This window comes from Undibacterium sp. RTI2.2 (assembly GCF_035018705.1).
GTDB lineage: Bacteria > Pseudomonadota > Gammaproteobacteria > Burkholderiales > Burkholderiaceae_D > Undibacterium.
The window spans coordinates 1-57,671 of the sequence record NZ_JASJXN010000010.1; the positions used below are offsets into that span (position 1 = coordinate 1).

Sequence of the window (57,671 nt, forward strand, 5' to 3'; positions counted from 1 at the left end):
CTCTTTAAATTTATCCTGTTGCTATTGTCTCATTTGAGGTAAACACTCTGCTTGGCTTTTTATCGTGCAAAGATCTCAGTTGTAGTAATTTTTCTTAGCCAGCATTTGTCACTGCCAATACTGGCTCTGCAATCCACTCCCAAATCTTGCGTTTGTCCTGCAATATGTCTGCCTCTAGGGTCATACCTGACTTTAGATTTTGCACTTGTCCGTAGGCATCTATTGTTTGTTTTTCTAGTCTGACTTTAATTCTGTACAAGGCTTCATTACTGTTGAAGCCTTGAATATTCTGCTGGGCGTTACTCAAAATCGTACTGGCTAAATTAGGGGGTAATTCATTTGGTGCGAATGGAGTGTCGCTAATGTCGGTAACGGTGCCTTTTTGCAGTCCAAATTTTTGGTAAGGGTAGGCTTGATAGCGGATCAGGACTTGCTGTCCATTGGCGACGAAACCTGCGGTGCGGCTGGGTGCGTATAGATGGACCTCTAGCTGCGCTGCATCAGTCGTCTTTGTTGTGTCTAGTGTGTCTGTTGTCTTCGCTAACTTGGAGGATGAGGGTATTAATGTTGCCAATACCTGTCCTGCGTTAATGGTTTGGCCTATTTGACTGGTCAGTGTGGTGATGGTGCCTGCTTGGCTGGCGGTGATCAGATTCGTTTTACGATTGTTATTTTCTGCGATTTCTTGTTGCAGGCTAGCGACCGCTCTTTGTAGTTGTGCCTGGTCAGTTGCTAAGCTATTAGCCTGAGCATTCAGCTCTGCTTGCATAGCAAGTTGATTAGCCTCTAGCTGCAACTTATTGCGACGTAGGGTTGACAAATGAGTATCGACATCAATCATGTCTTCTTGTTTTTGCTGGGTCTGAGCCGCCGATACATAGCCATTATTTTGCAGCGTTTGGAATTTAGTGACACTGTCTTGGGCCAGGCTATGGCGACGTTGGGTGAGGACAATTTCTTGTTCTAGTTGACTGGCTTCGGTCGTAAGGTTATTCAACCTTTGAACTAAAGCCTGTTTCTTTTCTATCGCTTGGGCTGTGCGCAGTCTTTGTTCCGCTTCCAATGTCTGCCGACGGGTGGCGAGTTGTTGGGCGACTAGAGCGGTAATTTCGCCTTTGTCACCTTGACGTTCAGTAGAAAGCTCGAACAGGATTTGGCCTACGCTAACAGTTTGGCCTTCTATAACGTGGCTGTTGACTAGCAATCCTCCATTGGGCGCGCTGATGCTGATACTACCGCCAATCGGCAGGGTGATGCCTGTGACGCGGGCTTTTTTGGTGACGTTACCCAATGTGATAAAGGCGATGAGAATCATCGTGACGATCAAAGCAACACCAGCAATCAGCCAAGCCGAAATCGGTTGTGCCAAGCGGATAGCGCCTAGCCATTGTTGATTGTGACTTGCTGTCACTTCCGGACGGAACAAAGGCAGTTGACTAGTTTTATTTTGATTAATCATTAATCTAAATTCAAATTATTTTGTAAATTATTTTTCATTAATTTGCATGCATTGACATTTTTATAGCAAATTAATGTTGTTTTATGAAAAATAGATTAGGTGAAAAATTCTAAGATATTCAGATGACAGCTGAATCAGTTAGTATGCCTGATAATTATTACTTTTAAAGCAATAGTTGTCTTTTTATGCATGTTATTAAAACATGTAAATATTTCAATATTGTTACATGTTACAAAGAATTACAATATTGGAAATGTTTTAGCTTTGTTGATATTTTTCTTTTTTTAGTGAGGTACAGACGCATAAAAAATATATCTAGACAGAAATGGATACTCATTTGTTAGTCACTTAAACAAGCTTGAAAATCATCCAAATAAGCTATCTCGCAATGATAAGAATATTAATTAGATTACGTTACTTTTACCCGCAGATTTAATCACACTTGCTAGTTCTGAAACCACTGCTCAAGCGTCTCCTCAGACCAAGCCAAAGACCGCCCAGGATTATCTGGCGGCGACACTTTGAGCGCCGTGTAAATACTGCCAAACAGTACTTGTACCGATTTATCATCGACATCCTTCCTGTTTTCAGCAGCCTTTAATGCAGACCAAATCATGCATTTAAGTTGATATCGCTGTTGGTTAATCCCATAAAATCCTGGCCGTTTCTGCTGGTACGCTAACCATATGAGGATGGAATTTGCCACCTGTGGAGTGAGCTTTTTGTGGCTACTCAGAAAGCGCCCAATCAATTCATTCGCCAATGCTTTGGCTTCATTAAAGGATTCTTTACTGATGACCCATGTCAAATGTCGACCGCCGCTACTCATTATCTCTTGACCATCCTCATCGACTAACATCTCGCCTTTGCTGTTCTTCGCTACATGCTTGCGGTGTTCAAGCTGCGTCAGTTTATAAATACGGGAGATCTCCCAGCCGTCATGTTCGGTTCGTTTTGCCGTTTCAAAATAGAGGCGTTGATATGGTTTTCTTGCATCTTTATATTTTGGAAAAACATCCAGTTCACCTTCGCCTTGTGACCAAAGCACATAAAAATTAACCTTGCCAAACTCTTGAATCTGCCGCTGATCCAGCGGTTTAACGATGACGAGATGGCCGCAAGAGTGACCTTGTTTGCGCGCATAGTCGCGTTGATGTCGCGTCATACCGATGCCAATTTTGGCATGCATCTCGATTGCAAAAGCAGGTAATTTGTCGATACGTATCCAGCCACTTTGATAGAAATAATGCTTACTTTTAAGGTAATCGAGTAGTAAACGCATGGCTTGTGTCTGACTGCGCGGTAGCCGGATTTGCGCTAATACTGAGGTATCGTTCTCACTAGATTTAGGCATAGGATGTTCATTCAAACAGTAATTAGGCGTATAGACATCGGTCTTATCTTTTTCAAGAACTGCTTTTTAGGCGTTGATTTAGAACAGTAGTACGCCGCCATAACGATAGATTTATGTGCAGTCCAAATCATCGGAAAGGCGCATTTGGCCTAGGTGTCCGGAATGTATTCCGGACACCTCTAATGAATGTCCCAAAAAATTCAAAGAATTTTTATTTTTTTGATTTTGATTTTGATTTTGATTTTTTGGGTTTTACACTTTTTAGTGAAGTCCGATACCTACACAGGTAAGGACTCCAAGAAAATAGTTCCAGACGATGCAGGTCGTCGGGTGCGCCAACACTCTCACTTCTTACTGCTGTGGGATGGTCGCGCCAACGACCCCACATCAGTCTCACTTGTCAGGCGCTGACCTCTATTCCAGAGTTCAGTTGCCGGTACCGCTCGGTGCACGTAAAGGTGCTCGCCGAGCGATGATGGGCGGGAGAGCTGCAATTCTCTCGACCCACTCTCTATTGTGAAGTTTGTTATGAAATTCGTGCGACCACCAGAAACACCGCCGCTATAAGCCGTGAGGCGAAATGCGGTAGGTTGGCAAACGAAAAATCGAGTAACCAGCCTCGACCTCCTGAACGATCCAGCGCAAGCTGGACGGGAGTGCTTGACACGAGTGATGTCGGCGGACGAAAGTCGCCGCTGTCTGAAAAAATGCCGTAAGGCGCCTGGAGAGTCGTCCAGGGAAGACAGTCCACCACCGGAAGGCGGGGTAGCAGAGAGCTTATGCGTGTAATAGTCGGAAACTACGCTGAGGGAACTCACGTAGGGCACCGGCTTTCAAGAGGTGCATAAAGTGTGTGATGTAAAAGTCCAGGTAGACGTACAAATAAACAAGGATGAGGTCTTCGGGACATTCTCCCATCCGCGGGCGCCCAAAAGCGTCGGTAGCTGAAAACTACGTTTGTTTGATTTCGTGCCGCACACGTTATGCGCTGTTCATCGTCGTTTTGTCTAAGTGGGTGACCTGTCGTGGATACTTATTTTGTTCAGGGTGGAAACCTGCATATAAAAAATAAGGATGCACTATGGTTAAGCGGTGATACCAGTCAATATAGTTGAGCTTTCCTCTGCATGGGCATGTGGAGGCGAGTTAGCGAATCTGCTACTGGGAAACACCACCGGATAATATAGCCTTACAAGTGAAATGATGTGCCTGGAAGGTTTGGCGACCGACCAGGAGGTGATGTGACATGGGGTGCTTTGGCGAGTACTCCGTGTACTACAAGTAGATGAAGGCTAGATGTTTAGCATGAATGTTGATTCACGGGGCCGACTTCGGTCGGCCCTGCCTTAGGATATTGAATTAGCGACACACGAGCGGAAAGTGACAAGTAAGTTAGAAATTCATAGTTTGCGGCGAGCTATAATTTGTTCGGCCTTGGTTGGTCGGCCTCGACGACGTGGACTTGATGCTTGCGATGGTGAAGCTGCTGTTAAAGGTGCCGTTGCTTGCTGCTTCTGGTTCAACCAGTGTTGTACATCGGCTGGTCGGAAGCGGAGTAAGCGACCTAGTTTGACGACGGGAGGTAAGTCTCCACCTGTGGCGTGACGGTTATAAATCGTTTGTTCGGCAATGCCTAGTGCTGCTGCTAAGGTTTTAGGGGAAAGAAGTGCTTCCATGGGAATGGTTCCATTGTTAGCAATCATATGACTGCTAAACGTATAGGCACCAGTTACCAGGATTTACTTTGATCTGGCGGGCGGCGAAATTTCTGCTGCAAATTTGCTGCACTTGAGTGGGTAAATTCCGGTATAATGCGGTAAGTCAGGGTATGGCATGCCGTTGATTTTATTGAATATTCTTGTTTTAAGCCCCTCTAGTTTTGGGCTCATAACCCGAAGGTCGTAGGTTCAAATCCTGCCCCCGCAACCAGAATTAAACAAAAAAGCCACGTATTCGCGTGGCTTTTTTATTGGCTCAGTAATTATTTTTTGATTTGTGCGGAATTTCTGGACTACAATCCGATATCAGCGCAATTGATGAAATTCTAATCAACTGCGCTACGCTCAAACAAGCGGCAATTGTTCGGCGATTGTCGATTTAGTTGATGAGTTAATTAACACAATTAATGCATAACCAAATGTGTTGACTTTGGTTGATGTCAGACAGTAAGTATCCGCCTAGATGGCATGCGCTGCCCTAAAGTGCAGCAAAATTACAGAATCGGTTTTGGCTGAAGAAGTTCTTTCAGTGCCGTTCCATACTTAATTAGATCAACCAATCAATGTGCTAAAGAGTTTGCATGAATACTGCTGAGGCCAAGCGAGTCCTCGAAACCGCATTGCTATGTGCGCATGAGCCGCTTACCGTCAATACGATGAGGAAGCTGTTTCAGGATAGTGATGAATCAAGCGAAATTGTTGGTGCCGACACCATTAAATCCATGCTGGAAGATTTGCGTGTTGATTGGTCCGATAAGGGTATTGAGTTAGTCGGATTGTCGACCGGATGGCGCTTCCAAAGCCGTCCAGAAATGCGTGCTTATATCGACAGGTTGAATCCTGAAAAGCCGCCAAAATATTCACGGGCCACCTTGGAAACGCTTGCCATTATTGCGTACAGACAGCCAGTTACTCGCGGAGATATTGAGGAAATACGCGGTGTCACGGTTGCTTCTCAGATGATTAAAACTTTAGAGGATCGTGGTTGGATTGAAGCTATTGGCCACCGCGATGTTCCTGGACGACCGGGTTTGTTTGCGACTACCAAGCAATTTTTGGATGATTTGGGTTTATCTTCCTTGGATCAACTGCCTCCTTTGCAGCAAGTAAAAAAAGATGATGTATCTGATGTGAGTGCGCCGGAATTGGATGCCCTCGGAACCGGTATGTTTGCAGAGCAAGAGTTATCTGCTTTGGCTGGTATTGAAATAACTGAGGTTGTTTCTGTGGGGGCAAAGGCTCACGAGATTGAAAATGAAGTTAGCAGCGCTGGCGATGCTAGTGATCTAGAGGAAGTAAAAAGTCTGGCTGAAGTCGCCGTAGCTGATACTGCGCTGACATCCAAGCCAGAAAATGAAATAAGTAATATTGACAGCGACTTTGCTCAAGGCTCAGATGTGGCGGTTGAAACATCGAATCATGAGCTGGCATCAGAAACTAAACCAGATGCTGCGTCATCGATCCCGCCCCCAAGCCTAAATTAAATAGACTAATGAATACAAATAATCCAGACGATATTAAACCGAATGCATCTGCTGAAGGTGGTGATGATAATGCGCAAAAGCCAGTAAAGCGCGGTGTGCGTGGGCCGCGCAATATGCGCCGATCCCGGCCGAAAGCTGATGCGGCAGATAGTGGTGCGGTTGAGGGCGTTGTGACTGCCGTAGTTGATATGCCAGGTGCTGAAATCGGTGTTGAAAAGCGAAAACCAAGAGCAGTTCGCCCACAGGGTGATCGAGTACAGCGTACTGATGCTGGTTCGCGTGAGCCGCGTCCAGCAAGACTGTCGCGCGAGGGGCATAGCGAAAATCGCGCACCACGCACGCCACGGGATGAGCAAAGCGGCAATCGTGCAGCGCGCCCATCGCGTGAAGAGCAATTTGGCAATCGCTCTGCTGGCCCTAATGGTGGTGCAGGAAATAGCTCCGGTAACGGATTAAATAAAGGTCGTCACCCAAGTCAGGCGCGTGGTGTTCGTCCTGCAAGTCGTCCCGCCGCCAACAGCGCAGATGATGTTTTTTCATTTGTTACATCGGAAGCATTCGACGTTGCTGCAGATGCTGGGCAAGACAAAGGTAGGGGGCGTACAAGTAAAGTAGTGAGACGTGATCTTACTGCGGATGATGATGCTCCAAAATTGCATAAAGTTCTGGCTGAAGCTGGCCTTGGTTCACGTCGTGATATGGAGGATTTGATTGTTGCTGGACGCGTATCTGTGAATGGTGAGCCTGCACATATCGGTCAACGTATTCTTCCAACTGATCAGGTTCGGATTAACGGTAAACCAATTCAACGCAAAATTAGTAAAAAACCACCTCGTGTCTTGGTTTACCACAAGCCGGCGGGTGAAATTGTAAGTATGAGTGATCCGGAGGGGCGTCAATCCGTATTCGCCAGTTTGCCGCAAATGAAGGTCGGTAAGTGGCTGGCGGTAGGGCGTCTTGATTACAACACGGAAGGTTTGTTGTTATTCACGACCTCTGGTGATTTGGCGAATCGGCTTATGCATCCACGCTACGGTATTGAGCGCGAATATGCTGTGCGCACTTTAGGTGACTTGGAAGAAGGAATGCGCCAAAAGCTGCTCGCTGGTGTCGAGCTTGAAGATGGTTTAGCACAATTCTCCAAAATTATGGATGGCGGTGGCGAAGGTGTAAATAAGTGGTATCGCGTTGTCATCGGTGAGGGGCGTAATCGCGAGGTGCGTCGTATGTTTGAGGCTGTAGGTTTGACGGTGTCGCGTCTGATTCGTACTCGTTACGGTGTAATGACTTTGCCCGCAGGTTTAAAGCGTGGTCGTTGGGATGAGCTGGAAGAAGATGCAGTCCGTAGCTTACTGAAAATCAGTGGCTTGGAAAAAGCCGGTGGTGATAAGCCCGCTGGTAAAGAATTCGCGGCACGTCCAAATGGTAACAAGGCACCGGGTCGTCCTGTCAATCCTTTCGATAAGCCACAAGGTCGATTTAACGCGCCGCGCCCTGAGTTTGGTGGCACTCGTAATAGTGGAGGTCCCGGGCGGAATGACGCAGAAGGTAAAAAGCGTAGTCGTCAGCCAGATCCAATGCAGACAGCGCTAGGATTTCCAGATGCTGGCCAGCAGCGACGTGGTGGTACAGCGCGAGGAAGTGGTCAGGCTATAGGTCAGGGGATTGCTGCTCGCAGACGCTCTAAAGGTGTTTGATGTTGCTTGTTGCTATGTAATACACCTAATTTTGCTCTGTTCGTCCATTGCGATAGAGTAAATAATCGTTTATAATCTTGCAGTTAGCAGATTTTGCCTCCATAGGTTGGGATAATGGGGCGTTCTAAAAACGATGGGCAGTAGCCCATTTTTTTTTGGCGAAGCAGTTTGTTGCTAGACAAATTAAGCATTTTTCGGAGAATACTCTTGCAGTTGTTGGAATTGATAGAAAAGACCGTCAATGGCACCGGATACGATCTGGTTGATTTTGAACGGGCAGATCGTGGCTTATTTCGAGTTTATATTGACTTTTTGCCGACAGACGCAGAGAAGGGCAATATCACGGTTGAAGACTGTGAGAAGGTCAGCCACCAACTGTCACATGTATTAACGGTTGAGAATATGAATTACGAGAGGTTGGAAGTTTCTTCTCCTGGTCTTGATAGGCCGTTGATGAAATTGACTGATTTCGTCAGGTTTGTTGGCGAAAAAGCGACTATTAAGTTGCGTTTGCCAATGCCTGGTGCGCAGAATCGCAAAACATTTGAAGGTGTTTTGCATGAGCCTCAAGGTGACAAGCTGAAGTTGGAATTTGAAGGTAAAGACGGTGCGGCAATGCTGGAGTTCACGCTTGCCGATTTGGATAAGGCACGTTTGGTGCCGCAAGTAGATTTTAGGAGCCGCAAAGCATGAGTCGCGAAGTTTTATTATTGGTTGATGTGCTGGCGCGTGAGAAAAACGTTGATGAAGATATCGTTTTTGCTGCGTTGGAGCATGCTTTGGCTCAGGCCACAAAGAAGCGCTATGAAGGTGAAGTCGATATTCGCGTAGAAATTGATCGTGATACAGGCGAATATAAATCCTATCGCCGCTGGCGCGTAGTGCCTGATGATGCAGGTTTGCAATTGCCTGATCAGGAAATTTTGCATTTCGAGGCTGTTGAGCAATATCAAGATATCGAAGTCGATGAATACATCGAAGAGCCGATTGAGTCAGTAGAGTTGGGTCGTCGTTTCGCGCAAGATACTAAGCAAGTTGTTTTGCAACGCATCCGTGACGCAGAGCGTGAACAAATTTTGGCTGATTTTCTTGAGCGCGGCGATTCCCTGGTGACTGGCACGATCAAGCGCATGGAGCGTGGTGAGGCCGTTGTTGAGTCTGGCAAGATTGAAGCACGCTTGCCACGAGATCAGATGATTCCTAAAGAGAATTTGCGTGTTGGTGATCGTGTTCGTGCATATATTTTGCGTATCGATCGTAACGCGCGTGGCCCACAAGTTATTTTGTCTCGGACCGCACCAGAATTCATCATGAAGTTGTTCGAGTTGGAAGTGCCAGAAATTGAGCAAGGTTCGTTGGTTATCAAATCTGCCGCACGTGATCCCGGTATACGCGCCAAAATCGCAGTTTATACCAGCGATAAACGTATTGATCCTATCGGCACCTGTGTTGGTATGCGTGGTTCGCGCGTTCAGGCGGTAACTGGTGAGTTGGGCGGCGAACGCGTTGATATCGTACTTTGGTCAGAAGATCCGGCTCAATTTGTTATCGGTGCTCTTGCTCCTGCCAATGTTTCTTCTATCATGGTAGATGAAGAAAAGCATGGTATGGACGTTGTTGTTGATGATGAAAATCTGGCGATTGCCATTGGTCGTAGTGGTCAAAACGTTCGTTTGGCAGCTGAATTAACTGGCTGGCAAATTAATATTATGACGGCGGAAGAATCCGCTAGTAAAGCAGAGCAAGAAACTGCTGGTGTTCGTGCTTTGTTTATGGAGAAGCTAGACGTTGATCAAGAGGTTGCAGATATCTTGGTTGATGAAGGTTTCGCTAGTTTGGAAGAAATAGCTTACGTACCTATCAGTGAAATGCTGGAAATTGAAGCCTTCGATGAAGATACGGTAAATGAGTTGCGCAACCGCGCTAGAGATGCATTGCTCACGGAGGCGATCGCTTCCGAAGAAGGTGTTGATGGTGTCGAGGATGCTTTGATCAACCTGGAAGGTATGAGCCGTGTAACTGCTGGCAAGCTGGGTTTAGCAGGCATTAAGACACTACAGGCTTTTGGTGGTCTGGCGTATGACGAATTTGGAGCGATTTTGGCGCTGTCAGCCGAACGTGCGCGCCAATTAATTAAAGATGCATTTGAAGACGTGACTGATGATGAGATGAAGCTCATCGACGCTAAATATGATGATCATGCCAAGGCTTTGTTAGCTTCAGCATGGAAACTCGTAGAAGCACAATAATTCCGAGTTAATAATCATTTAAGCGTTTTATCAGGCGCACATAGAAAAAGAGGACTGAATGGCGAGTAACAATGTAGCCCAATTTGCCACAGAGCTGAAGATGTCAGCGGATTTGCTGCTAACGCAATTGCGTGACGCAGGCGTCAGTAAAAGCTCGACGTCCGACGCGCTGTCAAAAGAAGATAAAGATCGATTGCTGGAGCATCTGCGTCGCTCTCATGGTGTGGCTGCGGATGCAGATAAGAAAAAAATCACGCTGACCCGCAAAGAAACGACTGAAATCAAGCAAGCAGATGCAACTGGTAAGTCGCGTACGATTCAAGTTGAAGTTCGTAAAAAGCGTACTTTCGTGAAGCGTGATGAAGCTGCCGCAGAAGATCAGACTAGCCCTGCAGCGATGGTGGTTGATCCGGTAGATGTTGCGCGTCATGAGGAAGAAGCGCGCAAAGAAGCTGAATTGATCATGCGTCAAGAGGCAGAGTTGATTCAAAAGCAAGAACATCTTGCCAAGCTGGAAGCTGAAAAAGAAATACAGGCTCAAGCTTTGCGCAAAGCTGAACTAGCTGCCGCTAATGAGGCTAAGGTGGAAGCAGATAAGTTGAGAGCAGAACAAGCGGCAGTCGCTGCTGCGGCACTCAACAATAGTGCGAAAGCAGAAGTAGTGCATGCGCCATCTGCCGCTAGTGTTTCTGTGCAAGCCGCTCCTGTAGCTGCAGCAGCTCCAGTTGTATCGTCTTCAGATGATGATAAAAAACGTCATTCAGCTGATGAAGCGAAGAAGAAAATCGTTACAGAGGCAAAAGAAGCGGCAGAACGTGCTGCCGTTACAGAAGTCGCTCGTAAAAAAGTAGCGGATGAGGTTGCGCAAATTAAAGAAATGATGAGTGCTGCTCGTCGTCCTGCCAAAGCCCCTGAGCCTGTGGTTGCTCCTAAAGTGGCCGAAGGTACACTGCACAAACCTTCCGATAAGAAGATCGCAGAGAAGAAACCAGCTACTGAGAAAAAAGATGAGAAGAAACCAGTGGTCGCGGTGGATAAAAAATCCATTAAGTCGGCTAATGTTTCTTCCACATGGCAAGACGACGCTAAAAAGCGTGGTGCTGGTATCAAAACTCGTGGTGATACGTCTGGTGGACGTGATGGTTGGAAGGGCGGTCCTAAAGGACGTCGTTCACATCAGCAAGATGGTCGCGATACTAATTTCCAGGCGCCAGTAGAGGCAATTGTTAAAGACGTGTACGTTCCAGAAACCATCACTGTCGCAGAGTTAGCACACAAGATGGCCGTAAAAGCTTCTGAAGTTATTAAGCATTTGATGAAATTGGGTCAGATGTGCACTATCAATCAGGTGCTGGATCAAGAAACAGCCATGATTCTGGTTGAAGAAATGGGTCACAAAGCTTTTGCTGCAAAACTGGATGATCCAGAAGCAATGTTGACGGATACGGCTGATCACGAAGAATATGAGTTAACCTCGCGTGCCCCTGTAGTGACGGTAATGGGCCACGTCGATCACGGTAAAACTTCTTTACTGGATTATATTCGTCGTGCCAAAGTGGCGTCGGGCGAGGCTGGCGGTATTACCCAGCATATTGGCGCTTACCACGTTGAAACACCGCGTGGCATGATTACTTTCCTTGATACTCCGGGTCATGAAGCTTTTACAGCAATGCGCGCGCGCGGTGCTAAAGCGACAGATATCGTTATTCTTGTTGTTGCAGCTGATGATGGTGTTATGCCACAAACTAAAGAAGCGATTGCCCATGCAAAAGCTGCTGGCGTGCCTTTGGTCGTCGCTATCAACAAGATTGATAAGCCAGGAGCAAATCCTGACCGCGTCTCACAAGAATTGATCGCTGAAAGTGTTGTGCCAGAAGAGTATGGTGGTGATTCTCCATTTGTTCAGGTTTCGGCAAAAACTGGCTTGGGTATCGATGCTTTGCTCGAACAAGTTTTGTTGCAAGCTGAAGTTCTGGAATTAAAAGCGCCAAAAGATGCACCGGCTAAAGGTTTGGTTGTTGAGGCTCGTCTGGATAAAGGTCGCGGTACTGTTGCAACGATCTTGGTTCAGTCCGGTACTTTGAAGCGTGGTGACGTTGTGCTGGCGGGTTCTTCTTATGGTCGCGTACGTGCCATGTTGGATGAAAATGGTAAAAACATTTCTGAGGCTGGCCCTTCGATTCCAGTAGAAATTCAAGGTTTGACCGAAGTGCCTGTCGCTGGTGAAGAAGTCATGGTCATGACTGATGAGCGCAAAGCACGTGAAATTGCTCTGTTCCGTCAAGGCAAGTTCCGTGACGTTAAGCTGGCCAAACAGCAAGCGGCCAAGCTCGAAAATATGTTCGAAAACATGGGCGAGGGAGAAGTCAAAAATCTGCCTATTATCGTCAAGACCGATGTACAAGGTTCGCAAGAGGCTTTGGTTCAATCATTGCAGAAACTGTCTACCAACGAAGTTCGTGTGCAAGTTGTACATGCAGCAGTCGGTGGAATTTCAGAGTCTGACGTCAATTTGGCGGTAGCTTCCAAGGCCGTTATTATTGGCTTTAATACGCGTGCTGATGCTTCTGCCCGCAAGTTGGCCGAATCTAACGGTGTTGATATTCGCTACTACAACATCATTTATGATGCTGTTGATGAAGTTAAAGCAGCGTTGTCCGGCATGTTGGCTCCGGAGAAGCGTGAGACCATTATTGGTATGGTCGAGGTCAAACAAGTCTTCCTGGTAAGCAAAGTCGGCGCGATTGCTGGTTGTCTGGTCATCGATGGTGTGATCAAACGCACTTCTTCTGTACGTTTGCTGCGCAACAATGTTGTTACTTGGACTGGCGAACTTGATTCTCTGAAGCGCTACAAAGATGATGCAAAAGAAGTTCGTGCAGGTATGGAGTGTGGACTGTCTCTGAAGAATTACAACGAGATCGAAGTTGGCGATCAGTTGGAAATTTTTGAAATTCAGGAAATTGCCCGTACTTTGTAATTACAAATGTGTTGTAAGCGTTTTTAATAGTTTTAAAAATAAGAGGGTGGGCACTGATGTTTGCGAACAGCCGATATGGCAAAACGTGAATAGCTTGCCCACCCTTACTAATTAGGTTTTATGGCAAAACATAGCAAAAATATTCCCGGACGTGGTCTGCGTGTCGCAGATCAGATACAGCGCGATCTGGCAGAAATCATCTGGTCAGAATTAAAAGACCCGCGTGTCGGCATGATCACTTTGACAGAGGTGCATCTGACACCTGATTACGCACATGCAAAAGTGTTTTTTACTACTTTAGCGGATGATCCGGTAGCGGTAAAAAGTACCATTGAGGCCTTGTCGAAAGCGGCTGGATTTTTGCGTAATCAATTAGGTCTCCGCCTGCATATTCATACTCTGCCACAATTACATTTTCTGCATGACACTTCTACGATACGCGGTATCGCAATGTCCAAGTTAATTGATGAGGCCAATGCTACTCGCTCTAAAGACGACGGCGAAGCATAATTGCAATGGGCATTAGGCTTAGGCATTTATAGATAAAAGTTCTGCTTTATACGTACTTAATGTATCGAGTTCGGATTGAGCTTTTTCCTATATCTGGTCGCCTAACTGTCGATGTTAATATTTACTGCTTTTGCCTGTTTTGTCACTCATGCACTGATAGGTCAATGGTGCAATAAAAACCTCCCTCACGTCTTATGAATAGTCCGGTAAAAAAGAGAGTACGTGTGCCAGTGCACGGCGTTTTATTGCTGGATAAACCTGTCGGACTATCTAGCAACGACGCGCTGATTAAAGCAAAGCGCCTATTTAATGCGCAAAAGGCGGGGCATACCGGTACATTGGATCCGTTTGCGACGGGTTTGTTGCCGCTATGTTTTGGTGAGGCGACCAAATTTTCTCAAGATTTATTGGAAGCAGATAAGACATATCAAACTACCGTACATCTGGGAGTTAGCACTACTACCGGAGATACGGAAGGCGAGATCGTAGAAAGCTTGTCAGTCAATGTGACTGAAGAGCAAATCCATGCCGCCTTAGCGCAATTTCGTGGTGATATTCTGCAAACTCCTCCTATGTATTCTGCCCTCAAGCGTGATGGAAAACCTCTGTATGAGTACGCGCGTGCCGGCATAACCCTGGAGCGAGAGGCAAGGCCAGTAACAATCCATAGTCTTGATTTTGTAAGTTATGACGCCCCGTATTTGACGCTCAATGTATGTTGCAGCAAGGGAACTTATATCCGGGTATTGGGTGAAGACATCGGCAAAGTATTATCTTGCGGAGCACATCTAAAAGCTTTGCGACGGACCCAGGTCGGGCATTTAATCTTGGAAAAATCGATCACTCTTGAGGCTTTGGGTGAGATCGAAGAAACTGACCGATTAGCTTTATTGGCACCCGTAGATGCCTTGCTATCTAGCTTTCCTCGACTTGATTTGACGGAAGAACTGGCAAAGCGATTTTTACAGGGGCAACGTTTAGCTTTAGGCAAAGAATCTACCATCTTACCTACGCAAATTGGCCGTGTTCGCGTATATCGTGCCTCAGATCAACAATTGCTAGGTTCTGCCCAATTGCAGGAATACAGCATTCTGGCGCCAGAACGATTAATTGCAACGACGATGATGTAATTTGTAGTGATCTATCGCTGGTTTTAATTTATCTAAGAAGATTCTAGTAGTAATCAGTTCTTGTCACTAACACGTAGTAACTCCTTGAAATAATAGGAGTTTTGCTTATTATCCAAATGTTGTGCAGTACAACATGTTATAATATTGGGTTATCTGAATTTCCCTAAATCTTCTCGCTACCATGTCAAATACAAAACGCGCTATCCGCAACATCGCCATTATCGCTCACGTCGATCACGGCAAAACCACACTGGTTGACCAATTATTGCGTCAGTCCGGTACTTTCCGCGACAACCAACAGGTTGATGCCCGCGTGATGGATTCTAACGATATTGAAAAAGAGCGTGGCATCACGATTCTGTCCAAGAACTGCGCTGTTGAGTACAAAGGTACGCATATTAATATCGTTGATACGCCAGGCCATGCCGATTTCGGTGGTGAAGTTGAGCGTGTATTGTCTATGGTAGACAGCGTTTTGTTGCTGGTCGATGCGCAAGAAGGCCCGATGCCGCAAACACGTTTTGTGACTCGTAAGGCGTTAGCGTTGGGTTTAAAACCGATCGTCGTTGTGAATAAGATTGATCGTGAAAATGCAGATCCGCAGAAAGCAGTCAATGCGACATTTGAATTGTTTGACAAGCTCGGCGCAACTGATGAGCAGTTAGATTTCCCTATCATTTATGCATCTGGCTTCAAAGGCTATGCAGGTTTGGAAGATAATATCCGCGAAGGCAACATGGATCCCTTGTTCGAGGCGATCCTAAAACACGTTCCTGCGCGTCAAGATGATCCAGATGGTCCTTTGCAATTGCAGATCACGTCTTTGGAATACTCCTCTTACGTTGGTAAGATCGGTGTTGGTCGTATCTTGAGCGGTCGTGTTAAGCCTCTACAAGACGTTATTTGGATGAATGGTCCAGACGACAAGCCAACCAAAGCACGTATCAATCAGGTTCTGACGTTTAAAGGTCTGGATCGTATTTTGGTTGACGAAGCACTGGCTGGCGACATCGTGTTGATTAACGGTATCGAAGAAATCAGTATCGGTTCTACTATCTGCGCACCAGATACACCGCTGGGTTTGCCAATGTTGAAGGTTGATGAGCCAACCTTGACAATGAACTTCATGGTTAACAATTCACCATTGGCTGGTCGCGAAGGTAAATTCGTTACAACGCGTCAAATCCGCGATCGTTTGGATCGCGAATTGAAAGCCAATATGGCTTTGCGTGTAGTACAAGCTGAAAACGATGACTCTACTTATGAAGTATCCGGTCGCGGCGAATTACATCTGACGATTTTGATCGAAAATATGCGTCGCGAAGGTTTTGAACTTTCCGTTTCCCGTCCACGTGTCGTATTCAAAATGGTGGATGGCGTGCGCCATGAGCCGTATGAAAACTTGACCGTGGATGTCGAAGAAAACAACCAGGGCGGCGTGATGGAAGAGCTCGGTCGTCGTCGCGGTGATTTGCAAAACATGGAACCGGATGGCAAAGGTCGTGTGCGCCTCGAATATCGTATTCCTGCACGCGGTCTGATCGGCTTCCAGGGCGAATTCATGACATTGACGCGCGGTACAGGTTTGATGAGCCATGTGTTTGATGAATACGCGCCAGTTGATAATTCTAAAGGTGAGTTAGCAGGTCGTCGCAATGGTGTGTTGATTTCTCAAGATGATGGCGCTGCCGTCGCTTATGCAATCTGGAAATTACAAGATCGCGGCCGTATGTTCGTTGTTCACAACGATCCGGTGTACGAAGGCATGATTATCGGTATTCACTCCCGTGACAATGATCTGGTTGTGAATCCGATCAAAGGTAAGCAATTAACTAACGTGCGCTCCTCCGGTACGGATGAAGCAGTACGTTTGGTACCACCAATTCAGATGAGTCTGGAATATGCAGTTGAATTTATTGAGGATGACGAGTTGGTTGAAGTCACGCCTAAGAGCATTCGTCTGCGTAAGCGTTATTTGAAAGAGCACGAGCGTAAAAAGGCTTCTCGCGACGCGTAATTAAAGTTTGATCTGCCGATTAGCATGATCGCCAGATAGAATTGAAACCCGTTTTGCTCCTCCACACAGTGGTTCGAGTTAAACGGGTTTTTTTATTTAACCGAGATTTTTAATTTGCATTTGAGCTGAATAAAATATCCTATGCACAATCAACCCAGCCATCGTACTGCTTTGCTTTTAATGATCTGCGTCGCTATATTGTGGAGCACCGCAGGTGTGCTGACGCGGCATCTTGATGTTGCACGTGGCTTTGAAGTTACCTTCTGGCGCAGCCTGTTTGCTGCCATCTATGTCGTGCTGGCGATGAGTGTGCAGCACAATACCGGTGCGTTGAAAAAACTATTATCCGTTGGTCGCTTTGGATTTGTCTCTGGCATTATGTGGGCCATCATGTTTTGTTGTTTTATGATTGCCCTCACCATGACCACCGTGGCTAATACGTTGATTGTCATGAGTGTTTCACCGTTGTTGACAGCCTTTTTCGCCTGGATTTTTCTCCGCCAAAAGATATTGACGCGCACCTGGTTAGCCATCGCTGTGACATTGGCAGGTATGGTCTGGATGTTCGCTGGCGGCATGTCACAAGTCGATGGTAGAGGGTTGACTGGCATGTTGATTGCGATGGGGATACCAGTAGCAGCCTCAGTCAACGTGATCGTGTTGAAAAAGGGTGGGCACGCGTTGGATTTAGCGCCCGCAGTCATGATTGGTGGCGTGATTTCTGCGCTGGCGATGCTGCCATTTGCCTTGCCTTTTCAGGCATCTGCACATGACTTATTAATACTCGCCGTGTTAGGCGTATTTCAATTAGGTTTTCCATGCATGTTGATGGTTCGTGCAACCAGAAGTCTGGCTGCGCCCGAGGTATCTTTGTTGGCTTTGGTGGAAGTGTTGCTGGGGCCGATTTGGGCTTGGCTCGGTGCTGGTGAAGTGCCGGCGAATGCAACGATCTATGGCGGCGCCGTGGTGTTAGCTGCGCTGGCCTGGAATGAGTTCGCTGCTATTAAAGAGACGGTTTAAGCCAAATAATGTTAGCAATTTATATTGATGCTTTAAACCCAGATTTTCCATTAGACCGCTACCACTTCGCAAGAAACGCAGACGGCGTGCGGTCTTCAGCGGGATAGCACGACCGCGATTTGAGTGCGAGCGTTACAGCGACAATTGACCCTTTGGCGAACTGCCTGGCTTTGTTGCTCCTCCTAGCAAGATGCAGCTTGCGTCGTCGTCGCGGATAGCCAGTCAGTCCGCCAAAGGGTCAATTGTTGCTGTTCCAATGGAAAATCTGGATTAAATATACTCCCTATAAGTATATTTTGATTGTCCATATAAATATTGAGCAATCAGCCATTTTCTACAAAAATAATTGAGAGTATATTGTATCTTGAACAGTTTCAGAGCAAGCTGAAATCATTCAATTACGGCTTTTTCTGAATATACAGCGAGAATAATTCGTCCCGGTCAGATGCTCGATGTCCTGTCCAGATCACTTCCCAAGTCCCCGGGAAGGCGTTGCCATCCACCACCGGGCTGGCATTCAGTGTATGGCGACTTGATTGTAGCAACAGCATGTCACAAGGCTGGTCGGTAAAACCTGCAAAATGCAAACCGCCAAAATAGGCAAATGAGGCACGTTGCGACGGATCGACATTGCTATCAATGCAGCGATAATTATGCGGCATATTCCGTACCAAATCTTGGGTCAAGTCGGCATAACTAATCCTGTCATTGATGATGGGCAATCCCAAGGTCAGTAACAATAACCAGCATAAAATAACCCCGCCACTTGATAACACAACTGCCCGCCACAACACGGCTGGCTGGCGAGAAATACGCCAATATACAATCGCAAACCAGGCAATCGTGGTACACAAAGCAATGACAAAGCTAAAGCCATTAAAGTGCGCTTGATGGCTAGGCGAGAAGCGCGCAACTTGTTTGGCTACGCCTACTGGCCATCCAGTTTGTGCAGCAATCCAATACAGCCAGAACAACGCCGCGACACCGGTTAAGACCATTACCGCAAACCAATCCACGGCATTAATTGCGCTACGCTTCATTGTTGGCAAACCGAACGCGGCCAATATCGCCAGCGGTGGCAGTATCGGCAATAAAATTCCTTCTTCTGCATACGGATTGATAAACGCCAGAACCACAAAACAGCTAAAAAACGACACCGGCAAAGAAATATGCAAAGCCTTTTCCTGTTTGCGCCATGCATAAATTGCCCATGCTGCAAATGGCCAGGCAGGCCAAGCAAACCAAATGCCATATTTAAAAAAATATGAAATATTGTCTACACTAGGCAAATCAATTTGGCGAGAATTCCACAGCATCCATGCAGGTAAAGGTGTGCTGTCATACGGGTGCGCAATGCTAACGGCAAGCAACCAAGATGAGGCGACTAACACGGCCACCGGAAACGAATATTTCAGCATGAGCTGATATTGCTTTTGCTGGCGATAAAAACAAAGACCAATCAAGGTAATCCCCAAGCCCAGTGGCAATACCCAGCCCCTCGTAAGTACCAGCAGCCCTAAAGTAATTCCCAATTTTAAAGCGTTCTTTTTACTGGCCAAATCCAGTAATCTTGCGCACGAGTAAAGCGCATAAGCGACCAACGCAATTTGTAGTGCCTCTGCGCTGGTCTGGTGACTTCGTAATAACAAACCAAGGCAACCGAGATAAATCAGCAGCGCACCATCTGCTAGCGTCCGCCCAAAATCTCTCGGCTCAGGCTGACCGCCAAAGGCAAGCTTTAATGGTTGAGCTTCTGTTCTTCTGCCCAATAAATACGTGGTGTACCAGACAGACACTGATCCCAGCATAAAAAATATACCAGTCGACAGCCTTGCCGCCATCGCATCGCCCATTAGCCAGCCAAATAACTTAATGCAGATTGCACCCAGCCAAAATGCCAGAGGACCTTCTTCCGGCATCGGTAACCCGACGATATGCGGCCACAACCAATCAACCATCCCACCATGCGCCATCGTCCACATAATGCCAAAGCTAGCCGCATCATCCCCTTTCCAGGGATCACGGCCAATTAAACCGGGCAAGATATACAGCAAACATAAAGCGATGATGCTCCAGCGTGGCAGAGCAATCGTTGCAGCAGCAGGTAGGCGAACAGGCTTCATAAGGTTTGTTACTAAGGTAATAGATAGTGTGTGGCTTAAGAGCATTAAATTTTATGCATCATTCACACAATAAAGGTGTAATTTTGTCTCCGCCAAGATCATAAGGCAATGCCAGACTTTTGTGCGATTTGATCGACGGTGTTTCTGCCGTTGCACATGTCGATTAGTTATCAATTAATTATTTATTTTGTGCAGCGATGATCCCCTCAATCCATTTTTCTAAGGCATTGCTTTTCTCGTTAATACTTAAACCTTGTTTAAACTCAATGAGCTTGCCTGCTGAATCAAGTAATGCAAAAGTAGGATAAGCCTTCACCCCAAGCTGATCAATCAGAGTTTTTGCACCAGGAACCACACGCCATTTAAATGGATGACCGGCGACAAGTTTTTTCGTCCGGTCTTGGTCGTCAAATGTCATGGCGATTAACTGGATATGCCGATTTTTTCTGCAAATGCATTGAGTAATGGAAGCTCTTGAATACAAGGTGCACAATCAGCGAAGAAAAAGTTCACCAGCGTATAGCGACCTGTTAATTCCCGGTTATCCAAAGTCTTCTCATCTAATGTTTTTAAAGTAGATGGCGGGAAAGTGTCGCCAGCATTAATTGCGTATTTCGCCTTATCAAGAAAAATTTCTTTCTCTTTATTCGACACGGAAAAAATAAACGTCGCAGGACCGCTGACTATTTGTCCCTGATCATTTTCAAACATCAGTTTTCTTTTTGCAATATTCACATGTCTAAATTTTTGCAACAAAGTCTGAAACTCGCTAAAAGAGATCAACTTCGCATTTTCATCTTTGTATTCCACCTTGCTATCAGCTTTCACATCATTTTTCTCTCGGAACTTGGCTTCTTCGATGCTTAGTAGTTTTATGTTGGGATCATCAGTTGTCGCACTTGTGATGCCTGGTAGCAGGATGTTGAGCTAGCTCAAAAAAATTATTAGAGAAAATTTCATAAATAATTGAGATTGATTAAAAAGATCGAGGCGTCATTCTTGATTGAATGATGTCAATATTTTTTATTGAGGTTATTGAAAAAAGCGACCAGCAAAGCGAGTATGATTTTTTTTGTAAGAAGTGTATGACGAAGCGCAATTTTTTATCGATGAAAAACTGCAGACGTTAGAACTATCCCCAGTCTCGCACATATCATTCATCTTGCCATTGCTCAGGCTATGTTTGCTGATACAACAAGCTATGTAAAAAGTGTCTAAGAAAAAAAAATCCCCTAATAAAAATGCGCCCCGCAGCCCGAAAACATGCCACCAGCCGCATTATCATTACGGCATTTTTATGCACTAATGATAGAAAATAAAATAGCTTAAAAACAGAGGATATCCGATGAAACGGATCGCGTGGTTATCCTAGCGCTACGAATGCTATTTTTGCAGACTGACGTAAATTTTTCCAAGAGCGATTTTGGCGTTACTTTGGCTGACGTGTTTAAAAAAATGGCCTGCCGTTTTGATTTGACACATACATAAAATATTCGCCCGCTGCATTTCTAGCGAAACAGGTTAACCTGTAGTGAACAACTACGCCATTGTCTTCGTCGCTAGTAATAGACTCATCTTCTTTAACGATCTCAGCATCCGCACCATTGAAGGCAAAGCGAGCATCGCTGGACTTCGCTCGATAAGCGCGAAACTGTTCCTTCGCCTCTTCGCGATATCGACTTAGATCTTTATCTGAACCCTTCTTTAGCGAGAGTGCAAAAACAACTGGCAAGATTAAAAATATGATTTCTATCATCAAAGATAAACTTTCAAATCAAGTGTGAAGTTGCATATTGCGTGTTATGCATTATAAGCACTCGCCTATTCGCCATCCATATTCACTCTGCAAATTACATATAACGATCTATATCGTTCCTCAATCTGACGATAAAACATCTTGTACGAAATACCGCTGGAGCGTCCGATTTATGTTTTCAGCGTGCATATTTCAATACGCTCAGTTAGTATCTATTTCATATTCAAACTACAAGTCATCTTATGAAAAAAACTGCTTGCTTTTGTATGCTTCTAGCGATGTTTAGCCTGAGTGCTTGCTCGAAAAAAGAGACTTCGGATGATGAGTATAGAAGACCGACAGGCGTCGTGTTGGCGCAAGAGGTCGCTTCTCCTCTTCAGGCAGAAATGCCTGCGTCAGCGCAAAGGGAACCTGGAGAAAGTAGGGCGCCATCAAAAGCGAAGGAGTCCTCTCGTCGTTATCTTGCTTACGAGCATTCTATCGGCATCAATATTGCTGAAGAAAAAATTACGCCATTAGTCGAGAACCTCAAGCGCACCTGTGATGCTGCCGAGAGTTGCGATGTTTTGGATATTAGCGTTAGCGGCAGTGATTTCGCTAGCGCTAATTTAAAGTTGCGTGCAAAGCCCGCAGATATTCCTAAGCTAATCGCGTTAGTCAGCCACGAAGGTAAGTTATCCGATCAGCGCACCAGCGCAGAGGATTTGAGCGGACGGATTGAAGACACGGCAAAACAGATCGCGCTCAAAGAAGATTTTCGTAGTCGGCTGGAAGGTCTGCGCGCCAAGGCGGGCAGCGATATTGATGCGCTGATTAAAGTCAATGAGCAACTGGTGCAAGTCCAGTCCGATCTAGAATCATTGAGTGGACAACGCGTTGTCTTGATGAAACGCGTCGATACCGAAATTCTCAACATCCGAATTGCCTCTGCAAACAAGGCTTCTGTCTTGGCACCATTAAGCAGCGCCGCTTCTGGCTTCGTACGCAATAGCCTAGATGCACTGGCAATGGTCGTCACCTTTATCGCAACCGCATTGCCATGGCTGCTGCTTCTGACTTTTTGTGTTTGGCTATTCAAAAAAATCAAGCAGTACAGAAGACGGAAGTTTGAAAAGAATTGACGTGTGCTTTAGTACTCACAAGATGAAGGTTCATCATGAACTTTCATCATTTGAAGTGGTGCGCATCGCGCAACCCACGTAAGTCATCAGCCGCGCTGAAACACCTTCATCAAACTCATGCCGTCGGCACCTGCGACGCAAGCAGTTACCCCCGCCTCCAGATGGATTAACTGAGCAGCAGCCAACGCTACCGACTTACCAGCGATCGTCAGCGTGCATTCGCCTTGCAAGACATACAGCACAAATGCATGGCTGGCCTTGATGCTGATTGCCTCAATCTCGGGGTAGGTATTCAGATACAGCTTATGGGATTCCTCCGGATGCAATTGACGCACCGCGTCTTCAGAAATAGCTAGTGGCGACAGTTCAGACCAGGATTGTGGATGCGCGTGTGTCATGTGGATTCCTTTAGATATGTCGGACAAAGAGCTGGCAAACGCTACAGCTTGTTTGTCAAAAGGCGCGAGTATAAGAGGAAACGCCCGCAGAAGACAGCGAACAGCCAGAAATAAATGCGTACTGCGGAATACAGAGTTAGTCTATCAGGTGCAAATCAATGCGCACGACTGGTCGATAAATGCAGTGCTCAAACGAGAAAATATTGTATGGAACACTGTATCCCCCAAGCCGCCTGCATACCCTCAGCATTTGCGAAATGATGCACTTCAACTATGGCTATATTGGAGGTTGCGTTAATTTCTACCGGGAGCCAGAGTGCTCTGATTCTACCGCTTACCCTATCAGGCTAAAAGAACGGATAATGGCGCCTAATTCACTTTTACGCACTTTTGGCCGCCTTTTTGGAACACTCTCATGGAAATTAAAGTTAACTTTCTCGATAAGCTTCGCCTCGAAGCCAAGTTCGATGACTTCACGGTGGTAGCCGATCAGCCTATCCGTTACAAAGGCGATGGCTCAGCACCCGGGCCCTTCGATTACTTTCTGGCCTCATCGGCTCTGTGCGCGGCGTACTTTGTGAAGTTGTACTGCAACACGCGCAATATTCCTACTGAGAATATCCGCCTGTCCCAAAATAATATTGTTGATCCAGAGAATCGTTACGCACAAATCTTTAAGATCCAGGTCGAATTACCCGCCGATATTTCTGATAAAGATCGTCAAGGAATTTTGCGCTCTATCGACCGCTGCACAGTGAAAAAAGTGGTGCAGGCTGGACCAGAGTTTGTGATTGAAGAGGTAGAGAGTTTAGATGCCGACGCGCAAGCCTTGCTGACCTTAAATCCAGATGCAGATGCTGCCACCTACATCCTCGGAAAAGACTTACCGTTGGAAAAAACCATCGCCAATATGTCCAGCTTGCTCGCGGGTCTCGGCATTAAGATTGAAATTGCCTCGTGGCGCAATATCATCCCGAATGTATGGTCGCTGCATATCCGCGATGCGCATTCACCGATGTGTTTTACCAACGGCAAGGGCGCGACCAAAGAAAGCGCTTTGGCATCGGCCTTGGGCGAGTATATTGAGCGCCTGAGTAATAATCATTTTTACGCAGGCTCGTTCTGGGGCGAAGACATCGCCAATGCCGAGTTCGTCCATTATCCGAACGAGTGCTGGTTTAAGCCTGGCAAAAAAGATGCGCTACCAAAAGAGATTCTGGATGCGTACAGCTTAGCGATTTACAACCCCGATAAAGAGCTACGTGGCTCGCATCTGATTGATACCAATTCTGGTAATACAGAGCGCGGCATTTGCTCGCTACCATATGTGCGGCAATCCGACGGCGAGACCGTCTATTTCCCATCGAACCTGATCGAGAACCTATTCGCCAGCAATGGCATGAGCGCTGGTAATACGCTGGTCGAGGCGCAAGTGCAATGTCTGTCTGAAATTTTTGAACGCGCCGTCAAACGCGAAATTTTAGAAGGCGAAATCGCCTTGCCTGATGTGCCGCAAGAAGTGCTGGCGAAATATCCTGGCATCTTGGCAGGCATTCAAGGCTTGGAAGAACAAGGCTTTCCGGTACTGGTAAAAGACGCCTCGCTCGGCGGACAATATCCGGTCATGTGCGTGACTCTGATGAACCCGCGCACAGGCGGCGTATTTGCCTCCTTCGGCGCACACCCGAGCCTAGAAGTAGCACTGGAACGTAGCTTGACCGAGCTACTGCAAGGTCGCAGTTTTGAAGGCCTCAACGATTTACCTCAGCCTACCTTTGTCAGCCAAGCCGTGACTGAGCCGAATAACTTTGTCGAACACTTCATCGATTCCAGCGGCGTAGTGTCATGGCGCTTTTTCAGTGCTAAGTCCGACTACGAATTTGCGGAATGGGACTTCACCAGCGAAGGCAGTAACGCCAATGCAGAAGAAGCCGCCACCTTATTCGGCATCCTCGCCGACATGGGCAAAGAGGTCTACATGGCTGTGTACGACCAGTTAGGCGCGACCGCTTGCCGGATTTTGGTGCCGGGTTATTCAGAGGTTTATCCCGTCGAAGATTTGATCTGGGATAACACCAACAAAGCCTTATTATTCCGCAACGATATCTTGAACGTGCATCAACTCGACGATGGTGCCTTAGAGGCATTGCTCGATCGTTTAGACAACAACGAGCTAGACGATTACAGCGACATCGCCACCTTGATCGGCGTCGAATTTGACGAGAACACGGTCTGGGGACAACTCACCGTGTTGGAATTAAAACTCCTAATTAATTTAGTCTTAGAGCAATTTGAGGAAGCGCAAGAGCTGGCGCAAACCTTCTTGCAATACAACGATAACACGGTCGAACGCAGATTGTTTTATCAAGCTTTAAACGTAGTGCTAGAGGTCATGCTGGATGATGACCTAGAACTAGCCGATTACGAAGTCAATTTCCGTCGCATGTTTGGCAACGAGCGTATGGATGCGGTAATGGGATCAGTCAACGGCAGCATACACTTCTACGGCTTAACGCCTACGAGTATGAAGTTGGAAGGCTTGGACCGCCATCAGCGTTTGATTGATAGCTACAAGAAATTGCACGTCGCGCGGGCTAAGAGTCTCGGTCAATAAATTAAGGGAGAAATAAGTAGGGTGGGCGCAACCCGCCTCACTAGCATGCGTTGGCATGTGTTGCTTGGGTTGCACTCGCTCTAGATGGCTACACGGCTACTTCTAACCATGATTTGTAGGCCAATAAACAGGAAGGTCAAATAGGCGCTTTTTTAAACTATAGCGCCTTGATGATTTGCACCCTACTCAACTGCCGTAACAATGAAGTCAGCAATTAACTTATCGGTGATTTGGTGTGGATTGCGTACACCATAGTTGGTCGTCGTCACCAGTGCTACCAACTCTAGATCAGGAAAAACCACGACCTTGTTTCCACCTGTTCCGGCCATTTGATATGCCTGATGTGTCACACCTTTGGCGCTATATGGGTACAACCAAAGTAGATAGCCATAATTACGTTGCTCATCCACCTCAGCATGCGGTGTGACGGACGCTTTTACCCACGCTGCCGGTAATATTTGCTGACCATGCCATGATCCGCCATTGGCTAGCAGTTGACCGAATTTAAGTAGATCGCGACTACGCAGACCTAAACCACCACCACCTTGTGCTAGACCTAGCGGCGAATATTGCCACTCCGTCTTAGTAATACCCAGGGGCGTAAATAAGGTTTTTTGCGCAAAATCGGCCAAAGGCATTTTGGTCGCGTTTTGAATAACTGCACCTAGTGTTGTCGAGCCCGCAGTGCAATAGCTAAATGCGCGGCCATAAGGCGAGGCTGAGGGTTTGGTGACCCATGCAGCAAAACCTTTGATCGGGAGGTCAAGGTAAAACTTCACCCAGTCTTCGATTAAATACATGCGCTCTTCATTGCCACGAGAAAATTGATTTTGATCATCGCATTCCATCATCGAGCTCATGGTCAACAAATCCTCAACCGTGATCTTGGCTTTGCGTGAATCAGGATTTTCAAGAGGCTCTTTGCGTTGAAGAAGCGGAAGTATGGGCGCGGAAACCGAGGCGATATGACCACGATCAATCGCCGCTCCCACCAGCATCCCAGTAATCGTCTTTGTCGCTGATCGGGTGTTGCGCAAAGCGTCAACGCCATCCGCATCATAATAAGACTCATAGACGAGCTGACCACGTCTGGCAATCAGAACACTAGTGATCTGCTGAAACGTGCCCTTTTTGATCGCCTCATCCATCGCTACTAGTTTTGCAGTATCCAATCCTTGCGACGCCGGTGCTTTGATCACCCAATCATTTTGCGTAGTCAGGGGATCTGACATTGCCTCACTTTTTAGCAGCAGAGCACCGAGAGAAATCATGAGGGCAACACTAAGACTATTTTTAACATTCATATCGAAACTCCGAAAAATAAGTGAACAAGCCCAAATCTTAACTACGTCGCTCAAACCGATCTTGGACATTTGAAACCATGATTGGACGAGCTGAGCTTCGCGAAATGCGTTGGCGTTAGACCCCACTGATGTAGGAACGCCCGGTTCAGATGGCTCTGGTCACAGAAGCCGGAGGCGAGCGCAATATCACACAATGCCTCATCGGTCGTCATCATCAATTGCGTGGCATGCTCTACCCGGCGCCGACGCAGATCAACGCCGGGAGTACATCCAATATGACGAAGATATTGTCGTGCCAGATACACCCTGTGCACACCGACAGCGTCAGCGATGTCGGCAATACCTAAATCCTCAGTCGACCTATCCGCGATCATCTCTTGCGCCCGCCGCAGCCATGGAGGTGGATTGGGCGACAAAGGGCTTTGTTTGTAAAAACTCGCTAATAGATTCAATGTAATCGTCTCTAAATCCAGTCGCGACGCGTCACTAGAAGCGGCCGCCTGTAGCAAGCCAAAAGCTTGTTTGACAGCGATGGGATCATCGTGGCGCATCGCAAAATCGGGGAGTTTGATGTGTTCAAGCAGCTCGCGAGAATCCTCGGGATTGAAGCTAATCGCAAAGAACCAGCCGCCGTCGCCAGCAAAACGATCTCGGTGAACGACATCCGGCGGATTGTAGACAAGCACAGGACCTGCTCGCTGGGTACCTGATGCGGATGTCACATAGCGGCCGCGCGTGGCCAACACAATATGTGCTCCAGTATGGCTATGTTCTTCCACATCATGCTCATGCACCGTGGCACGCAAGTGGCTCAATCCCAAACTTTTAAAACGTCGGTCAAACGCATTGGTGCCGTAATACTGACCTGAAGCAAATTGATCGATCATTCTGGACTCCTCAATTGGAACGGCGGGACTACGAATATGAATGTGACTTGTACAACCGAAAAGCAGGTACTAGTCTTAAAGTGACATAAGCCTATGCTTGACATTGATGTCGGAAAAACGTGTTCATTCAAGATTCGACACCCTAGTTGTGGTTGAACGAAATGCCCGAGTGTAGAAGCAAGAGAAACGACATTCAATCAAGATCAGATCAAACAGCAGTTTTGACGGACAAGCAGTATCAATTCGGCTTTAAGCAGAATTTGCTTTAATGGAGGAAGGTAGAATCGGGACAGTTCTCCGGCCTAACTTCGCTTACTCGGTATCGGAAAATTAGCGAAGGTCCAGTTTGTTATTCCATATGTTTGCGATGCAGTCACACAACTCAATACTGCTAGACCTAAGAACTGATTTCGGACTCACGCATTTCACTTATCTTGTCTAACAAAAGAGATATTAAACAGATTACAATTCCGCATCTTAATTTTTCATCAAGGTTCGTATGCGTAGTTTGATTAGTGCCGTATCGTTGTTGGTCTTAAACTCAATCCTGTGTCTGCCAGCGGCGGCAGAACAGCCGGTCGTTACAGATCAGACATCCGTGGCGGTGCCTGCTGCAACGGCCTCTGCTGCTGCAGTAGAGGCATCAGAGCCACCTAAAAATAACGACATTAAAGTTATCGAGATCGATAAGGTCTGTGCTATTCCTGCCTATCCCAAACCAGCTCTCCGCATCGGTATGCAAGGTAAAACCATCCTCAACCTGATGATCGACAATGCTGGCAAGATCAGCGCCTTCCAGCTAGAAAAAAGCAGCGGCTGGAAATTACTCGACGTCACCGTGATGAACGCAATCATTGGCTGTCAGGTGATACCCGCGGGTCGGTGGATACCGAGCGAACGTAAAATCGCTTACCTCTGGAAATTTGATAGCACTGATATCAGCCCAGCATTGATCGACCCAAAAAGCTGCAAACCATCAGAAAAACTTCGCGTCGCCCTCGATAAAGAAAATGGAGTCGGCATCGTCGTCGGTATGTCTATTTCCGACAAAGGTAAAGTACTCAATGCTCAAGTCCAGTGGGGCAGTGATGACGAGCAACTAGACCAAGAAAGTCTGCGCATCGCACGCTCATGTGAGTTTGTCCCAGCCGAGAGAGGTGGCAAACGCATCGCGGATGCACAAGCAATCAGGTTCGTTCAAAAGTAGTAGGCGAGGGCAGCTATACTTCCTCTTGAAGTATAGATTCGTGATTGCACGTCCAATCAAAATGCGGCTCGCGGCTCAAAAGTATGCGACAAGCCGCAAAGGCATTGCGCGCGAGTACCGCTCGCACCAAGGGGGAAACGCATGGCTTAAACTGAGAATAGCCAGTGAAGCGCCACGCGCACTGCGCTCGCTGATTTGATTGATTCTTTGTGTAAATACCTAGCTTTAGATAGACGCTATTGGAAGATACGCTTCAGTTGTCCAAGCTTCTTGGTTTGTTCCAAATGTATCATCAATTTTGAATCGCTCGTCAACCAGCATCAATGCCTCAAATGCTTGTTTGTAGATTGCTTTTTCTTGTGCTTTTACCCAGTCAGCGTCGTCGTGAGCACCACCCGCAATGGTAATTATTTCAGCGAGTACCGCATCTACAAACGGCCTTCCTAATTTTGTTGTGTTTTTACAAAATTCCAGCGTTTCTCTTATCTTCTCAATATTTTTTTGTTGAGAGCCATTAATTGGAGTCTTGTTGGTCCTGCGTTGTGCAATTGAGTTTAGTTTTGTTGCGACTTCCACTTTCTTAATGTCATCTGCGGCAATGTTCGGAATGCAATTTTTACATGCTTCAACCAAGCGATTCACACGGTCTATTTCTAATTGCGCTAGTGCCGGTCTAGACACATCTCTAAACGCTGGCTGATTGAACGGCACCTCATCCGATTGGATATACATTCTTGGCCCACCAATATAAAGCCCTTTTTTCGGTGCAGTTACACTCACCACCCTTCCTTTACTTTTGAGCGAATTTTGAAGTGAAGATGCAAAGGAACTTCCATTCTCCAGTGTTTTCCCTGTCTTACAACCAGCAATTCGTATTGAATAAAAAGTCCGCGGAAGCGTTTTTGGGATCAAGCCTAATGCAAAATCTTCTGGTGTCTGTTCATTTAAAGTAGCACCCGCACTATGGGCAATAAATGTTTCAACTTCTGGTGACTTAAGTTCTCCCTCAAAAGGCCAAGATACTACTTGTTGCCCATCATCAGCCGCTAGAATTTCAGCGCTACGGTTCACCTCTTCGTCGTCACCTAACATTTTGATCACTCTGCGTTGCAATATGGCGGAGGCAGGGCGATCTGTAAGCTGAACCCTATTTTTTTGATATTGGAAAGCCTTCGCTCCCATCACATCCGCCTCAGCCTCCAACCCAGCATCATCATTTACCGGAGTCCCAGCCTTCATCTGCATCGTCGGCTGCACGCGCCCCTGCGCTTGCTGTACTACATGCCAGGCTTCGTGTGGCAAATGCTGTTCCTGCCCTGGTGCCACATGAATCTCGCTACCCTGCGCATAGGCATGGGCGTTCAATTGTGCTGGTTGTGAAGAGTTATAGTGCACCTTGACATGATCCATGCTCATGCCAGACAGCGATTCAATGCCCGATTTAAGATGGTCGGGTAGACCTGTGTTATTCGGCTTTGGCGCTTCGGTTGCGTTGGTCGTCGCTTCACGCTGCACCGTTTCACCCTTCGTTTTGTGTTGCAGCGTTTCTTCCTCTTCCACACGTTGCACGGCAGGCGCATTCATCATCGCGCTCATGGTTTTGAGCTGCATCGAGCGCGCGCTGTTTTGTGCCATCTGTTGAAAAGAGTGGAGTTGTCGGCTTTGGGGACTGTTGTCGGCTACGTTTTGCACCTGGAGCTGCGCAGTGGTTTGCGCGCGTAAGTCGGTAAAGTCACTGTGGACAGCGTCCGCGCTGCTTTGCTGGTGTTGCGTTGCCAATTGGCTGGCACGCTGTTCAGTCGTCGGCCTCACGTTGGTTTTGGCTTGCTGCATCGGAGCGGCTGAACTCATGAATCACCTCGCACATTGGAAGTACCATCAGAATGAGTGATTATTTTAAACGAAAAAGTTATAAAAAAAGAAATGACATTAAAAAAATAAAATGCAGAGATAAAGTGCGCCATGCGCAACGATCTATCCCCAGCAAATACCTACTCCCAACATACCCAGCAACATCTGCACCAAATCCCCAATCCGGTGGCAACATCTCTTACGCCAGATAACGATGAAATGTCGGATGTGGTCAAACCGTCGCATCCGCAACCAGACCATGTTTCACCGGGTTAAAGTGAATATAATCGACATGCAGTGCAAAGTCGTTATCGTCACGGATTTGATGTTCCCAAAAGCGTCGTTGCCAGATGCCCGATTCTTTTCTTTGCGTTCGTGAGGCAGATAAATTATCCACGCCAAACTCATCGGCACAAGCTTGTGAGACCAACCGTTTGATCATCGACCAGCGAACAGAGAAGTCCGCATCACCTTGCGGCAGCGTCCAGATACAATGCAAATGATCTGGCAGAAGCACCCATGCATCAATCTCAAATGGATGTGTCAGGCGTGTTTTTTGAATCGCCAGGCGTAAGTCATCACGCAATGATTCGGTGGCCAAAATAGGTCGCCGACGAGAGCTATTTACGGTGAAAAAATATGTACCGCCAGCGATATTTGATCGTCGATAATTAGACATGAGAAATGCAGGAAAAATAAGATCACAGCGTGCCTTGAAGGCGATAACTCGTCAATTTCTGTGAAACGATTCCCCAGCAAAGACGAGCCTCGTGGCACAAAAACACGCCACAAGCCGCACAAACATTACGTAGGGTGCGCCATGCGCACCAATGATGGAAAAACGAACGGCGTAAAAAATGAGGATATTCGGTGAAACGGTGCGCATGACGCACCCATACGGAGGTATGCACGTTATGCTTGCTATCTTGGATCAGAGGTAGCTGTGTCTTTAGTTGACGACGATGTCGACACCTTTTCCAATTTTTCTTGCTAACGTTAGAAAATCAAGATAACAGTCATTGACAGCTTCCATATGTGCACCAATTGCTCCATCAGATGATTTTAGGAAAAATATCGGTTTATTCGCCTCCATTGCCATTGGCATTAGACTGCGGTAGTGTTTTAACTTCGCTAGACTAAATTTATCGTTTTCTATTGATGGCACAGAAGTTAAATCAATGTCGAGTACAGCGGATCTATAGATTGTAGGAATACGATCTAACCACCGTTGGTATGCTTTAACTGGGCGAGAATCGCGTATCCCATGTTGCATCACAATGTAGCCTGCTGGCGCCATCGATCCTTTCGGTATGAGTAAGTCTTTCGGTGCTTTTGGAACCAGCTCGCTCCAAGCACTTCGCCAATCTCTAAGCGTCGGTCCCAGATTCTTCAATCCCTGTAAAGAAAAGAGATCAGGTGCTAATGGAAGAATGACTTGATCGGATGCAATAATGGCGCTTCGGTTGATCGCACCTAGATTGGGGCCAACGTCTATCAATATTAATTCAGCATTAAACTCTTCAGAGGCGGCACTAATTAATCTATAAAACGCAGTCATAACTCGAAACGCAGCTTCATCACGATTATGGCATTTTGGCCAACTCTCAGACAATTTGTCTTCAAATCGAGACAGTGCTAGGTCACCAGGAATAAGGCCTAAGTTTTCGGCAATTTTCTCGATGTGAGGCTTTGCAATGTCACCTAATCCTCTTTGAATCGGTTCAATTGCGCCAAAAATAGTATCTGGATGCCCATTTTCTGGCCATATTTTTTCGAGCTTGGTTTCATTTAGAAACATCGCTGTTAAATTCGCTTGAGGGTCTAAATCTACGGCGATTGTGCGAATTCCTCGAGCTGCGAACATCCAAGAAAGGTGGTAAACCAATGAGGTTTTTCCAACTCCACCCTTATTATTAAAAAAAGCGATTGTTTTCATTCTGCCCTCTTCATTATTTTCACCAAGACAGTATGTTCATCAAATGTAAATTCTGCTTGTGGATTCCCATTGTCGGAAAGCAGCGCTTGAGCTCTTTGTACTCCATAACCGAATCTATTTACAAATCCGAGCGATTTCATAGCTTCTGCAATAATCGGGTTGCGGTAACTATTTCTATTTGGAAAATTTTCCGCGGTTACCTCTCCATACAGCCCGCCAGGGCTATGAATTTCAATATGATCGCTAAACACATAAAAACGTATCGGAGTATTGCTATCATAGTTGCGATGCATTACTGCATTCATTAGCAGTTCTTTAAGGGCAATCTCTGGATAGTTTGTAACTTGTTGCTCTTTTAAATTGGAGATATTCCTGAGAGATATTTTTATGATTGATTTAAGTCGCAAACTTAGTTCATGCATTACAGAAACAAGGTCGCCAGATATTTCAGCTTGTTGCTCAGGAATGTCGGTTAAGTTCGTGCCACTTAATTCTAAATATTGAATGTATGCACCGGGAAGAAAATATCTTGGATTTTTTCCGAACAACAGTACTCCGGCAAATGTAGAACATTCTCGATCCATGTCAAAAAGTCTTAGGGAGCTTAACTGAAGCTCAACAGGACGATGATTGGCTAAAATAGTTTCGGGATCAACGGTTTGTCTGCGGTATGTGTCAAATTGACCTAAAGCTAAATCACCAATTTTTGCTTCTACGCAAGGGCGAGCATCAAATGATCTGGCTAATGCAACTCTGCGCTCAGAAAGGATGCGTTCTTCCTGCTCATTTGCAATTGCCTTGCGTGGCCCAACTCTGATCCATACGCGTCCTTTATAGCGAACAGGAGGTAAATCTGACGGTTGCACCTCTACTACGGCAATATCGCCTTCATCAAAAGAAAATTTGGCGACCGTTAATGCTGGTTGAGGTAGTACGTTCCCATCAGATCTGATACCAGCAAGGTTCTTGAGTAATTCGTCGGTAACCTTTAAATTTGAAAAACTTCCATCATCTTTGGCGCCAATCAATAGATATCCTGCTTTTCTGTGATTTGGAAGATCATTTGCAAATGCACAGATAGCTTGGCAAAATTTTTCGTTATTGCTAATTGATTCTGTTCGCTCGATTCGATCCGACTCCATGTCAACAAGCAATAGTTGAAGCTCACTCTGAGATAGCATATGCGTCCTTATGAATAGTATTGACTTAGATAATAAGTCGCAGTTTTTTCACTTCCCCCAACCATCCTTCAAAGTAGTAACCCGATTAAACACCGGTTTGCCCACCACAGAATCCACGCGATCCGCCACAAAATACCCGTGACGTTCAAACTGCAAACGCGTATCTGGCGTCACGTCTTTCATGCCCGGCTCTACATAGGCTTTGACGACTTCTAGCGCGTTTGGGTTGAGTAATGCCATGAAATCTTTGCCGCCCGCATCTGGATTTGCATCGGTGAATAAGCGGTCGTATAAACGGACTTCGGCTTCTAATGCGTCGGCGGCACTGACCCAGTGGATGTTGCCTTTGACTTTGTAATTGGCGCTGCCTTCGGTGCCGGATTTGCTGTCGGCAAAGTAGTTGCAGTGGACGGCGATGATGTTGCCGTCGGCGTCTTTGTCTGCGCCTGTGCATTCGACTACATAGCCATAACGCAGACGTACCTTGTTACCCGGGAAGAGGCGGAAGTAGCCTTTTGTTGGGACTTCCATAAAGTCTTCTTGCTCGATCCAGAGTTCTTTGCTGATGGTGAATTCGCGGTTGCCGCGCTCTGGGTGGTGCGGGTGAACTGGTGCACTGCAGGCGATGTTTTCACTCATTTCTCCCACCATAGGGAAATTGTCGATGATGAGTTTCAGCGGGCGCAGTACGGCAGTGGCGCGTGGTGCTTTGGGGTCGAGGTCTTCGCGCAGGCAACCTTCTAGCGTGCTGTAGTCGATCCAGCCGTCGGAGCGGGTGACGCCGATACGTTCGCAAAACAGTTGCAGTGCTTCTGGTGTGTAGCCGCGACGGCGGATGCCGACGATGGTGGGCATGCGTGGGTCGTCCCACCCGCTGACGATGTTTTGTTCTACCAGTTGGCGTAGTTTGCGTTTGCTGGTGACGACATAGGTCAAATTGAGTCGTGCAAATTCGTATTGGCGTGGCACGGGTTGTTTGAAGAAACCGCCTTCGGCTGCGCGCTCGATAATCCAGTCGTAGAACGGGCGGTGATCCTGGAACTCTAAGGTGCAGATTGAGTGGGTGATGTTTTCAATCGCGTCTTCCAGCGGATGGGCGTAGTCGTACATCGGGTAGATGCACCATTTGTCGCCGGTACGGTGATGATGGGCGTGACGGATGCGGTAGATCGCGGGGTCGCGCATATTCATGTTGGGTGACGCCATGTCGATTTTGGCGCGCAGGATGTGTTCGCCGCCTTGGAATTCGCCAGCCTTCATACGGCGGAATAAATCCAGGGATTCTGCTGCTGTGCGGTCGCGGAAAGGCGAGTTGACGCCGGGCTTGGAGAAGTCACCGCGATTGGCTGCCATGTCGTCCGCAGATTGACTGTCGACGTAGGCGTGTCCGGCGTTGATCAGGTATTCGGCAATGGCGTAAAAGGTGTCGAAGTAATCGCTGGCGTAATACAAGTGACTACGGTGTTGGCTACCATCGCCTTGTTCAGGACTGTCGTTCCAGTCGAAGCCCAACCATTTGACACTGTCGATGATGGTGTCGACATATTCCTGATCTTCTTTTTCTGGATTGGTATCGTCAAAGCGCAGATGGCAACGGCCAGCGTAATCGCGTGCCAAGCCAAAGTTCAGGCAAATCGATTTGGCGTGGCCGATGTGCAGGTAGCCGTTGGGTTCTGGCGGGAAGCGGGTGATGACGTTGGGCAGACCGTCGCGGGTGTAATGGCCGTCGGCAAGATCGCGGTCAATAATGCCGCGCAAAAAGTTGGATACCGGGGCAGGTGCGTTTGCATCGTGTTTTGCTGCGGGAGTGGTGTTTTTATCGTTATTGCTCATGGTGCCAATCGTTTCAAAAAATAATGTGATGACAAGCATTTTACCGCAGCGTAACAAGAAGCCCGCGCAAGTTAATACTTAATTATTTGTCGCACACGAGCAGCGCTTTTTCTCCATAAACTATCTGAAGGATGTCAGGCGGAAACAGATGCACATTTTTGTTGATGAAAGATTAATATTCTCGACTTGAGGTATCGGCTGGTGATACTTTAAGAACATCTGCCACAGCGATAGCAAAAACGCATTTAATACCAGAGGGCAAATGCACGCTGGTGCAGAGAAATAATCAGTCGGGAGGACAAGAACATGGGCAAATTAGTTGAGCGTAGCGCCTTGATGGAGGCGGCAGATCTGGGCTTATTGCATTACGGGCAGGTCGAGCCTTTGATGCGGTTTTTAGAAACCCGGGCGATGAAAACCGGTACGGCACGGTTTAGCGGGACGATGGTTTTATATTATTTGGGCGGCATGCTGGCGATTGCGGCGTGCTCCTTATTCAGCACCTTGGCGGTGGAGCGCTGGGGCATGCCGGTGCTGCTGGCGCTGAGTATTGGCTACTTTGTCTTTGCGGTAGCCGTTGCTACCTGGCTGGATAAGCGCGGGCAGGGCGTGTTGGCGGGTATTTTTGCGACACTGGCGATTGCTCTGGTGCCTCTGATGGTATTCGCGTTGCAGCATGTCACCGGGTTTTGGGAAGATAGCGCTAATGCTGAGCATTATCGGGATTTTCATCAATGGATAGACTGGCACTGGCTGGTGATGGAGTTGGTGACACTGTTGATCGGTGCGCTGATGTTGTGGCGCTTTAAGTACAGCTTTTTGGTGATGCCGGTTGCGGTGACCTTGTTTTATATGGGGATGGATGTGGTACCGGCCTTGCTGATGCATGGTGATATGGGCGATATATTTGGCGGTGACTGGCATGTGCGGCAGCAGATTTCGCTGGTATTTGGGCTGTTGATGCTGGTGTTGGCGCTGGTAGTGGATTTTCGCTCGCTGCGCGGTGTGGACTATTCGTTCTGGCTGTATCTATTTGGCTTGCTGACATTTTGGGGTGCATTGTCGTCGATGGGTAATGGTGCTTTGTCTGGCAAGCTGATTTATCTGGCGATTAATGGGGGCTTGATTTTTGTCGGTGCAGTATTGGGTCGCCGGGTGTTTGCTGTTTTTGGCGGTATTGGTATCGCGATGGTGTTGGGAGATTTGTCCTGGCATTTGTTCAAAGACAGTTTTGCGTTTGTTGCTGTATTGACTTTGTTAGGTTTTGCGCTGATTGCATCGGGTGTGTGGTGGAGCCGGCATCGTGTACGTTTAACCGCGCAACTCTCCAGCAAATTGCCGACGGCAATGCAATCTAAACTGGCAATGCGCGGCTTATCTACCTGAATAGGTCCTAATATTAATAAGATCGATGTAAGGAAACACTACCTCCTTAGACTAAGACATATAGTCGCAGTATAAATAGGGATATGAATATAGGACTTGGACAGCGCCAGATGGAGGGCGGTGTCCAAGTCCTTATTAAGGTTCCTGATTTTTAAGGAGGTGGTATGAAACGTTTATTCTCAGTATGGCCGTTGGTACTGGTTGCAGGGATCGTCCAGCCAGCGTTGGCGCAAACATGTACCAAAAGCAGCCCAGCGCACACGGTCGCTTTGCTGGAGTTGTACACCTCCGAGGGCTGCAATAGTTGTCCGCCAGCCGATAAGTTTGTCAGTAGTGTCTACAAAACGACCGGCTTAACATCCGACCAGGTATTGCCCTTATCGCTGCATGTGGATTATTGGGATTACATCGGCTGGAAAGATACCTTCTCCAATCCTATTTTTACGCAGCGTCAGCGCTGGCTGGCGGAGCTGGCGTCCACTCGCACGGTGTACACGCCCGAGGTGTTTGTTGCGGGCAAAGAGTTGCGCAACTGGAGTAATGGCGTGGCGGATGCAGTCAAGCGCATTAATCAAAAACCTGCCCAAGCGGATATTCGCCTGACTTTGGATGGCGTGACAGATCGTCAGCTCAACGTGAGTATGACCAGCAATACGGCGCAAACGGGCAAACTCTATTTTGCCTTGGTTGAAAGCGGCTTGGTCTCGCATGTCAAAGCAGGAGAAAACAGTGGTGTCACGCTACAGCATGATTATGTCGTGCGGCAGTGGGGCGATCCCGTTCGTCTGACGGGCGGCAGCAATACGACGATGCGCCAGATCAGCTTCCCTGCGAATGCTGTACGCAAGAATCTGGCAGTGGCAGCTTTTGTGCAATCGGATAAAGGTGAGGTGTTGCAGGCGCTGTCGTTGCCGATTTGTTCGGGTTTATAGAAGGCGCTTTAATGCACCTTCTACCCAAACGCATCAGCTGTAGAAAGTCTTGATTAAACCTTTATGTTTCGCTTGCAGCCCGCAGCATTTCTACATGTTCAATATCATCTTCCAGATAGATGTCTGAGACGGTGACAAAGCCAAAGCTGCCATAAAATTTTTCCAAATACGCTTGTGCGCCGATGCGGATAGGCTGATTGGGGTAGCGTTGTTCTAACTGCGCGATGCCCTCGGTGATGAGTGCTTTGCCGCTGCCGCTACCGCGAAATTCTTTTGTTGTGATCACACGGCCGATGGATGCTTCTGCAAACTTGAGACCCGGCGGAACGATGCGCAGATAGGCCGCGACTCTGATCTTGCTTTGCGTAGAGGCGTGTTCCGTCGCTTCTTCTATGACTGTTCCAACCACGTGCAGACAATCCTGATCTGCGTCATCCATATCTGGGAACACGCAGTTTTGTTCCACGACAAATACCTCGCTGCGTGCACGCAAAATGGCATACAACAGCGCGGGTGATAAGTCATCAAACGCCAGACATTGCCATTGCACCGCAGCGCTGATGGGTTGAGTATTGTGAGACGCTGGCACTGAGTGCGATTCAGAAGTTGATTGCGAAGTCGATTGAAGAGCGGTCATAGATAAAATTACATTTGTCTGAAAAGATGGGCATACACACGGCTGACCGCCAGCTTCTCATCCCGGTCGATGAGCTTGAGCGAGAGCTTGCCAGATTCATCCCGATGCGCCGAATGGATGCACTGGCTGTTGACCACCGTGCTGCGATGGATTTGCCAGAACTGGTTACTGTCGAGCTGTGGCAATAACTCTCTGAGGCTAACACGGATTAGTGAAGAATGTTCTGCTGTCACGACGTTGATGTACTTGTCAGTTGCTTCAAAATATAGCACATCATCAATGCGTATCATACGGGTCTGATTACCGACCGCAGCGCGTATGATCGTTAGTTTTTCGGTCGTCTTTGCATCACCGCTAGCGACACCGGCTTGATTAACTCCAGCTTGATTTGCATAGCCAAGAGTGCCAACGCCAGGCATCAGATTGCGCAATTGCGCGACTACCCGTTCTAATTCTCCTGAACGCTCTTGACCGTCGTCTAAACGTGTTTGTAATCGTTTGACAGTTTTGCTCAAACGTTCTTCGCTGACTGGTTTCAATACATAATCGGATGCTGCATGTTCAAATGCGTCTATCGCATAATCGTCATAGGCTGTGACGAAGACAATCAACGGGAAAGGTTTGTCATCAGTCCATTCTTCGGCCAGTTCTTGTGCGACTTCCAACCCGGTTTTCCCTGGCATTTTGATATCTAAAAAAAGAATGTCTGGTAGCTGTGCCAGTGCTTCTTGTACTGCGGCCACACCGTTTTCTACCACGCCGCAAATGCGTAGCTCTGGCCAGAGTTTTTCCAGATGCTTTATTAGCGTAAGTGACAATATCGTTTCATCTTCTGCGATGAGCGCGCGTAGTTGTGCCATATATTTATCCTTGTAGCGGAATAGTCAGGTGCGCAATTGCACCTTCTGGTTGATTGGGGCTGAGTGTCAGGCTGGCGCTGGCGCCATACAATGCAAACAAGCGGTCGCGTATATTCTCGTTGCCGACATGTTGGATGTTGCCGTCCACGCTGTCATTCTGAAGCTCATTGACTTGGGCTTGAATTGCGATGGGGTCTTTGTAGTTGGATGGCAAGCCCATGCCTGTATCGATTACTTTTAAATGCAAAACATGGTTGTCCATCGTGGCAGAGACATGGATATGACCACCTTCCATTTTCGGTTCGACGCCATGTTTGATCGCGTTCTCGACCAGAGGTTGTAACAACATCGGCGCGATCTGCAAGGACTGCAACTCTTTCGGTAAATCGATCTGATACGTGAGGCGCTTGCCCATACGTATCGCTAATAATTCTAGGTAGGCATGCATCAAAGCAAACTCTTGTTTGAGCGTAGTTTTATCGGTGCGGGAAGAGCTGAGACTGGCACGCAGATATAGAATTAATTGCTCCAGCATGTATTGGGCGCGTTCGGTATCGATAGCGATTAAGCCCTGTAAATTCGCCAGCGTGTTGAAGAGCATATGCGGCTCGATCTGCGCTTGCAGCAATTGCAGTTTGGCCTGGATTGCCTGCCGTTCGATGGCGGCATGCCGGGCTTTCTCTTTTTCTGCCTCTGCTTTAAATTCTGCCAGCTTGCTTTGGTTCCAGAAAAATACACCTGAAATCAGACTGAAAAAAACAGACATGATGACCATCGCGCGGTCACTGCGAGTAATAAATCCACCTAGGTTGGGTATTGGAATGCCGTAGATCAGCATACTGATCGTGACGCCGATATAGTACCCGACCGGCGCCGCTGCTGCGCAGACCAATAAAAAGGCTAGGCGATTGGGTTTATTCGTCCTCCAGATGAGCCAGCGCAAGCCATCAATCAATATCGAGATGCAGGTGCCGATGATGATCGAAAAAACCCAGATCGTCTGGAATGGCGCATTGATACTGACGACATAAGTCAGGAAAACTGCGATCAGCGTATTGACAAGTATTAAGATCGCGACCGACCTGAGTAAGTTGATTTTGTGCCCAGCTCTGGGGAAGATCAATGTCAGCATATGAAAAGGAAGGAATTTTTTTCGAATGTCTATCATACGTTGCTTAGTTAGCTTCCCTTTAGTTTTCCTTTAGTTTTGCTTTACTTTTACTAAAGAGATTTATTGCACCAATACTATTTGCGAATGACAGCCATGATCAGCGGAGTCGTCTTATTGTGCGACAGGAAAGCGACGAAAGCACACGATCTGGTCGCCAATCAGCGCTGAACCGCCGCGAAATGACCCGCCAAAATTGCGTATGCGGTAATAGAAAATTCCTACACCAGAATATTTTGCTGATATATTTATCGGCCTTGTTGGCAAGCTCTTTCGTAGCCTTGTTAGCAAGCCCGTGATTAAGCTCGTTTTTGAGATTGTTTTAGCCCAGCTTGTCCTGATCAATCTTGAGCTTCACTATGAGTATCAGCACAGCATAGGCACAAAGTAGTGCTGCATTGCAGCGTAAAAAGTTGTCGCTTATTTACTCATCGGCATACTGAAGTCATTACCGATGATCTCGTCGTTTTTAATAAGGATCTTATGCGTTATTCCACACGTTTTTTACCGGTACTGACTGCCATCGCAATGGCGTTATCCGTACCTGTGACGGCCATGGCCCAAACCGCCGCGTCAGCCAAAGTCAAAGCCAAGCCGCCGACCGTGGCCGAAGCAGAACAGTTTTTGCGTGACAGCGAAGTACGTTTGCAACAACTGTCGGTGATCTCGCAACGTGCTGCTTGGGTGTATGAGACGCATATCACCGACGATACTGAGGCAATGTCGGCGCAAGCCAGTGAACAGGCTTTAACCGTCGGCAGTGAAATTGCGATTCAGGCGCGTCGCTATAATCACTTGCCTCTGTCAGTGGACAGCAAACGTAAGTTAAAACTATTGCAGCTCAATTTAAGTCTGAGCAACGCGGCTGACCGCGAAGCTTACACCCGCCTGAGCACCTCGCTGGCAGGTGAATATGGCAAAGCCAAATATTGCAAAAAGGCAGATGATCCAAGCACCTGTCTGGATCTGGGGCAAATGGAACAAATCATGGCAGAGAGCCATGACCCAGCGGTACTCAAAGATATCTGGATGGGCTGGCATCATCAGGCGACCAAATATAAAAAGAGTTATGTCGATTATGTCGCCGTGTCCAACAAGGGTGCGCGAGAAATGGGCTACGCCGATACCGGCGCATTGTGGCGTTCAGAATACGATATGTCGGCGGATGAATTCGCTGCCGAGAGTGAGCGCCTGTGGCAGCAAGTCAAACCTTTGTATGAATCTTTGCATCAGTATGTGCGTTTGAAATTACGTCAGACCTATGGCCCTGATGTGGTGCCGCTGACAGGGCCGATCCCCGCCCATTTGTTTGGCAATATGTGGAGTCAGACCTGGGAGAATTTATATCCTATCGTCAGACCGCAAGGCCAGGATGCCTCTTTGGATGTTGGCGCAGTATTGAAGCAAAAAAATATCGATGCCAAAGGGATGGCCCAATTTGCCGAAGGTTTTTATACCTCGCTGGGGATGGAATCCTTGCCCGCGACGTTCTGGCAAAAATCGATGTTGACCAAGCCGCGTGATCGCGAAGTCGTGTGCCATGCATCGGCTTGGGATCTGGACAACATGACCGATGTACGCGTTAAGATGTGTATGAATCAGACGACCGAAGACTTCACTACGATTCATCATGAGTTGGGTCATATTTATTATGATCTTGCGTATCGTAAACAACCGTTTTTGTTCAGAGGGGGCGCAAATGACGGCTTCCATGAAGCGATCGGCGACACGGTTGCCTTGTCCGTAACACCAGAATATCTGAAGCAAATCGGCTTGCTGAATCAGGTGCCGGATGTATCGCAAGATATTGGCGTGTTGTTGAATCGCGCCTTAGAAAAGGTCGCTTTCTTACCGTTCGGTTATCTGGTGGATCAATGGCGTTGGAAGGTGTATTCCGGTCAGGTTGCGCCTAAAGATTACGACAAAGTCTGGTGGGAGCTGCGGGAGAAATATCAAGGGATCAAGCGACCTGCGCCGATGGAAGCCGACGGCTTTGATGCGGGCGCAAAATATCATGTGCCTGCCGATACGCCCTATGCTCGCTATTTTATTGCCGATATTTTGCAGTTCCAGTTTCATCGCGCTTTGTGCAAAGAAGCGGGTTATGTTGGTCCGTTGAATCGTTGCTCTAACTACGGTAACAAAAAAGCCGGTGCCAAATATCAAGCGATGCTGTCCATGGGTGCAAGCCGTCCGTGGAGCGAGGCACTGAAAACCGTTTCTGGCGAAGAGAAGATGGACGCCTCGGCAATTCTGGATTATTTCGCACCATTAAAAGTCTGGTTAGATGCGCAAAATACTTTGCTGATGAAGCAGGATGTAAAGGGATAATCGAGGCGATACATTAAAGGCCAGCAGTGGGGGCGGGTATTGAAATAAGCTGTATTTAAGCTGCGATAATATTGAATACTCTGGGTAAGTATATTTTATTGTCCATATAAAGTCTGGTTATTAGCTTATTTTGATAGCATACTCCCCCTATTTATCGGTATTTTAAAATATAAAAGGGAGTGGCTTTTTGGCCACTCCCTTTTTGCTTTAGTTGATAGTTTTGACTAAGTTGATGGCTAAGTCAGCGCAAGCTAGCCCCATGCTTAAACCAAGATCAAATAATGCGATTTTTAATTAAGGTCGCAATCTTTTCATCATCGTAATGCAGTACGTCGCGCAGAATTTGCTGGTTGTGCTGCCCCAATAACGGTGGCGGTGCCTGATACTGAGTGGGTGTGACGGATAATTTCATCGGACTGGCAACCAGCCTGACTTTATCTGCCGTAGGGTGGGGCAGATCAAGCCGCATCTCGCGGGCGATGACTTGTGGATTGTCGAACACTTCTTCCAGATTATTGATCGGGCCGCATGGTACGCCAGCACTTTCTAATAAGTCTATCCACTCTTGTTTGGTTTTTTGTTTGACCATCTCGGCCAATTGCGGCACTAGTTGATCTCTGTGCTGTACGCGTCGTGGATTAGTAAAGTACAGGGGATCGTCTGCCAGTTCAGGGCGACCGCCTGCATGTACAAATTTAGCGTACTGACCGTCATTTCCGGCGGCCACAATGATGTGTCCGTCTGATGTAGCGAAGGTTTGGTAAGGCACGATATTCGGATGTGCATTGCCCCAGCGTTTTGGTGCGACCCCGCTGGCAAGGTAATTGGTGTTCATATTGGCCAGCATGGCGACTTGTACATCCAGCAGCGCCATGTCGATGTATTGGCCTTCTCCTGTGCGATCCCGGTGTGTTAGCGCTGCCATGACGGCAATGGTGGCGTACATGCCAGTCATCAGGTCTGCAATTGCGACCCCCGCTTTTTGTGGGCCGCCTCCGGGCAAATCATCACGTTCGCCGGTCAGTGACATAAAACCGCCCATGCCTTGCACAATAAAATCATAGCCAGCGCGATGCGCGTATGGTCCGGTTTGACCAAAACCTGTGATGGAGCAATACACCAGATCAGGTTTTAGCTGCTTTAGGTTGTCGTAGTCCAGACCGTATTTTTTGAGTTGGCCGACTTTATAATTTTCCAGCACGACATCGGATTGTTGTGCCAGTTCGCGGATGATTTGCTGACCTTCTTTGGTGGCGATATCAACGGTGATGGCGCGCTTGCCCCGATTGGCTGCAAGGTAATAAGCAGCTTCGCCGGTATTTTTCCCAGCATCGGATTTGAGAAAAGGCGGACCCCAGCTGCGGGTGTCGTCGCCGACTTCTGGTTTTTCCACCTTAATTACTTCTGCTCCCAGATCAGCTAGATTTTGCGCACACCATGGCCCTGCAAGCACGCGGGTGAGATCCAGTACGCGGATATGTCCGAGGGAAGTCTTGTTGTTTTCTGTCGTCTGCATATATGCTATGTCCGTTCGATTGGTCGATACTATTCTGGTAAGTCAAACAATGCTGAGAGGAATTCAATACGATGATAACTAGTTGGCCTTATCCTAAAATAATCGCGCACCGTGGTGGTGGCACGCTCGCTCCAGAAAATACCATTGCTGCAATGCGATGTGGACTGGAGTACGGATTTCACGCAGTTGAGTTTGATGTCATGTTATCAAAGGATGGTGTGCCTGTGCTAATGCATGATCCTTTATTTGGTCGCACTGTGCGCGGCGATGGTGGCGTCGCAGCTAGCTTGGCAGCCGAGTTACAACAGATGGATGCGGGAAGCTGGTTTTCTGAGCGGTTTGCCGGAGAGCGTATCCCGACTTATGTGCAAGTGATTGAATTTTGTCAGCAACATCGGATCTGGATGAATGTCGAGATTAAACCGGTACCGGGGTTTGAAGAGATTACCGGACGAGTCGTAGCAGAAGTGACTAAGCAGATGCAGGCGGGTGATGACGTGCTGTTTTCTTCCTTTTCATTTGACGCTTTAATGCAGGCTAAGCTAGTGGCACCAGAGATCAAGCGTGGATTTTTAACCGACCAGATTGAGTGGGATTGGCAGCAGCGATTAGAACAACTGGACGCGATTGCCTTGCATACCAACCACAAACATTTAACGCCTGAGATCGCACAACAGATCAAAGCTGCAGGCTATGGTTTGTTTTGTTATACGGTGAACACGCCAGAGCGCGCTCGGGAAATTTTTGATTGGGGTGTCGACGCGTTTTGTACCGACCGGATTGATTTGATTGCAGCCGATTTTTGATTGTTACATTCGCTTACGCGGCTTACAGTTTTAATGTCAGCAGCTTGTATTTTGACCTCGTTATAGGCTCATGAGTGACGCAGTTAAAATTAGGATTTACGCAAAACTGCATCACTTGGTCAGTAAAATTACTTTAATCCATCGAAAGGGAAGATCATGAAATCCAACAAAAACACAATCACACGTATCATCTCCAGCAAAATTGCTCCCGCATTGATTGTAAGCTTGTTCGCGATGCCAGTATTTGCGCAAACCGCTGCGACAACGAACACACCTAATATCGATAAACGTCAGGATAATCAACAACAACGCGTTGCCAATGGCGTTAGCAGCGGCGCACTGACCGCAAAAGAAGCTACTAATTTGGAAAAACGTGAATCTAAAATCGAAACTGATAAACAAGCAGCGAAAGCAGATGGCACCGTCACCAAACAAGAGCGCGCAAAACTGCAACACGAAGAAAACCGTGCCAGCAAAAAAATCTATGCAAAAAAACACAACGCACGTACAGCAAGTTCGCCAGGTCAATAAACTTAGTTGCGCTTAACAAAATAGACCACTGTCAGATGTTTTAAGCAGCTGATTTAAGAGAGATCGGTCTCTCTAAAAAGTAGAGGAAAAGTAGAACCCGTCTGGCATTCGACGCCAGGCGGGTTTTGTTTTTATGGCACAAAATGCCGGAAGTTATCACGTATAATCAAGAGCTAACTTTTTAAAACCGCATCAATCTGCCCTGAAAATTACTATGAACTCGTCTGAAATCCGCGATAAATTCCTCAGCTTTTTCGAATCCAAAGGCCATACACGAGTCCGTTCGTCCAGCCTTATCCCCGGCAATGACCCGACTCTGTTGTTCACCAACTCCGGCATGGTGCAATTTAAGGATGTTTTCCTAGGTCAGGACAAGCGCAATTACACCCGCGCAACCACGGCGCAGCGCAGCGTGCGAGCAGGTGGTAAGCATAACGATCTGGAAAACGTCGGTTACACAGCCCGTCACCACACATTTTTTGAAATGCTGGGTAATTTTTCCTTCGGTGATTACTTCAAGCGCGATGCAATCAACTATGCATGGGAATTGCTGACTGTCGTTTATGGCCTGCCAAAAGACAAGCTGACGGTGACGGTGTATCAGGAAGATGACGAAGCCTACGATATCTGGAAAAACGAAATCGGCGTACCGCCTGAACGCATTATCCGTATCGGCGACAATAAAGGCGCTCGTTACGCATCAGACAATTTCTGGCAGATGGCAGACACAGGACCATGTGGTCCGTGTTCTGAAATTTTTTATGATCACGGCGCCGATATCTGGGGTGGTCCTCCAGGTTCACCTGATGAAAACGGTGATCGTTTTATCGAAATCTGGAATCTGGTGTTCATGCAATTCAACAAGGATGAGCAAGGCGTTTTGCATTCTTTGCCAAAACCTTGCGTCGATACCGGTATGGGACTGGAGCGCATTGCGGCGGTATTGCAGCATGTGCACTCCAACTACGAAATTGATATCTTCCAAAATTTGATTAAAGCCGCCGCGCGCGAAACGGGCTGTACCGATCTACATCACAATTCTTTAAAAGTCATTGCGGATCACATCCGCTGCGCAGGTTTTTTGATTGTTGACGGCATTATTCCCGGTAACGAAGGACGCGGTTATGTCTTGCGTCGTATCACGCGCCGTGCTCTGCGTCATGGTCACAAGCTAGGTCAGCCACAGCCATTTTTCTACAAACTAGTTGCTGATCTCGTGAAAGAAATGGGTGAGGCTTATCCCGAGTTGGCAGAGGCTGGCGAGCGCGTTGCTCAGGTTTTGAAACAGGAAGAAGAACGTTTTGGCGAAACGCTGGAACATGGCATGAAGATTCTGGAAGCAGCACTCGCCAAAGACAGCAAAAATCTGGATGGCGCGACGGCTTTCACCTTGTATGACACCTACGGCTTCCCGTTGGATCTGACGGCAGATATTTGCCGTGAGCGCAATGTGGTGCTGGACGAAGCTGGTTTTGATGCTGCTATGGCGCATCAGAAGCAAACTGCTCGTGCTGCAGGTAAGTTCAAAATGGCTGCGGCAATTGAATACAGCGGGGACAAAACGAAGTTTGTCGGCTACGAGCAACTGAGTAACGACAGTAAAGTGATTGCTTTGTACGTCGATGGCAGCGCGGTCTCTCAATTGCAAGCTGGTCAGGCAGGTATTGTGGTGCTGGATGTGACGCCTTTCTATGCTGAATCTGGCGGTCAGTGCGGTGACTCTGGTGTTTTAAAATCCAGCGCCGGAGCGGTGTTTGAGGTCGCGGATACGCAAAAAATCCAGGCCGATGTATTTGGTCATCACGGTACATTAATTACTGGCACATTAGAAGTTGGACAAAGTTTGCACGCGCAAGTCGCAACAGCCGTGCGCGCGCAAACAGTGCGTAATCACTCGGCTACGCATTTAATGCACAAGGCCTTGCGTGAAGTATTGGGCGCGCATGTATCGCAAAAAGGTTCCTTGGTTGACGCTGAGAAAACCCGTTTCGATTTCAGCCACAACGCACCGATGACCGACGACCAGATTCTGCAAGTAGAAACGATAGTCAACCGCGAAATTTTGTCCAATGTGGCTGCGCAAGCGCAAGTAATGTCGTATGACGATGCGATCAAGCATGGTGCAATGGCTTTGTTTGGTGAGAAGTATGGCGATGAAGTGCGCGTATTGGATATTGGTACGTCACGTGAGTTGTGCGGTGGCACGCATGTGACCCGTACCGGCGATATTGGTCTGTTTAAAATTGTGTCAGAAGGCGGGGTTGCCGCAGGAATACGCCGTGTTGAGGCGGTTACTGGTGAAGTCGCACTTGAACTGGTGCAAACCTTGAACCAGCGTGTGAATGAGATCGCAGCCGCTCTCAAAACTCAACCAGAGAAATTAACCCAGCGCATAGCGCAATGGCAAGATCAGATGAAGTCTCTAGAAAAAGAACTGGCTACTCTGAAGTCTAAGGCAGCTGCAAATCAGGGTGAGGCCTTGGCAGATCAGGCGGTAGAGATCAACGGTGTCAAAGTATTGGCAGCAATGATGGAAGGTGCAGACGCAACCGCATTGCGCGAAACTATGATTAAGCTTAAAGATAAATTGAAAACAGCCGCCATCGTATTGGCCGCAGTCAATGAAGGCAAAGTCAGTTTGGTCGCAGGTGTGACTGATGATGCAACTTCAAAAATTAAGGCGGGTGACTTGGTGAACTTTGTGGCTCAGCAGGTTGGTGGCAAAGGTGGCGGCCGTCCTGATATTGCCCAGGCGGGTGGCACTGATCCATCTGGTTTACCTAAAGCCTTGGCAGCTGTACCTAACTGGATTAAAGAGCGCCTATGATATTTATCCGCCGTGCTGAATTAACAGATGCCGCTCAGATACAGCGGGTATATGCAAGTACCAATGCGTACTCTAATACCTTGCAATTACCACATCCTACCGTTGAGATGTGGCAGGAGCGTTTAAAACAGTTTAATCCGAATGACACTTTGCTTATCGCGATGTACGACGGTGTGATCGTTGGCACGGCGGGTTTGCATGTAGAGAGTGCGGTCAGGCGACGCCATGTAGCCTCTTTGGGAATGGGTGTGGCGGACTCTTTTAGCGGCCGCGGCGTTGGTACGGCATTAATGGTGGAGTTGATGAATCTGGCCGATAACTGGCTTAATTTGTTGCGTCTTGAGCTTTATGTCTACGCCGATAATGCCGCGGCAATTCACCTGTATAACAAATTTGGTTTTGAAATTGAGGGAACCCATCGCGCACATTCTTTGCGCAATGGGGTTTTCATCGATACTTATTCTATGGCGCGTTTTCATCCTAAACAGCCCCAAGTTCCACTAATGTCACGTTAGGTTTCTGATGGAAATCAAATTCTGTCCGGTATGTGCCCAATCGCTTGAGCATCGCTCTGATGAGCAGGAAGCGGGAAAAATCCGTTTAGCGTGTCCAGAAGGTCATTGGACACATTGGGATAATCCTTTGCCAGTTCTGGCAGCCCTAGTCGAGGTCGAAGGACATATTTTGTTGGCGCGTAATGCCGCGTGGCCAGAAAAAGTGTTTGCGCTGATTACCGGGTTCATGGAGCGCGGCGAAACGCCTGAGCAAGGTATCGCCAGAGAACTCAAAGAAGAGACTAATCTCGACGCTGATCAGATCAATTTGATTGGCGTGTATGAGTTCATCAAAAAAAACGAAGTCATCATTGCCTATCATGTAAAGGCATCCGGCGAGATTCGTTTGTCACCAGAATTACTGGAATATCGTTTGATTCAACCGGAGAAGTTGCGTCCTTGGCGAGCCGGTACTGGTTATGCAATGGCTGACTGGATGCGCGCGAACGGTCTTGAGCCAGTTTTTGCTGATTGGGGCAGTTCCTGAGTGATGAATCCGCAACAGATTCTCACTAAAGTTGTGCAAAAAATTACGAATATCACTCGATTTTTTTCTTGAGTTGCTGCGTTGCACCATGTTGATTAATTTTCCGGTAGAATTGGTGCAAAGTTTTTGTAATGACTTTGTAAAAAAATGAAGTTGTTGTTTCAATTTGTTTATTCCCGCTACTGGAAAAATCATGCAATTCAATAAAGAACTGGACGCACGTGGACTGAATTGTCCGCTTCCAATTTTAAAGACGAAAAAAGCGCTGGCCGACATGATCACGGGCGAAGTTCTCCACGTGATTGCAACAGATCCCGGCTCTGTGCGCGATTTCAAAGCCTTCTCCAAGCAAACCGGTAATGAGTTGTTGTCTCATTTGGAAGGCAGTGCAGAATATGAATACTTTATCAAACGGAAATAAGTTTGATTGATAGGTCATGTTAAAGCGTCACAACTGAGAAAATAGCGTGACAAACAAGCGCCATCAATGAAAAAAGCCCGCAATGCAACGCGGGCTTTTTTCATTTTACCTATACTAAGAGACGATTTAGGTAGTCTGCTCTACTGCACTTCTGGTCTGAAAAGAACGATCGTGCTAAATTGAGCGACTACTTAGCATTTCGTCTTATAATTGGAGCAGTTAACGTGCACGTCAATTAAAGACCGTCGCATTCCATGTAATATCAGAATTCATCAAGATCAATAACTATTACTTAGTATCGTCATCTGTTTAAAATGAGTTTAATTTCTACAAAGGCAGAACTATGAAAGTCCTGGTACCAGTCAAACGTGTCGTCGACTATAACGTCAAAGTACGCGTCAAATCCGATGGCAGTGGTGTTGATATCGCCAATGTCAAAATGTCCATGAATCCATTCGATGAAATCGCTGTAGAAGAAGCGATGCGTTTGAAAGAAGCGGGTGTCGTTACTGAAGTTATCGCAGTATCATGCGGTGTCGCGCAATGCCAGGAGACACTTCGTACAGCAATGGCAATTGGTGCTGATCGCGGAATTTTGGTCGAAAGCGATGCAGAGTTGCAGCCTTTGGCAGTGGCTAAATTACTCAAAGCGTTGGCTGATAAAGAGCAACCGCGATTGATTATTCTTGGCAAGCAAGCGATTGATGATGACTGCAATCAAACTGGTCAGATGTTGGCTGCTCTGCTTGGCTGGCCTCAAGCGACTTTTGCATCTAAAGTCACTATTGCTGACGGTAAGGCAACGGTGACGCGTGAAGTTGACGGTGGTCTCGAAACTTTGTCTCTGACTCTGCCTGCAATTGTCACGACCGATTTGCGCCTTAACGAGCCGCGCTATGTGACTCTGCCTAATATTATGAAGGCAAAGAAAAAGCAGCTGGATAACGTTAAGCCTGCTGATTTGGGCGTCGATGTTGCTTCACGCGTAAAGACACTCAAAGTCGTTGAGCCGGCGAAACGCTCCGCTGGCATTAAAGTCCCTGACGTAGCAACGCTGGTCGCTAAGCTGAAAAACGAAGCCAAAGTATTGGGCTAATCTCAGTTCGCACTGGATTAAGCTTTTTATCTTTAAGAATAATCATTTGGGGGTGGCGATTACGGCCCCCCAATTTATGTGGGAAACATCATGACTACACTTGTCATCGCTGAACACGACAATGCTAGCCTCAAAGGCAGCACCTTAAATACGATTACTGCTGCGATCCAATGCGGTGGCGACGTCCACGTATTGGTTGCAGGTTTTAATGCTGCAGCGGCCGCACAAGCAGCAGCACAAATTGCTGGCGTGAGTAAAGTATTGCACGCAGACGCAGCGCATTTTGCTGATGGTTTAGCTGAAAACGTCGCAGAACAAGCACTGGCAATTGCTGCTGCTTATAGTCACATCCTTGCGCCAGCGACTGCTTATGGTAAAAATATTTTGCCACGTGTCGCTGCTAAGCTGGACGTATCGCAAATCTCTGAAATTACTAAAGTCGACACTCCCGATACTTTCGAGCGCCCAATCTACGCTGGTAATGCAATTGCTACAGTGCAGTCGACTGACGCGATTAAGGTAATCACAGTGCGCAGTACAGGTTTTGATGCAGCGGCTACTGGTGGTTCTGCTGCGGTAGAGACGATCGCAGCAGTTGCTGATTCTGGTAAATCGGCCTTCGTTTCACGTGAGTTGGCAAAATCCGATCGTCCTGAATTGACTGCAGCGAAAGTGATCGTCTCTGGTGGTCGTGGTATGGGTTCCGCAGATGCATTTAAAGTATTGGAACCGCTGGCAGATAAGCTCGGTGCAGCAATGGGAGCATCCCGTGCGGCAGTTGATGCTGGTTATGTGCCAAACGATTGGCAAGTTGGTCAGACTGGCAAAATTGTAGCGCCACAGTTATATATCGCAGTTGGTATTTCTGGGGCAATTCAGCATCTCGCCGGCATGAAAGATTCTAAAGTCATCGTTGCGATCAACAAAGATCCAGAAGCACCGATCTTTTCAGTTGCTGACTATGGCATCGTCGGCGATTTGTTCGACATTGTTCCGCAACTGGTTACTGAGTTGGGCTAAGTAGGTATTCGCTGAAATAGTAATAAAAGTAAGCAGATGAATTAAATTGATACGAATGCGATGGGCAGAAGTCGTCGCATTCAATCTTTCAATATAAATGGGGCAGGGTAAGCAGGTTTGTGATGATCCTGAATATCCTGTCCTTTTTTTGAGTGAATTTGGAGTGAATATGAGCTACGTTGCGCCCTTGAAAGATATGCTGTTCGTTATGAACGAGTTGGCAGGTTTGGCTGAAGTCAATGCTTTGCCCGGATGCGAAGATGCGACCCCGGAGACAGTTGAGGCTGTGCTTGAAGAGAATGCCAAATTTGCAGGCGAGGTTGTTGCTCCTTTAAACTGGACTGGTGATCAAGCGCCAAGCTATTGGAAAGAAGGTCAGGTATTCACCACCAAAGGCTTTAAGGAAGCTTTTAAGATGTTTGGCGAAGCGGGGTGGCAAGGTGTGCAGCATCCTACAGAATTCGGCGGTCAAGGATTGCCTAAGCTGGTCGCTACGCCGTGTATCGAAATGCTGAATTCCGCTAGTATCTCATTTGCATTGTGCCCGCTTCTAACTGACGGCGCGATTGAGGCTTTGTTGACTGCTGGTAGCGATGCGCAAAAAGCGCTGTATTTAGAGAAGCTGATTGCTGGTAAATGGACAGGTACGATGAATTTGACGGAGCCACAAGCCGGATCGGATTTGGCGATGGTTCGCACCAAAGCGGTTCCGCAAGGCGATGGCACGTTTAAGATTTTTGGTACAAAAATTTATATCACCTATGGTGAACACGATATGGCAGAAAATATCGTCCATCTGGTGCTGGCCCGCACACCGGATGCGCCTGAGGGCGTTAAAGGGATTTCTCTCTTCCTTGTGCCGAAATTTATGGTTAACCCAGACGGTTCTTTGGGGGCGCGTAATGATGCCCATTGCGTTTCGATAGAGCACAAACTGGGAATCAAGGCGAGCCCAACCGCAGTATTGCAATTTGGCGATAACGGCGGTGCTATTGGTACTTTGGTTGGCGAAGAAAACCGTGGTTTGGAATACATGTTCATCATGATGAATGCCGCGCGTTTCGGTGTTGGTATGCAAGGCATTGCGATCGCTGAGCGCGCTTATCAAAAAGCCGTTTGCTATGCTAAAGAGCGCGTACAGTCCCGCGATCTGGCAGGTTCTGCCGGGCCTGTCACTATTATTCATCACCCTGATGTGCGTCGCATGTTGATGTCGATGCGCGCGCAAACGGAAGGTGCTCGTGCCTTGGCTTATGTGGCTGCTGCTGCAAGTGATGCAGCTCATCACCATGGTGATGAAACAGTGCGAAAAATGAATCTCGCTTTCTATGAATATCTCGTGCCGATTGTCAAAGGTTGGTCTACTGAGATGTCCTTGAATGTCACATCAACTGGCGTGCAGGTACATGGCGGCATGGGCTTCATTGAAGAAACCGGTGCGGCACAGCACTATCGTGATGCACAGATCTTGACGATTTACGAAGGTACAACCGCAATACAGGCAAACGATTTAGTTGGACGGAAAACGGCCCGTGATGGCGGTGCGACAGCAAAAGGCATTATTGCGCAAGTACGCAAAACCGCTGCAGAGTTGGCTATGACGCAGTCAGACGATTTGATCGCTATTCAGCGTCAGTTGTTAGAAGGCGCTGATGCAATGGAAGAGGTTATCACCTATGTTGCCGCTAACTTTAAGTCTGATATAAAAGCGGTTTTTGCAGGTAGCGTTCCTTACCTTAAATTGGCGGGTATTGTATTAGGTGGATGGCAAATGGCGCGCGCCGCTTTGGTTGCTCAGCAAAAATTGCAAGCCGGTGACGGCGATGCCAGTTTTTATAAAGCGAAAATTGCGACCGCTCGTTTTTTTGCAGACCATATTTTGTCGGCAGCGCAAGGTTTGCGTAGTTCAATTGTTGATGGTAGTGCTGGTGTATTAGCGATGTCGGAAGAGCAGTTCTAAATATTGGCTTGTATCAATTGTAGTAAAAAACATAAAAGCGGCCTAGGCCGCTTTTATGTTTGTATCGTTGACTTGAGACTATTTTAAATTGGACTGCTTGGTAATAACATTGACGCCCGCTGTTTAATATACTCCCCCTTCAACTATGTGAATGATGTCTTATTGTCCATTAGTTCTCTGGGCATTAAAAATATACAGGGTCGGAGTATATTTAGGTATTGACGATTTTACGCAGTACTTAACCGAATGATCCGCCCGTGTATAGCAGGTCAAATGCACGTGCAATCGTTGCAATCAAGGCAAAAGCCCCAACGCCTAGCGTCAGCACCAAGATTAATGCGATTGGCCAATTAGAGTCGCTGACTTGTCCTGATTGCGCATTGTGGTTTGTATCCCATTTTTCATCCGGCGTTAAGCCAATCAATAGCGCCTCTAATGTTGCGATCAAAAATGAAAGTACGATAGGTGCGGCGGTAATTAAGAGTGGCGTGCCAAAGTAGAAGTGCCCCAATAGCCAGGACAGCGGTAACGTGATGAAATGTAGCCATCCCCAAAGATCTTTTTTCCCGTAAAGATAAAAGCGATGAGCACCAACGCTGCCTAACGTCGCCGCGAGCAATGTGCTCAGAGTTTTATTTTTGTGTGGTGTTTTCATTAAGTGGAGGGCTCCGGCAAAGTAATGCATGATTCTAGAGCAAGAGCGTGCTGTCTGCTTTGATATTACTACCTCAGAATGCGTTGTCATTTTGTAATCTCTCCTAAATTTGGCTCCTTACCGCCACAGAAAGTGGGATAGTGCTTGCTGTTTCCATGCTGTTCACGCTATAATTTGCGGCTTTTTCCGCGTTTAGACATTTTTTGGAAATATTATGGTCGTTATTCGTTTAGCTCGTGGTGGCGCAAAAAAGCGCCCTTTTTACAACATCGTTGCAACAGATTCACGCAATCGTCGTGATGGCCGTTTCATCGAACGTATCGGTTTTTACAACCCGGTAGCAACTGGCAATGCTGAGACAGTTCGTGTTGCAGCAGATCGCTTGGCTTACTGGCAAGGCGTTGGTGCACAATTGTCACCAGCAGTCGCTCGTCTGGTAGCTCAGTCTGGCAAGGCAGCAGCTTAATCGCTGTTGTTCTGTCTATGACGTCAGTTGGAGTACGTGCTCCTGATGATTTAGTCTTGGTTGGCTATATCTCGGGAGCATATGGCATTCATGGTTGGGTGAGGATACGTCCTTATTCTTCTGATGCAGATGCGTTAATGACTGCCAAAACTTGGTGGTTAGAGAATCCTCCGTTGCGCCCGGAATTGCATGATGTTGATCGCCTGGAAGTTAAAATTCATGGTGAAGATGTTGTAGCAAAATTAGTCGGTGTGGTGGATAGAAATACAGCAGAGGGGCTGAAAGGCTCCGCAGTCAAAATTCCTCGTAGTCATTTTCCCGCTTTATCTGAGGGAGAATTCTATTGGTTGGATTTGATTGGTTTGTCGGTACACAATCTGCAGGGCGAACATCTGGGTCAAGTCAGAGATTTGATGGATAACGGAGCTCACCCTATTTTGCGTGTGGCTGCTTCGGATATTCCAGAGATTGATTTGCCTAAACATGAACGCCTGATTCCTTTTGTTGAGAACTTTGTTAAAGAAGTGGATCAAAAGGCTGGCAAAATTACGGTTGACTGGGGTACAGATTATTAGTGAACATGGGAGTCGCTTAATGGAATCGGAAGGCATTTTAGATGCAATTTGATGTCATTACACTTTTCCCTGAAATGTTCACTGCGCTCACGCAGTCTGGTGTTACCCGGCGGGCATTTGAGCAAGGTCGATGTGCTTTGTCTTTGTGGAATCCACGTGATTTTACGACTGACAAACATCGTACTGTGGACGACAGGCCATATGGCGGCGGTCCCGGCATGGTGATGTTGGCTAAGCCGTTGCAAGCAGCTATTGAAGCTGCTAAAGCAAGGCAGATCAATTTGGCAAATGTGGATGCGATTGCTCCCAAAGTGATTTATTTGTCACCACAGGGACATCCGCTAAGCCACCAGCGAGTGATGGATTTGTCGCAGTTGTCTGGCGTTGTATTGCTATGTGGTCGCTATGAGGCAGTTGATCAACGTTTGTTGGATAGCTATGTGGATGAAGAAATTAGCCTTGGCGATTTTGTTCTATCCGGTGGTGAAATTCCAGCCATGGCGTTGATGGATTCTGTTATCAGGCAATTGCCGGGTGTTTTGCACGATGATGCCTCAGCGATACAGGATAGCTTTGTCAATGGTTTGCTCGATTGTCCGCATTACACTAGGCCAGAAATCTTCGAAAATGCGGTTGTGCCGGCTGTTTTGATGGGGGGTAATCACGCTGAAATTGAAAAATGGCGACGTGAAAGATCTCTTGAAGCTAGCCAGCTTAAGCGACCAGATTTGATAGTGCAAGCACGCGAAGCAGGTTTGCTCAGTCGTGCTGATGAAAAGTTTTTAAGTAATTTGTTGTAAAGCCGAATCGTAAGATTTGGTACTAAGCGTAAGGCTAGATAATTTTTAGTCTTGCATGTTAAACCCCATCCTCTACTGAGCATTGTTGTATTTAGCGTCAGCAAGATGGTATCCGGAGTAAAAAAATGGATCTGATCCAAAAATTAGAGGCAGAAGAAATTGCGCGCCTCGGTAAAAGTATTCCAGACTTCGCACCTGGTGACACAGTCGTTGTCAGCGTTAACGTAGTTGAAGGCACACGCAAGCGTGCTCAGGCTTACGAAGGCGTTGTTATTTCTCGTCGTAACCGTGGTTTGAATTCTAACTTCATCGTTCGTAAGATTTCATCTGGTGAAGGCGTTGAGCGTACATTCCAATTGTATTCTCCGCTGATCGCTTCGATCGAAGTTAAACGTCGTGGTGACGTACGCCGCGCCAAGTTGTACTACTTGCGTGAGCGTTCAGGTAAATCTGCTCGTATTAAAGAGAAATTGCCTGCTCGCAAGGTCGTCGCTGCTAAAGCATAGTAATATTTGCTTTGATGCGTTGAAAGAAAGGGATGCCTTCGGCGTCCCTTTTTTGTTTTATAGAGATGAAAGACATGCAGCAAAGCTTGTGATTTGTTGGTGTTTCATGCCATCAGAGGATATTTGTGTGAAGCTTAAGTTTAATCCTGAGGATTTACCCGTCCAATCGCTAGCGACGGAGGCGGCGGTTCCTGCATCCCGCTTATCTGCAGACTGGCTGCGTCAACATTTTTTGCAACCTCCAACTTGGACTCCAGAGTTGGCTGATGAGCATTTACTTTCTACGATCACCTCTTTTAAACCCGCAT

The 57,671-nt window shown here is 47.2% G+C and carries 50 protein-coding genes (1 of these 50 running past the window's edge); 30 read left to right on the forward strand and 20 right to left on the reverse strand.

The window, feature by feature from the left end; translation table 11 throughout:
- Window positions 1-94: 94 nt before the first annotated feature.
- Both QN395_RS07290 and QN395_RS07295 read right to left on the reverse strand, forming a co-directional pair.
- A complete protein-coding gene (locus QN395_RS07290; protein WP_323492741.1) occupies window positions 95-1,459 on the reverse strand; it encodes an HlyD family secretion protein in 1,365 nt (454 codons plus the stop codon).
- Window positions 1,460-1,904: 445 nt separating this feature from the next.
- Window positions 1,905-2,813 (reverse strand): hypothetical protein, encoded by a 909-nt coding sequence (locus QN395_RS07295; RefSeq protein WP_323492740.1) that lies wholly within the window; start codon window positions 2,811-2,813, stop codon window positions 1,905-1,907.
- Between the two features lie 186 nt (window positions 2,814-2,999).
- Between QN395_RS07295 and QN395_RS07300 the strand changes: the two genes are divergently transcribed.
- A complete protein-coding gene (locus tag QN395_RS07300; protein WP_323492739.1) occupies window positions 3,000-3,224 on the forward strand; it encodes a hypothetical protein in 225 nt (74 codons plus the stop codon).
- Window positions 3,225-4,213: 989 nt separating this feature from the next.
- Here the strand turns inward: QN395_RS07300 and QN395_RS07305 are convergent.
- Window positions 4,214-4,489, reverse strand: coding sequence for a helix-turn-helix domain-containing protein (locus QN395_RS07305; protein WP_322119617.1), 276 nt, complete (start codon window positions 4,487-4,489; stop codon window positions 4,214-4,216).
- 623 nt (window positions 4,490-5,112) lie between these two features.
- Between QN395_RS07305 and scpB the strand changes: the two genes are divergently transcribed.
- The 9 genes from scpB (at window position 5,113) to QN395_RS07350 (ending at window position 17,618) form a co-directional block, all read left to right on the forward strand.
- Window positions 5,113-6,015, forward strand: a complete 903-nt coding sequence (gene scpB, locus QN395_RS07310; protein ID WP_322119616.1) for an SMC-Scp complex subunit ScpB — start codon at window positions 5,113-5,115, stop codon at window positions 6,013-6,015.
- An 8-nt stretch (window positions 6,016-6,023) separates the two neighbouring features.
- Window positions 6,024-7,712: a pseudouridine synthase gene (locus tag QN395_RS07315; protein WP_322119615.1), complete on the forward strand. Its 1,689-nt coding sequence runs from the start codon at window positions 6,024-6,026 to the stop codon at window positions 7,710-7,712.
- Between the two features lie 207 nt (window positions 7,713-7,919).
- A complete protein-coding gene (rimP, locus tag QN395_RS07320) occupies window positions 7,920-8,405 on the forward strand; it encodes a ribosome maturation factor RimP (protein ID WP_322119614.1) in 486 nt (161 codons plus the stop codon).
- Window positions 8,402-9,961 (forward strand): transcription termination factor NusA, encoded by a 1,560-nt coding sequence (nusA, locus tag QN395_RS07325; RefSeq protein ID WP_322119613.1) that lies wholly within the window; start codon window positions 8,402-8,404, stop codon window positions 9,959-9,961. Before rimP ends, nusA begins: the two co-directional genes overlap by 4 nt.
- Before the next feature lie 58 nt (window positions 9,962-10,019).
- Window positions 10,020-12,941: a translation initiation factor IF-2 gene (gene infB, locus QN395_RS07330; RefSeq protein ID WP_322119612.1), complete on the forward strand. Its 2,922-nt coding sequence runs from the start codon at window positions 10,020-10,022 to the stop codon at window positions 12,939-12,941.
- A gap of 120 nt (window positions 12,942-13,061) precedes the next feature.
- Complete coding sequence (gene rbfA / locus QN395_RS07335) at window positions 13,062-13,451, forward strand: 30S ribosome-binding factor RbfA (RefSeq protein ID WP_322119611.1); 390 nt, start codon at window positions 13,062-13,064, stop codon at window positions 13,449-13,451.
- A gap of 194 nt (window positions 13,452-13,645) precedes the next feature.
- On the forward strand, window positions 13,646-14,581 hold the full coding sequence (gene truB, locus QN395_RS07340) for a tRNA pseudouridine(55) synthase TruB (RefSeq protein WP_322119610.1): 936 nt from the start codon (window positions 13,646-13,648) through the stop codon (window positions 14,579-14,581).
- Between the two features lie 181 nt (window positions 14,582-14,762).
- Window positions 14,763-16,598: a translational GTPase TypA gene (typA, locus tag QN395_RS07345; RefSeq protein ID WP_322119609.1), complete on the forward strand. Its 1,836-nt coding sequence runs from the start codon at window positions 14,763-14,765 to the stop codon at window positions 16,596-16,598.
- A gap of 141 nt (window positions 16,599-16,739) precedes the next feature.
- The gene (locus tag QN395_RS07350) at window positions 16,740-17,618 is read left to right on the forward strand and encodes a DMT family transporter (RefSeq protein ID WP_322119608.1); all 879 of its coding nucleotides are present in this window, start codon (window positions 16,740-16,742) and stop codon (window positions 17,616-17,618) included.
- Between the two features lie 398 nt (window positions 17,619-18,016).
- Here QN395_RS07350 and QN395_RS07355 read toward each other — a convergent pair whose 3' ends face one another.
- From QN395_RS07355 to QN395_RS07370, 4 genes are all read right to left on the reverse strand, one after another.
- The gene (locus QN395_RS07355) at window positions 18,017-19,741 is read right to left on the reverse strand and encodes a glycosyltransferase (RefSeq protein ID WP_322119607.1); all 1,725 of its coding nucleotides are present in this window, start codon (window positions 19,739-19,741) and stop codon (window positions 18,017-18,019) included.
- 178 nt (window positions 19,742-19,919) lie between these two features.
- Complete coding sequence (locus QN395_RS07360) at window positions 19,920-20,159, reverse strand: hypothetical protein (protein ID WP_322119606.1); 240 nt, start codon at window positions 20,157-20,159, stop codon at window positions 19,920-19,922.
- Between the two features lie 5 nt (window positions 20,160-20,164).
- Complete coding sequence (locus QN395_RS07365) at window positions 20,165-20,569, reverse strand: TlpA disulfide reductase family protein (protein WP_322119605.1); 405 nt, start codon at window positions 20,567-20,569, stop codon at window positions 20,165-20,167.
- A 619-nt stretch (window positions 20,570-21,188) separates the two neighbouring features.
- Window positions 21,189-21,497: a hypothetical protein gene (locus QN395_RS07370; protein WP_322119604.1), complete on the reverse strand. Its 309-nt coding sequence runs from the start codon at window positions 21,495-21,497 to the stop codon at window positions 21,189-21,191.
- A 242-nt stretch (window positions 21,498-21,739) separates the two neighbouring features.
- On the opposite strand from QN395_RS07370, the gene QN395_RS07375 reads away from it, so the two are divergent.
- Window positions 21,740-22,618 (forward strand): DUF4349 domain-containing protein, encoded by an 879-nt coding sequence (locus tag QN395_RS07375; protein WP_322119603.1) that lies wholly within the window; start codon window positions 21,740-21,742, stop codon window positions 22,616-22,618.
- A gap of 86 nt (window positions 22,619-22,704) precedes the next feature.
- On the opposite strand, the gene QN395_RS07380 is transcribed toward QN395_RS07375, so the two are convergent.
- Entirely contained in the window at window positions 22,705-23,016 is a 312-nt protein-coding gene (locus QN395_RS07380) for a hypothetical protein (protein ID WP_322119602.1), read from the reverse strand.
- Window positions 23,017-23,431: 415 nt separating this feature from the next.
- Here QN395_RS07380 and QN395_RS07385 point away from each other — a divergent pair, with 415 nt between their 5' ends.
- On the forward strand, window positions 23,432-25,630 hold the full coding sequence (locus QN395_RS07385; protein WP_322119601.1) for an OsmC domain/YcaO domain-containing protein: 2,199 nt from the start codon (window positions 23,432-23,434) through the stop codon (window positions 25,628-25,630).
- Between the two features lie 182 nt (window positions 25,631-25,812).
- On the opposite strand, the gene QN395_RS07390 is transcribed toward QN395_RS07385, so the two are convergent.
- On the reverse strand, window positions 25,813-26,934 hold the full coding sequence (locus QN395_RS07390; protein ID WP_322119600.1) for a serine hydrolase: 1,122 nt from the start codon (window positions 26,932-26,934) through the stop codon (window positions 25,813-25,815).
- Between the two features lie 50 nt (window positions 26,935-26,984).
- Window positions 26,985-27,821, reverse strand: coding sequence for an AraC family transcriptional regulator (locus tag QN395_RS07395; RefSeq protein WP_322119599.1), 837 nt, complete (start codon window positions 27,819-27,821; stop codon window positions 26,985-26,987).
- 499 nt (window positions 27,822-28,320) lie between these two features.
- Between QN395_RS07395 and QN395_RS07400 the strand changes: the two genes are divergently transcribed.
- Window positions 28,321-29,028, forward strand: coding sequence for a TonB family protein (locus tag QN395_RS07400; protein ID WP_322119598.1), 708 nt, complete (start codon window positions 28,321-28,323; stop codon window positions 29,026-29,028).
- Window positions 29,029-29,253: 225 nt separating this feature from the next.
- Here the strand turns inward: QN395_RS07400 and QN395_RS07405 are convergent, their stop codons facing one another.
- The 5 genes from QN395_RS07405 to QN395_RS07425 form a co-directional block, all read right to left on the reverse strand.
- Window positions 29,254-30,879, reverse strand: coding sequence for an eCIS core domain-containing protein (locus QN395_RS07405; RefSeq protein ID WP_322119597.1), 1,626 nt, complete (start codon window positions 30,877-30,879; stop codon window positions 29,254-29,256).
- Window positions 30,880-31,111: 232 nt separating this feature from the next.
- Window positions 31,112-31,558, reverse strand: a complete 447-nt coding sequence (locus QN395_RS07410; protein ID WP_322119596.1) for an REP-associated tyrosine transposase — start codon at window positions 31,556-31,558, stop codon at window positions 31,112-31,114.
- A 270-nt stretch (window positions 31,559-31,828) separates the two neighbouring features.
- Window positions 31,829-32,815, reverse strand: a complete 987-nt coding sequence (locus QN395_RS07415) for a ParA family protein (RefSeq protein ID WP_322119595.1) — start codon at window positions 32,813-32,815, stop codon at window positions 31,829-31,831.
- Window positions 32,812-33,996, reverse strand: coding sequence for an RNA-binding domain-containing protein (locus QN395_RS07420; RefSeq protein ID WP_322119594.1), 1,185 nt, complete (start codon window positions 33,994-33,996; stop codon window positions 32,812-32,814). The genes QN395_RS07415 and QN395_RS07420 overlap by 4 nt, the downstream gene beginning before the upstream one ends.
- 48 nt (window positions 33,997-34,044) lie before the next feature.
- Window positions 34,045-35,829, reverse strand: coding sequence for a glutamine--tRNA ligase/YqeY domain fusion protein (locus QN395_RS07425; protein WP_322119593.1), 1,785 nt, complete (start codon window positions 35,827-35,829; stop codon window positions 34,045-34,047).
- Window positions 35,830-36,135: 306 nt separating this feature from the next.
- On the opposite strand from QN395_RS07425, the gene QN395_RS07430 reads away from it, so the two are divergent.
- Together QN395_RS07430 and QN395_RS07435 are read left to right on the forward strand one after the other, a co-directional pair.
- Window positions 36,136-37,215 carry a DUF2157 domain-containing protein gene (locus QN395_RS07430; protein ID WP_322119592.1) on the forward strand — a complete coding sequence of 360 codons (1,080 nt, stop codon included), beginning with the start codon at window positions 36,136-36,138 and terminating at the stop codon, window positions 37,213-37,215.
- Between the two features lie 164 nt (window positions 37,216-37,379).
- Entirely contained in the window at window positions 37,380-38,147 is a 768-nt protein-coding gene (locus QN395_RS07435; protein ID WP_322119591.1) for a DUF1223 domain-containing protein, read from the forward strand.
- Window positions 38,148-38,208: 61 nt separating this feature from the next.
- Here the strand turns inward: QN395_RS07435 and QN395_RS07440 are convergent, their stop codons facing one another.
- From QN395_RS07440 to QN395_RS07450, 3 genes are read right to left on the reverse strand one after another with little or no spacing between them, the layout of a single operon-like run.
- The gene (locus QN395_RS07440) at window positions 38,209-38,784 is read right to left on the reverse strand and encodes a GNAT family N-acetyltransferase (RefSeq protein WP_322119590.1); all 576 of its coding nucleotides are present in this window, start codon (window positions 38,782-38,784) and stop codon (window positions 38,209-38,211) included.
- A gap of 8 nt (window positions 38,785-38,792) precedes the next feature.
- Window positions 38,793-39,644 carry a LytTR family DNA-binding domain-containing protein gene (locus QN395_RS07445; protein ID WP_322119589.1) on the reverse strand — a complete coding sequence of 284 codons (852 nt, stop codon included), beginning with the start codon at window positions 39,642-39,644 and terminating at the stop codon, window positions 38,793-38,795.
- Window positions 39,645-39,648: 4 nt separating this feature from the next.
- Complete coding sequence (locus QN395_RS07450) at window positions 39,649-40,812, reverse strand: sensor histidine kinase (RefSeq protein ID WP_322119588.1); 1,164 nt, start codon at window positions 40,810-40,812, stop codon at window positions 39,649-39,651.
- A gap of 483 nt (window positions 40,813-41,295) precedes the next feature.
- On the opposite strand from QN395_RS07450, the gene QN395_RS07455 reads away from it, so the two are divergent.
- A complete protein-coding gene (locus tag QN395_RS07455) occupies window positions 41,296-43,143 on the forward strand; it encodes a M2 family metallopeptidase (RefSeq protein ID WP_322119587.1) in 1,848 nt (615 codons plus the stop codon).
- A gap of 274 nt (window positions 43,144-43,417) precedes the next feature.
- Here the strand turns inward: QN395_RS07455 and QN395_RS07460 are convergent, their stop codons facing one another.
- Window positions 43,418-44,659: a CaiB/BaiF CoA-transferase family protein gene (locus tag QN395_RS07460; protein WP_322119586.1), complete on the reverse strand. Its 1,242-nt coding sequence runs from the start codon at window positions 44,657-44,659 to the stop codon at window positions 43,418-43,420.
- A 71-nt stretch (window positions 44,660-44,730) separates the two neighbouring features.
- Here QN395_RS07460 and ugpQ point away from each other — a divergent pair, with 71 nt between their 5' ends.
- From ugpQ to QN395_RS07505, 9 genes are all read left to right on the forward strand, one after another.
- Window positions 44,731-45,465 carry a glycerophosphodiester phosphodiesterase gene (ugpQ, locus tag QN395_RS07465; protein ID WP_322119585.1) on the forward strand — a complete coding sequence of 245 codons (735 nt, stop codon included), beginning with the start codon at window positions 44,731-44,733 and terminating at the stop codon, window positions 45,463-45,465.
- A gap of 156 nt (window positions 45,466-45,621) precedes the next feature.
- A complete protein-coding gene (locus QN395_RS07470; protein ID WP_322119584.1) occupies window positions 45,622-45,996 on the forward strand; it encodes a hypothetical protein in 375 nt (124 codons plus the stop codon).
- Window positions 45,997-46,210: 214 nt separating this feature from the next.
- Window positions 46,211-48,823, forward strand: coding sequence for an alanine--tRNA ligase (gene alaS / locus QN395_RS07475; RefSeq protein WP_323492219.1), 2,613 nt, complete (start codon window positions 46,211-46,213; stop codon window positions 48,821-48,823).
- Window positions 48,820-49,338, forward strand: a complete 519-nt coding sequence (locus QN395_RS07480) for a GNAT family N-acetyltransferase (protein WP_322119582.1) — start codon at window positions 48,820-48,822, stop codon at window positions 49,336-49,338. The genes alaS and QN395_RS07480 overlap by 4 nt, the downstream gene beginning before the upstream one ends.
- A 4-nt stretch (window positions 49,339-49,342) precedes the next feature.
- Window positions 49,343-49,864 (forward strand): NUDIX domain-containing protein, encoded by a 522-nt coding sequence (locus tag QN395_RS07485; protein WP_322121616.1) that lies wholly within the window; start codon window positions 49,343-49,345, stop codon window positions 49,862-49,864.
- A gap of 193 nt (window positions 49,865-50,057) precedes the next feature.
- Window positions 50,058-50,285: a sulfurtransferase TusA family protein gene (locus tag QN395_RS07490; protein ID WP_322119581.1), complete on the forward strand. Its 228-nt coding sequence runs from the start codon at window positions 50,058-50,060 to the stop codon at window positions 50,283-50,285.
- A gap of 343 nt (window positions 50,286-50,628) precedes the next feature.
- The gene (locus QN395_RS07495; RefSeq protein ID WP_322119580.1) at window positions 50,629-51,381 is read left to right on the forward strand and encodes an electron transfer flavoprotein subunit beta/FixA family protein; all 753 of its coding nucleotides are present in this window, start codon (window positions 50,629-50,631) and stop codon (window positions 51,379-51,381) included.
- A 90-nt stretch (window positions 51,382-51,471) separates the two neighbouring features.
- A complete protein-coding gene (locus QN395_RS07500) occupies window positions 51,472-52,401 on the forward strand; it encodes an electron transfer flavoprotein subunit alpha/FixB family protein (protein WP_322119579.1) in 930 nt (309 codons plus the stop codon).
- A gap of 169 nt (window positions 52,402-52,570) precedes the next feature.
- Window positions 52,571-54,361 (forward strand): acyl-CoA dehydrogenase, encoded by a 1,791-nt coding sequence (locus QN395_RS07505; protein ID WP_322119578.1) that lies wholly within the window; start codon window positions 52,571-52,573, stop codon window positions 54,359-54,361.
- A 238-nt stretch (window positions 54,362-54,599) separates the two neighbouring features.
- On the opposite strand, the gene QN395_RS07510 is transcribed toward QN395_RS07505, so the two are convergent.
- Window positions 54,600-55,016, reverse strand: coding sequence for an NINE protein (locus QN395_RS07510; protein WP_322119577.1), 417 nt, complete (start codon window positions 55,014-55,016; stop codon window positions 54,600-54,602).
- 214 nt (window positions 55,017-55,230) lie between these two features.
- On the opposite strand from QN395_RS07510, the gene rpsP reads away from it, so the two are divergent.
- The 5 genes from rpsP to QN395_RS07535 form a co-directional block, all read left to right on the forward strand.
- Window positions 55,231-55,482 carry a 30S ribosomal protein S16 gene (gene rpsP, locus QN395_RS07515; RefSeq protein WP_110255824.1) on the forward strand — a complete coding sequence of 84 codons (252 nt, stop codon included), beginning with the start codon at window positions 55,231-55,233 and terminating at the stop codon, window positions 55,480-55,482.
- Between the two features lie 17 nt (window positions 55,483-55,499).
- Window positions 55,500-56,057 carry a ribosome maturation factor RimM gene (gene rimM, locus QN395_RS07520; RefSeq protein WP_322119576.1) on the forward strand — a complete coding sequence of 186 codons (558 nt, stop codon included), beginning with the start codon at window positions 55,500-55,502 and terminating at the stop codon, window positions 56,055-56,057.
- Window positions 56,058-56,098: 41 nt separating this feature from the next.
- Complete coding sequence (gene trmD, locus QN395_RS07525) at window positions 56,099-56,857, forward strand: tRNA (guanosine(37)-N1)-methyltransferase TrmD (protein WP_322119575.1); 759 nt, start codon at window positions 56,099-56,101, stop codon at window positions 56,855-56,857.
- A gap of 125 nt (window positions 56,858-56,982) precedes the next feature.
- Window positions 56,983-57,363 (forward strand): 50S ribosomal protein L19, encoded by a 381-nt coding sequence (rplS, locus tag QN395_RS07530; protein ID WP_322119574.1) that lies wholly within the window; start codon window positions 56,983-56,985, stop codon window positions 57,361-57,363.
- 106 nt (window positions 57,364-57,469) lie between these two features.
- On the forward strand, window positions 57,470-57,671 hold the 5' portion of the coding sequence (locus QN395_RS07535) for a CoA pyrophosphatase (protein WP_323493100.1). 485 nt of this gene lie beyond the right edge of the window; 202 of the gene's 687 nt are visible here — the first part of the coding sequence; the start codon lies at window positions 57,470-57,472; its stop codon lies off the right edge, out of view.

Excerpts from the sequence above, each read along its gene's own strand:
- QN395_RS07460 (WP_322119586.1), bottom strand. The coding sequence starts at position 44,659 with ATGCAGACGACAGAAAACAACAAGACTTCCCTCGGACATATCCGCGTA.
- QN395_RS07490 (WP_322119581.1), top strand. The coding sequence starts at position 50,058 with ATGCAATTCAATAAAGAACTGGACGCACGTGGACTGAATTGTCCGCTT.
- QN395_RS07435 (WP_322119591.1), top strand. The coding sequence starts at position 37,380 with ATGAAACGTTTATTCTCAGTATGGCCGTTGGTACTGGTTGCAGGGATC.
- QN395_RS07375 (WP_322119603.1), top strand. The coding sequence starts at position 21,740 with ATGAAAAAAACTGCTTGCTTTTGTATGCTTCTAGCGATGTTTAGCCTG.
- QN395_RS07370 (WP_322119604.1), bottom strand. The coding sequence starts at position 21,497 with ATGATAGAAATCATATTTTTAATCTTGCCAGTTGTTTTTGCACTCTCG.
- rimM (WP_322119576.1), top strand. The coding sequence starts at position 55,500 with ATGACGTCAGTTGGAGTACGTGCTCCTGATGATTTAGTCTTGGTTGGC.
- QN395_RS07305 (WP_322119617.1), bottom strand. The coding sequence starts at position 4,489 with ATGGAAGCACTTCTTTCCCCTAAAACCTTAGCAGCAGCACTAGGCATT.
- QN395_RS07500 (WP_322119579.1), top strand. The coding sequence starts at position 51,472 with ATGACTACACTTGTCATCGCTGAACACGACAATGCTAGCCTCAAAGGC.
- QN395_RS07290 (WP_323492741.1), bottom strand. The coding sequence starts at position 1,459 with ATGATTAATCAAAATAAAACTAGTCAACTGCCTTTGTTCCGTCCGGAA.
- QN395_RS07445 (WP_322119589.1), bottom strand. The coding sequence starts at position 39,644 with ATGGCACAACTACGCGCGCTCATCGCAGAAGATGAAACGATATTGTCA.
- QN395_RS07360 (WP_322119606.1), bottom strand. The coding sequence starts at position 20,159 with ATGACATTTGACGACCAAGACCGGACGAAAAAACTTGTCGCCGGTCAT.
- QN395_RS07400 (WP_322119598.1), top strand. The coding sequence starts at position 28,321 with ATGCGTAGTTTGATTAGTGCCGTATCGTTGTTGGTCTTAAACTCAATC.
- truB (WP_322119610.1), top strand. The coding sequence starts at position 13,646 with ATGAATAGTCCGGTAAAAAAGAGAGTACGTGTGCCAGTGCACGGCGTT.
- QN395_RS07300 (WP_323492739.1), top strand. The coding sequence starts at position 3,000 with ATGTCCCAAAAAATTCAAAGAATTTTTATTTTTTTGATTTTGATTTTG.
- QN395_RS07410 (WP_322119596.1), bottom strand. The coding sequence starts at position 31,558 with ATGTCTAATTATCGACGATCAAATATCGCTGGCGGTACATATTTTTTC.
- QN395_RS07405 (WP_322119597.1), bottom strand. The coding sequence starts at position 30,879 with ATGAGTTCAGCCGCTCCGATGCAGCAAGCCAAAACCAACGTGAGGCCG.
- QN395_RS07425 (WP_322119593.1), bottom strand. The coding sequence starts at position 35,829 with ATGAGCAATAACGATAAAAACACCACTCCCGCAGCAAAACACGATGCA.
- QN395_RS07510 (WP_322119577.1), bottom strand. The coding sequence starts at position 55,016 with ATGAAAACACCACACAAAAATAAAACTCTGAGCACATTGCTCGCGGCG.
- QN395_RS07450 (WP_322119588.1), bottom strand. The coding sequence starts at position 40,812 with ATGATAGACATTCGAAAAAAATTCCTTCCTTTTCATATGCTGACATTG.
- QN395_RS07430 (WP_322119592.1), top strand. The coding sequence starts at position 36,136 with ATGGGCAAATTAGTTGAGCGTAGCGCCTTGATGGAGGCGGCAGATCTG.
- QN395_RS07495 (WP_322119580.1), top strand. The coding sequence starts at position 50,629 with ATGAAAGTCCTGGTACCAGTCAAACGTGTCGTCGACTATAACGTCAAA.
- QN395_RS07480 (WP_322119582.1), top strand. The coding sequence starts at position 48,820 with ATGATATTTATCCGCCGTGCTGAATTAACAGATGCCGCTCAGATACAG.
- nusA (WP_322119613.1), top strand. The coding sequence starts at position 8,402 with ATGAGTCGCGAAGTTTTATTATTGGTTGATGTGCTGGCGCGTGAGAAA.
- trmD (WP_322119575.1), top strand. The coding sequence starts at position 56,099 with ATGCAATTTGATGTCATTACACTTTTCCCTGAAATGTTCACTGCGCTC.
- rplS (WP_322119574.1), top strand. The coding sequence starts at position 56,983 with ATGGATCTGATCCAAAAATTAGAGGCAGAAGAAATTGCGCGCCTCGGT.
- QN395_RS07355 (WP_322119607.1), bottom strand. The coding sequence starts at position 19,741 with ATGAAGCCTGTTCGCCTACCTGCTGCTGCAACGATTGCTCTGCCACGC.
- QN395_RS07440 (WP_322119590.1), bottom strand. The coding sequence starts at position 38,784 with ATGACCGCTCTTCAATCGACTTCGCAATCAACTTCTGAATCGCACTCA.
- scpB (WP_322119616.1), top strand. The coding sequence starts at position 5,113 with ATGAATACTGCTGAGGCCAAGCGAGTCCTCGAAACCGCATTGCTATGT.
- QN395_RS07420 (WP_322119594.1), bottom strand. The coding sequence starts at position 33,996 with ATGCTATCTCAGAGTGAGCTTCAACTATTGCTTGTTGACATGGAGTCG.
- alaS (WP_323492219.1), top strand. The coding sequence starts at position 46,211 with ATGAACTCGTCTGAAATCCGCGATAAATTCCTCAGCTTTTTCGAATCC.
- infB (WP_322119612.1), top strand. The coding sequence starts at position 10,020 with ATGGCGAGTAACAATGTAGCCCAATTTGCCACAGAGCTGAAGATGTCA.
- QN395_RS07350 (WP_322119608.1), top strand. The coding sequence starts at position 16,740 with ATGCACAATCAACCCAGCCATCGTACTGCTTTGCTTTTAATGATCTGC.
- QN395_RS07315 (WP_322119615.1), top strand. The coding sequence starts at position 6,024 with ATGAATACAAATAATCCAGACGATATTAAACCGAATGCATCTGCTGAA.
- QN395_RS07505 (WP_322119578.1), top strand. The coding sequence starts at position 52,571 with ATGAGCTACGTTGCGCCCTTGAAAGATATGCTGTTCGTTATGAACGAG.
- QN395_RS07455 (WP_322119587.1), top strand. The coding sequence starts at position 41,296 with ATGCGTTATTCCACACGTTTTTTACCGGTACTGACTGCCATCGCAATG.
- QN395_RS07390 (WP_322119600.1), bottom strand. The coding sequence starts at position 26,934 with ATGAATGTTAAAAATAGTCTTAGTGTTGCCCTCATGATTTCTCTCGGT.
- QN395_RS07470 (WP_322119584.1), top strand. The coding sequence starts at position 45,622 with ATGAAATCCAACAAAAACACAATCACACGTATCATCTCCAGCAAAATT.
- rbfA (WP_322119611.1), top strand. The coding sequence starts at position 13,062 with ATGGCAAAACATAGCAAAAATATTCCCGGACGTGGTCTGCGTGTCGCA.
- ugpQ (WP_322119585.1), top strand. The coding sequence starts at position 44,731 with ATGATAACTAGTTGGCCTTATCCTAAAATAATCGCGCACCGTGGTGGT.
- typA (WP_322119609.1), top strand. The coding sequence starts at position 14,763 with ATGTCAAATACAAAACGCGCTATCCGCAACATCGCCATTATCGCTCAC.
- QN395_RS07385 (WP_322119601.1), top strand. The coding sequence starts at position 23,432 with ATGGAAATTAAAGTTAACTTTCTCGATAAGCTTCGCCTCGAAGCCAAG.
- QN395_RS07395 (WP_322119599.1), bottom strand. The coding sequence starts at position 27,821 with ATGATCGATCAATTTGCTTCAGGTCAGTATTACGGCACCAATGCGTTT.
- rpsP (WP_110255824.1), top strand. The coding sequence starts at position 55,231 with ATGGTCGTTATTCGTTTAGCTCGTGGTGGCGCAAAAAAGCGCCCTTTT.
- QN395_RS07380 (WP_322119602.1), bottom strand. The coding sequence starts at position 23,016 with ATGACACACGCGCATCCACAATCCTGGTCTGAACTGTCGCCACTAGCT.
- QN395_RS07415 (WP_322119595.1), bottom strand. The coding sequence starts at position 32,815 with ATGAAAACAATCGCTTTTTTTAATAATAAGGGTGGAGTTGGAAAAACC.
- QN395_RS07295 (WP_323492740.1), bottom strand. The coding sequence starts at position 2,813 with ATGCCTAAATCTAGTGAGAACGATACCTCAGTATTAGCGCAAATCCGG.